This window comes from Candidatus Neomarinimicrobiota bacterium (assembly GCA_021157965.1).
In the GTDB taxonomy this organism is placed as follows: domain Bacteria; phylum Fidelibacterota; class Fidelibacteria; order Fidelibacterales; family Fidelibacteraceae; genus Fidelibacter.
Window position 1 is genome coordinate 1 of the sequence record JAGGVO010000042.1, and the last position, 57,671, is coordinate 57,671.

Below are 57,671 nucleotides of genomic sequence, written 5' to 3' on the forward strand. Positions count from 1 at the left end.
AACGCGGGTTTTTCGGCATAGAACCCATTGGCTCCGACTTTCAGGTTCAATTCCCCCTGAGGTACCCAGAGGTCAAAATATCCGTTCTCGTCGGTCCAGATATGGTGGTCACCGTATTCATCATAATGCCATACAATGGCGCCACCGACAGGGTTCACGCCATCGGTAACCTGTCCCTGTACCCAGACATAACCGGTATCCGAATGAGATGAAAGATAAATCTCATAATTATCAACAGGACCATCAATCCAAACATTGCCATACCAGGTATTGAATCCTTCTGCATTGACTGTAATATTATATCCTTCATAAGGTTTCAAGCCATCAAAATAGAAGTATCCGGCACCGTCTGTCGTGGTTCTGGCAAAGTACTCATAGCTTTCGATATCCACTACAGCACCACCTACGGGGAATCTATCATTATCATAGACATTCCCCTGAAAGTATACAAATTCCTCTGGAGATTTCAGAGCCATCGGATATTCCACCATGCCACCCTGAGGAATAAAAAGGGTATCCACAAGAGCCGGCATATACCATTCATCGGGATAGTACGCTTCGATGATATACATCATACCACCAATGAGATCAAAATAGTAATTCCCATATTCATCCGTATAAGTCCAGTAATCATAAGTGTAATCTGTAGTGTATACATTGATTTCCGCATCGTAGAGTGGATAGCCAGTCTGATAATCTGTAACGACACCGAAGAGGGCGGCGTCGGGTTCAATGATCTGAAAATCAATCCCGGATGAACCGGACATAACTTCAGGATAATAGTCAGGAACCGTCATAGGATCTTCATAATCATTACGGGATACCCAAACCCCATATCCATAAGACATGCCGTTCCAGTCATCAACATACACACAATCCAGCTCAGATGTTACAGGCACGGCATAATCCCCGAATTCATCCACAGACGCAATGGAATATCCAAAGGGCCATTTATCTGCAATCACAGACAGATCTGTTAACGCATACTTGTCCGGAACATTGAAAGAAACCGTTCCGCTTATAGCATCCTGAGGATACACATTGTAAAGCTGGATATCCAGGGTGACATCTGCATCCATGACATCGGCATAATACTGGCCCCAATAGGGGATGAGGTATTGTCCGGCCAGGTCTTCTTCGATGAATTCAATTTCCCACCAACCGGGCATCACCGGAATTTCATAATAACCCGTTGCATCTGTCGTGCCCATCACTTCATACATACCGTTATTGGCCAGCATCCGCACATTGGAGACTGGAAGCCCTTCTGTTGAAGTCACAAAACCGGATATGAAATAAGCCCCTTCAACCAGTGTAAAATCGGCAACAGGAGTCCCGGGGAGAAAAACCGTATAATACATGGGTTCGGCATACATGCCACCCGGAACCTGCCAGATATTCAGGGCAAAAACTGTCCATGGGCCGGGGAACATGTTCTCCGCTTCTTTTGGTATGGCCATGGAATAATTCCCGTTCTGATCAGTTTTTGTCAGGAAAACAACCTCCGGTTCATCTTCGGATTTCGCATACATAGAATCAATGACACCTGGGAAAGCAACCATCAGAATATTCTGCACAGGATTCATCCCATCCGACACATTGCCAGTAATAAAAGACGTTGCGCCTATGGGTTCCTCACAATAAGCCATTGCCAGGTCGTACATTTCAGTATTCATATCCATGACGACGATATAGATAGTGGCATTCTGAAGAGATATAAGAGGACCATCCTCTTCAAATTCCGTGGATATCGTCACTTCCCAAATACCGTCTCCGGGAGGTGTCATATCCATTTCATCCCCATCTTCAATCATGAAAACAAATTCCTCGCCTCCCATCTCCAAATGGGCAAAAGCATTCAGATCTGAGAATGAAAACACATTGTCCCCATCATCCACAAAGATCATAGTGCCTAATGGCCGGTCTGCCGTTACTGTCAGTGTAATACTGTCGCCAACAGCATAAATTGTTGTATCTGCGCCATTGATCTGTATAGAGAAATCAATTGTGGATTTCTGCATGGAAATTCCGGACAAGTGATGTAACATCACATTTTCCTTCCATACATTCCGATCTCTCATCTGTTTCGGACTATGGGGCTTGTTCGCCGTTTCAGGGTGGTATTGATCCACCTTCAGCATCTGTGAAGACGGTCTTAAATTCTGTACGGCTTTCTGTGCCCGTACCTGCATTTGTTCGTCCGTCATACCGGCAAAGGTCATTCCGGCCAGTACGAAGAGACACATCAAAACAACAGCACATTTTCTCATAATGTACCCCCTACTTTGTTCGTTATGGTTTATTATTATAATAGTTGTATTTTCATCTCAATGCAATACTGATTATAAAAATGTGATACGCATCATAAACTCTTTAGTAAAAGGTTTTTATTTAATCTGCGAGGTATTTTTTCGCCATGATTTCCCCTTCTGTGATATTCACCCGGGAAAGGAAATAAGCCCCGCCAATAAAGAGGAAGAGGATAGACAATATCCCCATTCTCTGGTTACCTGAAATATACCCGATGGTACCCATGAGGAAAGGGCCGACCACGGCGGCAAATTTTCCAAGCATATTGTAAAAGCCAAAGAATTCCGCTGATTTTTCCTTGGGGATGATCCGTGTATACAGGCTCCGGCTCAGGGCTTGAATACCTCCCTGAAAAAGTCCGATACAGATGGCCAGAGCCAGGAAATGCCAGGATTGGTTCATAAAGTAGCCCAGAATTGTAATCAGGCAGTAGGCACAAATAGCCACCATAATGGCGGGTTTCACACCGATTTTCCGGGCAAACCAGCTATAGGCAAGCGATCCGAAAAAGGCGACAAACTGGGTAATCAGCAAAGCTGAAATCAGAACACTGCTGTCAAATCCCAGAGAGTCCCCGTAACTCACGGCCATCCGGATAATCGTATCCACCCCGTCGATATACAACCAGTAGGCAAAGAGAAAGAGTCCGACGACTTTAAGGTGCCGGATATGTCTGAAAGTACCTATTAACTGGCGCCATCCCATTACAAAAGCCTTATGAAGCGGCACAGCATCTATAAGGCGGGGTTCTTTCACAAAGAGAAAGATAGGAATGGAAAAAACAGCCCACCACACCGCAACGCTGAGAAACGAGAGTTTTATGGCAGTTGCTCCGTCGGGAATTCCAAAGAAATCAGGCTTTAGAAACATAAAAACATTCACGGCAAAAAGGAGTCCCCCGCCGATATATCCTATGGCAAACCCCAGGCTACTGACAAAATCCACCTTTTTTTCCGTCGCCACTCCCGGGAGAAGGGAATCATAAAAAATATTGCCTCCGGAAAACCCTACGGTACCCAGCACGTAGAGCAATGCGGCAAATTTCCACATTCCCTGGGCCACAAACCAGAGTCCGCCAGTCATTAAAACCCCTAAAAAAGCAAAAAGGAACAGAAATTTCTTCTTGGCAGTCCCCCGGTCTGCCACGGCTCCCAGAAAAGGGGCCAGAAGGGCCACGACAATAGATGCAACCGAGTTTGCCCATCCCAGATACATGACACTCCGTGTAGGATTGGAAGGATCCGCCCAATACTGATTGAAAAAGAGAGGAAAAAATCCGGCCATCACCGTCGTTGCAAAAGCACTGTTGGCCCAGTCGTACAGAGCCCAGGATGCTATCGAGCGTTTTTCGTTCATCTCAGAATTCCCCTGTTTTAAATTTTTGAAATATACAACAGACAAAATCAAGTCACAAAATTAAAGTCCTCAACCAAGCCCGGTTTCCCGGAGAATAAATAGAAAGAATATATTGCATGTCGCTTCAAATCCTATTATAATTTATTTAAATTTTGAAAACGGGGCTCTTATCTCGCACGTTCCGATAATTGACCCTCACCCTAAACAAAGATCCGTTGATTCAATCCTGTTATATGCATGGGGGACATCTACAGACCCATCATTAAATATGCACCATAGCCGATATATCAACCAACAGGAGGAAAGAATGGAAAAAAACGAGGTACAGGAACGGGTAAAGAAAGTCGTTGCCAACGTATTGAAAATGGATCCGGAAGAAATCTTTGATGATGCTAACTTCATCTTTGATCTGGGAGCGGATTCCATGCAGAGTCTGGAACTTGTTGCTGCTTTTGAAGAAGAATTCGACGTCGAATTGGATGAAGACAAGGCATTGTCAGTTCAGACGGTTGCCGATGCCGTGGAATTTATCTCATCACATTTATCATAAGCGACATATTAATCAAACGGGGGAATCCTCATGAAAAAGGATTTCAAGGCAAATCTGGATAAAATATTTTATCCGGATTCTGTAGCAGTTGTAGGAACAAATAAAGTTGTGGGAACAGTTCCACATGATATACTCAGAAATATACTGGATGCGGATTTCAACGGTGTTGTTTATCCTGTCAGTCCGCGTGAGCGTTTTATAGCCGGAATCAAAGCTTACAAATATGTGACGGATATTTCGGATTCAGTAGATCTGGCGATCATCGTCTTTCCTGCATCTGTCATCCATCTGGCCCTTGAGCAGTGTGGTCAGAAGGGAATCAAAGCCGCTATTATCATATCAGCCGGTTTTAAAGAAGTCGGTGGAGAAGGCATTAAAAGGGAAAAGCAGGTCAAGGCCATTGCCGATAAATACGGGATGTCCATCATTGGTCCCAATTGCCTGGGTGTTATTAATACGGATGCCCGGTCCAAAATCAACGCCTCTTTTGCCCGCCGCATGCCGGAGGAGGGAACTATCGGGTTTTTGTCCCAAAGCGGAGCCTTATGTACCGCTGTCCTGGATTACGCCTATGCAAAACGCATCGGATTTTCTAAATTTATTAGTTTTGGTAACAAGGCTGATGTAACAGAAATTGACCTTCTTTATTATCTAAAGGATGATCCAAAAACAAAGATTATCCTGATGTACCTTGAAGAGGTCAAAGACGGTCCGGGACTGATGAAAGCAGCCCGTGAAGTAATTAAGGCCGGAAAACCGGTTTTGATTCTGAAATCGGGGCGAACATCCGAAGGGGCCATTGCTGCTGCATCCCATACAGGTTCCATGGCCGGAAGCGATGAAGTGTGCGATGCCGCCTTTCGCCAGACAGGCATTATCCGATGCCAGGATGTCGATGAAATGTTCAATATTGCCATAGCTTTTGCCTATCAGCCCATCCCAAAATCCAGGCGGGTAGCTATTATCACCAACGCAGGGGGACCCGGTGTTCTCACAACAGATGCTGCGATACGTGACGGTCTGGAACTGGCAAAATTTTCTGATGAAACCACGGCCATCCTTAAAAAAAGCCTGCCGGCGACTGCAAATATTAAAAATCCGGTGGATGTTATTGGGGATGCAAGGGCGGACCGTTATAGTGTGGCCCTGTCAGCCGCATTTAAAGATCCGGCTGTGGACGGTGTTTTTGTCATTCTAACCCCTCAATCCATGACGGAAATCGACCTTATCGCCCGGGAAATTGCCAAGGTCGCTCACCATTACAACAAACCGGTCTACGCCTCTTTTATGGGGGAGGCAGATGTAGCTCAGGGCATCGATGTACTTCAGCGAAATAAAATCCCCCATTATACCCGGCCTGAATCCATGTGCCGGGCATTTGCAACCGTATATCATTTCAACCAGGATCGGAAAGAAGTCCCAAAGCCGGCACCGGTATTTAAAGATGTGGATGATGCACGGGTAAATGAAATTATTCAGGAAGTGAAAAACGCAGGAAAACACTACCTGACAGAAGATCTCTCGGATGAACTGCTGAAAGCTTACGCTTTTCCGGTTGTCGAATCGGTTCTTGCCCGTTCTGAAGATGAAGCCGTTCAGAAGGCTGAATCCATGGGATATCCCGTGGTCATGAAAGTCGTATCCGATGAAATTATCCATAAATCGGAAGCCGGCGGCGTGATTCTGAATATCCGGTCTGATCAAGAGGTGAAAGAAGCCTATAAAACAATCCTGGAAAAGGCAAAACAATATGATTCCAACGCCAAAGTGAAGGGAGTCCTTATCGAACAAATGATTTCAGATGGAGAAGAAGTGATTCTGGGACTCAACCGGGACAACAGTTTCGGTCCGGTCATTATGTTCGGTCTGGGCGGAATCTATGTGGAAGTCTTCAAGGATGTGAGTTTCCGGGTTGCTCCTCTGCAAACAAGTGATGTGGAGCATATGATTGAAGAAACCCGATCCTCCAGCATTCTTCACGGTGTACGTGGACACGGACCACGGGATCTGGATAAAGTTATAGAATGCATTCTCAGGCTTTCGCAACTGGCCGTGAATCATCCCGACATTCAGGAACTGGATATTAACCCCCTCATCGTGCTGGACAAAAGTAAAGGCGTCTTTGTGGCTGATGCAAGAATAATGATAAAACAAGAATAAAAGAAAGGATGGGATGCTATGCGTATCTTGATCTACAATGATTATGATCATCTGAGTCAGTGGGTGGCCCACTATGTAGCCAGCAAAATCAACCAGGCTGAAAAGAAGGGAGACAAACCTTTTGTATTAGGACTTCCAACCGGTTCCTCTCCCATCGGGACCTATCAGGAATTGGTGAAACTCCATAAAGCAGGTAAAGTCTCCTTCAAAAATGTCATCACTTTCAATATGGATGAATATGTGGGTATTCCGGAAGATCATCCCCAGAGTTATCACTTTTTCATGTGGGATAACCTTTTCAAATATATCGATATCCCTAAAGAAAATGTGAATATCCTGAATGGAAATGCGGCGGATCTGGAAAAAGAGTGCTGTGATTATGAGCAAAAGATTAAGGATGCAGGCGGAATTGATCTTTTCCTGGGAGGAATCGGTCCGGATGGGCACATCGCTTTTAATGAACCGGGATCTTCGCTATCTTCCAAAACGCGGATTAAAACCCTTACCTATGATACCATTATGGCCAACTCGCGCTTTTTTGATAACGACGTGAACAAAGTCCCCAAAATGGCTCTGACGGTAGGTGTGGAAACGGTGATGGCGGCCCATGAAGTGCTGATTATTGTAAACGGTTATAAAAAAGCCCGGGCGCTCCAAAATGTGGTGGAAGAAGGAATAAATCACATGTGGACTGTGTCCATGCTTCAGATGCACCCCCACGGCATTATTTGCTGCGACGAGGAAGCCACCATGGAACTGAAGGTGGGAACGGTGAAATATTTCAAGAATATTGAACACGATGCCCTTCATAATTTACCAAAAGTATAGAATCAGGTAACACGATGTTATATCGTAAACTCAAATCACAGGAAATCGGTCGTCTGAAAAAGCAGGGATGCTCCGCCGAATCCTGGGAAACCATTCTGGTTCATGAGCGCTTTACCCCGGAACGGATCCACAATGTCCGTTTTCAGGGAAAGGTGAGTCTCGGGATTTTTACTGAGGATCTTACCCTTCCGGACCGGGGAAGGCATCCTGCAGGTCTTTGGAATAGTACTTTGAAAGACTGCACTATCGGGGATAATGCCCTGATTTGCAATGTTCAGAATCTGTGCCGGTATGAGATTTCTCATCACGCTGTTGTGGATTCGGTACAATCTTTGGCGGTGACAGGTGAAACCAGGTTTGGAAACGGGACGGAAATCGAGGTTCTCAATGAAGGCGGAGGTCGGGAGTTACTTATATACGACAAGCTCTCTGCACAAATTGCCTACATGCTGGCCCATTTTCGTCATCATGATGCTTTAATGGAAAAGCTGCAAACCCTGATCCGAAATTACTGCAACGAAAAAACCTGCACCACGGGTTATGTGGGACCTTATGCCCAAATCCGGAACTGCCAGGTATTACGAAACATGGAAATCGGTGAAGGAGCTGAAGTCCTGGGAGCTCTCCTCCTGGAAGAGGGATCCCTGGCAGGATGCCGGGAAGATCCTGTGAAAATCGGTTCCGGCGTTATAGCCAAACACTTTATCGTGCAATCAGGATCCCATATCCGGGATGGGGTGCTGCTGGATAAGTGTTTTGTGGGACAGGGTGTCCGCCTGGGTAAGCAGTATTCTGCAGAAGGATCGGCTTTCTTTGCCAATTGTGAGGGATTCCACGGAGAAGCCGTCAGTGTCTTCGGCGGACCTTACACCGTCACCCATCACAAATCAACACTCATGATTGCCGGTATGTTTTCCTTTTACAATGCAGGAAGCGGAACCAATCAAAGCAATCACATGTACAAACTGGGCCCATTGCATCAGGGAATCCTGGAACGCGGTGTCAAAACCGGTTCACTCTCCTATATGCTCTGGCCCTGCAGGGTCGGTGCCTTCAGTGTGGTGACGGGAAAACACACGGGGAATTTTGATGCCGCAGATTTTCCCTTCTCCTATATCACAGCCGAAGCGGGAAAAAGCCAGCTTACTCCCGCCATGAATCTCTTTACCGTGGGAACCCGGCGGGATAGTGAAAAATGGCCGGCGCGTGACCGCCGTAAAGATCCCCGGAAGTTCGATCAGATCCATTTTGATCTCTTCAATCCCCGAACCATCGGCAAAGTTTTAAATGCCATTTCAATCCTCCAGGAGCTGAATGAAAAAAGCAGAAAAGAACAGGAATTTGTCTCTTACAAGGGGTTGGTCATTAAACGGCTGTTGTTGAGAACAGGCGTCAAATACTACAAAATAGCGGTGGCCATTTACCTGGGAGAAATCCTGTTGAAGCTTTTGAATCATGAAAAGACAGGGAAAACACTCAGGGAAGTTTTTACGGAAATATCAGAGAATTCTGGTGACTCACCCGAAAAATGGTTTGATCTGGCTGGAATGCTGGTATCAGAAAAAGGTCTGAACAGATGTATTGATACGATATGCCGTGACGATACAGATTCAGTTGAAGCACTGCTTGCCATCCTGCAGAATACAGCCGCAAATTATAAAAAAGACAATCTGAGATGGTGGGCACAGGTCGTTAGGCAAACATTCGGAAAGTATCCGGAAAATCTGAATCGGGACCAGCTGAAGCTGATTCTGGAAGATTGGAAGAAGAATATTCTGAAACTGAACAACATGATTCTGAAGGATGCAGAAAAGGAATTTGATCCCACAAGCCGCATCGGCTACGGTCCGGATGGTGATGAAACGATTCAGCAGAAGGATTTCGAATCGGTTCGCGGAAGTTATGACGAAAACAAATTCGTAAAAGCGCTCCGAAATGAAAATGAAAAAGTGGAAACCCGTTTTCAGCAGGCACTAAAAAAACTATGATTAAACGGAAAAATCAATAAGCAAAAAAAGGCAGAAAAAACTCTGCCTTTTTTTATTGTTCGTATCAGAAAATAATAATCAGAAATATTTATTCCGGTAGTCATGAACTTCAGCCTTTTCCCTGAGTTTTGCGAGAAAGGCTTCAATCACTGTCGTTTCTTTTTCTCTCCGGAGCCGCTGTCTGATGGATTCCTGCTGAATCCGAAATCCTTTTTCATCAAAGGCACTTTTTTTCATCACCTGAATGAGGGTATATCCACGGGATGTTTTGACAGGTCCCACAATTTCATTCAGCGCGGCCATGCGGACAAGTTCATCAAACACCGGATTATTCCTGAACTGTACCGGCGGGTTTTTTAACGTGATTGCTTCTTCACTGCCGAAAACCGTCAGGGGATTCTCATCTTTCAAATCGTAGAGATTTCCCTCTAATTCAGTAAGTTCCATAGCTATTTGACGGCTGAGTTCATCTTTCTTTTTCTGCCGGAGTTGCCGTTCAAGGGTAGGTTTGAGTTCACTGAAGGATTGATATGATTCCGGTTTTTCCTCGATAATTTGCGCGACAATAATTTTATCCTGTGTCTCAAAAGGTTGTTCTGTAATTGCACCGACTTTATTCCGGAAAGCCCACCGGGTCAAATCGGGGACAAATCCAAGTCCCGGATAATAATAGTTATCCTCTGTAACTCCCATGTGTGTCGTATCTGCTTGAAGCTTATAATAGTTCAAAGCTTTCTCAAAACCCTGGTCTTCCGCGTCAAAGGTAAAAATCCGGGCTTCGGAAGCAAGATTATCCAGTGTATTGGGCCCCACATCCACTTTCAGTAGAATATGGGAAACCTTCACCTGGGGTTCGCCATTTTCCACCTTCCGGTCATCAACCCGAATTAAATGATATCCGAAACGGGTTTCAACGGGTCCGACCACCTTATGAAGGGGTGCCGAAAAAGCGGCATCTTCAAAGGGCTTAACCATTTCACCTTTTTGAATATATCCCAGGCTTCCGCCTTCCGATGCAGACGGATCCTGAGAAAAAATCCTGGCAAGGTCTTCAAATGTTTCGCCTTCTTCAAGACGAAGCAATATCTCTTCAATCTCTTTACGGACAAGCAGGGTGTCTTCCGAAGATGGCACTTTAGACCAGCTGACACATTGAAGAATTTTTGTCTCAGGGATTTTATATTTTTCTTTATTCTGATTATAATAGTCCCGGATTTCCTCGTCAGTTATTTTTATGGTATCGTTAGGAATTTTATTAGAGGCAACCGTCAGATATTCAATATCATAAAGGACAGTCTCATCAGCATAGACCCGGCGGACATCTTCATCAGTTACAATGATCGTAGCAGCCAGATATTCATTCAGCTTTTCATAGGGGAGAATCCTCCGGATTTCTTCCTCGATAGGCACCCAGTTAATACCATAAGGATTTGAAGGATCTCTGAGAATGTTCAGGTATTTCTGATGATCAAAAAGGCTGTCTGTTTGAAATATTTCAGCCTGCCGGATATATTCCGGGGGATTGTTTTCCAGGTAGAAATAGACCTCTTCGTCTGTAGCTTCCAATCCCAGTTTTTCAATTTCCTGCTGTATCAGAATTTCCTGAACCATCCTTTCAAAGACCTGGTCCTGAAGTCGAACCCGGGTCATTGCATCCAACTCCTGTCCGGTTTGCTCTCTATAGTAGGACATCTGTTGGTTTAAGGCGGACATGTATTGTTCCAGAGTAATTTCCGTCCCATTCACTTCCGCGATAATATTTTTTTGGCTGCGGGAACCATTGATGCCCATACCCCAGCTAAAAAAAATCGTCGCCAGAAATGCGACAATTACGATCCCGAGGATGATTGACATTTTATCCCGCATTTGATTCATGACACCCATATAATCGGTCTCCTGATAATTTATTTTACAAAGCTGGTAAATTTAAAGAAAGGTATAGCGTTTAGCAATTAATTATGGAAGATGGGTTGATACGTTTAGAAATTAAGACGTTGAGAGGTTCATAAATTCTTGGATTCATGAGCTGGGTTGGGGCGGGTGCTTGGGCCAGAATATGGGTAACAGTGATTTATAAATTTTAATGTCCCTATATAGGAAGAACTTTATGATTTGTGATCCCCGGGGACAAAATAATCACACCGGCAATGAGATGCAAGCTTATATTGTTTTTTATATATAATACGAGTCGGGGCTTAGCATTTGGCAGATTTTCATAATCGATTGATTTTGATATAAAATTTCTGTTTATATTTCTCATGAATGCTTATTATTGCTTTTCAGATAAATATTAACCCGTTACCAAAAGGAGATTCACATGGCGTCAATAAAGGGGACCCGGACAGAGCAGAACTTATTGAAAGCATTTGCAGGAGAATCTCAGGCACGGATGCGCTATGATTATTTTGCAAAACAGGCAAAAAAAGAGGGATTGGAACAGATTGCAGCTCTTTTTGAAGAAACAGCTCTCAATGAGAAAGAACATGCAAAGCGTTTCTTCAAATTTCTGGAAGGGGGACCGGTTGAAATTACGGCTATATACCCTGCCGGAAAAATCGGCACAACCCTGGAAAATTTGGAAGCCGCTGCAGAGGGTGAAAAAGAAGAGTGGAAAGAGCTTTATCCTGAATTTGCTAAAGTAGCCGAAGAAGAGGGATTCCAGGATGTGGCTTCGGCTTTTAAACTGATTGCCCGGGTGGAAAAAGCCCATGAAACCCGTTACAGAAAACTCTATGAAAACCTGGAACAGGGAAAAGTCTTTGCCAAAAATGGGAAAGTTGTCTGGAAATGCCGGAATTGCGGCTATCTCCACGAAGGCAGCTCTGCTCCAAAGAACTGTCCCGCCTGCCTTCATCCCCAATCCTATTTTGAAGTGATGATGGAGAATTATTAGAGGTCACGGGATCAACAGTTTTACGATTTTTTGAACATCGCTAAGCGGTGTCGGAATCTTCCAATAAAATCAATCAGCCGATCTACCAATTACCGGGGACTGGTTTGAAACCGTTCACTGCTCGTACTTAACCTAAATCTTTAATCTTTATCTTAATCTCTACTCGTGGGCGATACTGGATTCGAACCAGTGACCTCTGGTATGTGAGACCAGCGCTCTAACCAACTGAGCCAATCGCCCTCACCGGGGGAAAATTTACGTATCCCCTCAGCCGGTGACAATCACATTTTTTAAAATTGTCCGATCATTTTTTCCGCCGCATCCCGGTGAAGCGTGATGCTCAACATCTTCAGCCTGATGTAATCCTCCCTGTAAAACATATATCCGAAATGGTTACCAGCCCGGCCTGTACTGCCGGAATCCTTGACCAGATACCAATCCCTGCCACCATACCGCGTGAATCCCACAATGTGTACACCATGATCGTCAGTGGTACATCCATTGTAGATCCTGTATTCCCTGGATGCCTGATCAATATTTCTTTCCGGAATATCCACCGGTGCCGTGACGGCAATATCTTTCTCTTTAATAAAAGACGGCTCGCTAACATCCCCGCCGATAGCAACCGTGTAACCTTGCTTTACAGCCGTTTCGATCACCTCCATCCATTGTTCCAGCGGGATATTGTAGTAAGAGCTGTCCAGCCACCAATTGTCGGGGACATCAAAGGCCGTATAGGTATAAAATGGATCTTTCATTGTTGAAATCAGATTCACATAATCCCCGCCGTTGAAATGAAGAAACTCCCGGGCAAACCGTTTGGGAGTCCAGATCTCCCCCGCAAAGAAAAATTCTGCAGGAGGTTCTCCCATCGTGTGATTCAGGATGACTTTCACCCCTTCCAAAACCCGTTCGGTATCCCAAATTTTATGAGTTTTAATAAAATCCAGATAATCTGAGATTTCTTCGTACATTTTCTCATGGTCATGAAATTCATCCATTGTTCCGGGATACACAGATTCCGGCACAATACCATACCAGTCCATAATCCGAAGTCCGCTGCCAATCTGGCTCCCCTGACCCACATAGGAATTTCCCCGTTTTTCCACAAAGCGTCGGATTTTTTCCAGATATTCATAATACACGGTATGCATTTCAGAGAGTTTGATTTTCTTTCCCTTGATCCGGGTGATTTCCGATTCCACAAACGATGTGGCTGCATAGGCCCAGCACGTTCCCGTAGCATCCTGATGATTCGGTGAAAAATGAAACCAGCTGGTAAAATCCTTCGGAGAACCAGGGGCTTTAATATCTTCCGTATTCCAACGGAGAACCTTTTTGGCATTCCGCTTTTGTTCCCGGAGCATGTCTTCCTGTTCCAGAATCACTCGGGTCAGGGAGTCTTCCTCCGCTTTCGCATCCTCACGAATATCTTTTACCTGCTGAAGAATTTGATCCCATTTTGCCGGAATGTACTCAAGCCGGGGTTCCTGTGCGCGTATATCAACAAATCCGGCAAGACATAAGATAATAACCCATCGAACCATGGCAAACTCCTTATGATTGTCATTGATATAACATTGCTTTATCACAAATTTTTCAGTGAAACCAGACGTCTTTCCCGGATTGGGGGTGATTCTGCAGGCCATCCCAGGGGTGTCACAGTACTGACATAGTGATGTTCCGGTACATTGAGGATTTTTTTCACCTCCGGACGGTCCATGTCGGCAATCCAGCAGGTACCCAAACCGTAATCCCAGGCAGCAAGGAGCAGATGATATGCGGCAATGTCCCCATCCTGCACCGCCCGTCGGCTGATCTCCGGATCGGCAACAATGGCCAGAGCCATGGGTGCCCTGGCAATGGGAGCAGCAGCAGCCCGGACATTTGCCAACGCCCGAAGCATTTCCTGTGTCCGGACAGCTACAAAATAGACAGGCTGGGAATTACGGGCTGAGGGTGCATACCGGGTGGAATCGAGAACACGGTGTAACAAATCATCGGGAATGGGTTCAGAAGTAAAAGACCGGATACTCCGGCGGGACATGAGCAAATCGGTTCCGCTTCGATAGGGGTTCAACCCGTGATTAAACCATTGAATTTCTACTGTCCTGCCCTCCGGATCCCGGGCAAAAAACCGGTAAATACGATAGGTGTCGTTAAAAACAGGCTTTTTTTCACTCCGGTCTAAAAGCCTGCCGTATAATTGATCCACTTCATCCCGGGTTTCTGTAAAAATAGTGATAATTCCCCGGGCATCTATAGTATCCCTCTGACAAAACCCAAGAAGCAGATTTCCCTTTTGAAGAATCACACAATCCGCCTGCTCCAGCCAGATTGCCATACCCAGTGTCCGTGTATAAAAAGCTATCACTTCCGCCAGTTTCATGGTTCTAAAAAAAATGATCCCATTCATGATAGCCTCCCTTCATCTGCTTCGATGAATGCATAATAATTTATTAATTCTTTAAAAATATTTATTCATGATAATTTAATAATAATCAGGGATTAGATATCCGTCTTTTCCGGCATCTTGTAAACCCCTTCCAGCATGTGATCCAGCTTTTCGGAATACAGGGGATGGTTCTTTCTGAAGGAATTTCGCTTAACCTCCCCGGAAGAGTGTATAAACTGTGACGGTCCGGTCATAATGGCCACATGGACAATCCGTCCCTGTTCATTCCGGAAAAATGCCAGATCCCCGGGTTCGGCTTCTTCAGGATCAATCGGATTATGGTTAACCCCTTTTATCTGTTGTGATGCATCCCGGGGCATGTAAATCCCTTCAATGCCAAAACAACACTGAACCAGCCCGCTGCAATCGGTTCCGTATTCCGTTTTCCCGCCCCACAGGTAGGCTGTCCCGATCATCTCTGCTGCCAGAGCCACAACCCGAGCCCGGACGGTGTGGACTGTTTCGAGCTTCTGTCCCCGCACACATCCCTGAATCCCGGACGGCAGGATCACACAATCCGGTGCATCTTCCGGTACCGGATAGCGCCCACCCATCACTGTTTCGCCAATAAACTCCCCGTTTTCGTTCATCAAACGGCCAAAGGGGAAATCCATGACTCGCTGGTGCAGCTTTTGATATCTTTGGTACGTTTTTTCTGACATTTCCAGAATGGAAAAATTTTGCATCCACCCTTCATAAGAATCCGACAGGCGGACCTTCAGCCAATCCTCTTTTCGGTCCAACAGCTCAACTTTTTCCCAGGCCACACCTTGTGTTACCATCTGAGAGGAAAAGGACGGGCCGTCATAGACATTTGCAAATGTGGTACGGACAATGCGTATCATACATATCCTCAATGATTACTCGTTATCGGATTTCTTGTCGCCTTTAAACACGAGTTCCAAAATTGCCTGGTGAATACCAAATTTTTCATTCAGGTAGGCGCGGATGGCATCTCCCCTGTCAGGATCATAGGATGTGTTCAGCGTCACTTTCCCAGTAAATTGCAAACCCTCGTCTTCCCGGGAGAGCCGGGCCTGGGAAACAGTGCTTACATCCACCTGCTTTTCCAGTTCCTGCACTATTTTATTAAGCTTTATCCCTGTAGGAACCCCCCGCTGCAAAAGTTCGGCTACCGATTTGAAAACATTCCAGATCGCCGCGACGAAGAGGAGAGTCATGATTATGGCGATAATGGGGTCCCAGCTTTTCCACGGGCTTTTCAACAGGAGGAATCCACCGACAGTCATGGTTATCACAGAAAAAAGGCGAAGATAAAAGCCGCCCCGGTTTAGAATTTTATTCATCAGCCAGGCACTTAAAATATTGATCAAAAGAAAGGCTGCCGTCAGAATAAACACGGTATCGGGATTCACAGTCACGGGATTTCTGAATCGCCCGGGTATATCCAGGGCAACCCGGACACCATATCCTACAAGAATCAGACTGCTGATAAAGGTCACAAGCAATTCCCGGCGGATAAAACGGGCTGTCCGGTTTGTCATGGGCAGATCCTGCCAGGCAAAGCGGTATCCCATAAAAGCTGCAGAAGCCGCGGCAAGATCAGCCAGAATCAATCCGGCGGCAACCCGGACAATCAGGCTTTGCATCCGCCAACTGGCGAAGAGAAAGGATGCGGCAAAAATCAAGAGTAATCCCGTAAGCCAGATGAGTTGCTGATGAAGTACCTGCACCAGCACATGGGGCGAAGATTTTAAATCTCTCATGATAAAACCTCCTTTAACACTTCCAGAGGATATTTCACATTGCCAAAAGGCATGGAAATCTGGGCACCCTGAAGGTGGGGCTTTAGAATCCTCAGAGTTTCCCGGGCTATGGCCAGGCCTGTCTCCCGGGCCTCTTCCTTGCTGCGGGTCCGTTTCAGCCGTTCCATAACCCAATCGGGGACATTAGCGCCGGGGACTTCATTATTCATAAACTCGGCATTCCTCACACTGACCAGAGGCCATATACCGGCGATAACAGGGAGTTTGATATGTTTAATTTTATCCATAAATGTGAGAAAAATTTCCGGATCAAAAACAGGTTGGGTCATAATATATTCTGCACCGGCATCCCGTTTTTCCTCAAGGCGGCGGATTTCTTCCTCCGGATTGATCGCCCCCGGATTGGCCCCCACACCAATAAAAAAGCCTGTTGCTTTCTTCAGGACATTCCCGCCTAAATCCCGGCCATGATTCAGAATGGAAGCCACCCGGGTGAGTCCGATGGAATCCACATCGAAGACAGCGGAAGCATCAGGGAACGTCCCCATTTTCGGCGGATCGCCCGTAATGATGAGAATATTCCTGATTCCGGCGGCATAAGCCCCGAGGAAATCCCCAACCATCCCTAATAAATTCCGGTCCCGGCAGGTAAAATGCTGGATTGCCTCGCCGCCTGTTTCCTGTTGAATAATCAGGGAAAGATAGCTGGAAGCCATGCGGGATAAAGCCCGGGGACCGTCAGGAATGTTGATGGCATCAACACCGGCTTCAAAGAGAATCCGGGATTGTTCGACGGCCTTTTGAGGATTTGGTCCCTGAGGAGGGACAATTTCCACTGTCGTGACAAATTCACCCCGGCTCATTTTTTCAGCCAGACGGGATTTTTTTGCCGTAGGTATCAGATCCACATTTTCATCATGTTGAGGCGGGAGCGATGTTATTTCGATGCGCTTCCGGGGCTGAATGGACTTTAGGGCATTTCGCATGCTCCGAATAAAATCCGGAGTGGTTCCGCAACATCCCCCCACAATCCGTACTCCAACCTGGACAAATCGACGGGTATATTCGCTAAAATACTCGGGAGACGAAAAATAGATATTTCGGCCGTCCACACGCTGGGGAACCCCGGCATTGGGCATGGCGCTTACAGGGATCGGTGAAATCCGGAAGATCCGTTCAGCCACATCCAGCATCTTGCTGGGGCCCAGGCTGCAATTTGTTCCCACCACATCGGCACCGGCCCGGACAATTTCCGAGGCGAAAATTTCCGGTGTGCTCCCCAGGGATGTCCGTCCCTCCTTATCCACGGTCATCTGACCGATCAGTGGCACCTGGGGGAAAGACCTTTTAATTTCCCGGATAATTTCAAGAATCATTCCCAGGTCAGAAAAAGTTTCCAGAATCAGAATATCCGCGCCGCCCTGCAAAAGGGCTTCCGCCTGCTCATGATAAGCTTCACGGATTTCACGGGATGTCAGTTTGCCCAGGGGCTCCATCCGGTCAGGCGGCGGTCCCATGGAACCCGCGACAAAAAGTTGTCCGCCAGCGACCTGCCGGGCCAGTTCAGCACCTTTGCGGTTGATTTCAGCCGTTCGTTCTTCATAGCCGTATTTTTTCAGAAGAAAACGGTTCGCTCCAAAGGTATTGGTCGTTAATACATCTGCTCCGGCATCGGCATAATCCCGGTGAATCCCCAGGATCAAATCCGGCTTCTGTATGTTTAAAGCATCATAACATTGATTAACATACACACCCCGTTCATAGATCATCGTGCCCATAGCCCCATCAAATAAAACTACGTGATCCCTGATACAGGCTAAAAAATCCCGGGAGTTCAGACCTGTTGTGTATCCTTTTTTCATGGATTTAATTTACACTTTTCATCTCCCGGAAAACAGGCGGGATTTTAACGGCAATGTTTAAACTTTCCATTATGCTCTGACTTGCGTAGACTTTCCGTATGTCCGTTCACCAGGAAATAAAGCCGGAACAAATACTATATGAGGATAACCACCTTCTTGTTGTGAATAAGGCACCGGGGGTCCTTTCCCAGGGGGATATCAGCGGGGATCCCAACCTGCTGGATATGGCCAAAGTTTACATTAAAAAGAAATATAATAAGCCTGGAAATGTTTTTTTGGGATTAGTCCACAGGTTGGATCGCCCCACATCGGGTGTGATAGTTTTCGCCAGGACATCCAAGGCCGCCTCAAGGCTCAGCCGTTATTTCCGGAAACACCGAATTGATAAAACATATCTGGCATTGATAGAGGGTATTCCACCGGAAAAAGGGACATATACAGACTATATCCGTCGGGATAAAATCGCCGGATTTGTCACGGACAACCCGATGGATCAGTCTGCCGAACTCCGTTTTCACCGCCTGAAAACCCTTGGGGATATTTCACTGATTGAAATAGACCTGCTTACCGGAAGGCACCATCAAATCCGTATTCAGTTTTCACACCGGGGACATCCCGTCCTGGGGGATCGCCGATATGGAAGTCGCCGTGACTGGCCGGGAGAAGGCATTGCACTCCATGCATGGAAATTGACCATCCTTCATCCCGTGACGCGGGAAAAAATGCTCTTTACGGCATCACCACCTGAAATGTGGACTCCCTTTATTTAACTTCTTTTACCGCCCATTCAAAAGCAGATTGAAGCATGGACCGTGGAGGTGTTTTAATATAACCTTCATCCAGCATCAATTTTACCAGTTCCCTGGATTCCCGGATTCCCTTTTCCACCCGGGCATAGGCCTCCTTATGGGAAATATCCTCCCGCGCAAGTCCCTCTTTCACCGCCTGACAGGCGACATCGGCCGCTTCAAAAGGAAAAACACCTGCTTCATCCATGGTAGGAATGATATTGTCAGGATGGATGCCACGTCTTTCGGCAAAATCTGCCAGGGACCGAGCCGCCACAATGGCCATTTCATCACTGATTTTCCTGGCCCGGGCCATTAATGCTCCCTTGAGGATACCAGGAAATCCCAGGGAATTATTCACCTGATTGGGGAAATCACCTCGTCCGGTAGCCACGATATAGGCCCCGGCTTCTTTGGCTTTATACGGATAGATTTCCGGCACCGGATTTGCACAGGCAAAGACAATGGGTTTGTGCGCCATGCTCTGAATCCACCGGGGCTTAATGGTGTTCGGATCGGATTTGGACAGGGCAATCAGGACATCCGCTCCTTTCATGGCTTCATCCATTGTCTGAATTTTTTGAGGATTGGTGGATTCACAAAGCTCCCACTTCCGGTAGTACCGGATATCCGCCTTGATGTCTTCCCGGTCACGGTTCAGAGATCCGGTGGAATCAAAAACAATCATCTTTTCAGGATCGCCGCCGGCTTTTTGAATAATGCGGGCAATGGTGGTATTGGATGCCCCGGCGCCAAAGAGCACAATACGGACATCCCCGATGGGTTTATCCACCAGTTTCAGGGCATTGAAAAGCCCTGCCAGTGTCACAGAAGCCGTTCCCTGGGCATCATCATGCCACACCGGAATATCACATTCCTCCCGAAGTGTATCCAAAACCTTATAACAATTGGGCTGGGAAATATCTTCCAGGTTGACGGCACCGAAACCGGGTTGTAGCATCTTCACAAAATCGATGATTTTATCAGGATCGTGTTCGCCCTTTTCATTCCGGCTGTCAATACACAGGGCATTGGCATCTACACCACCCAGATATTTCATGAGAAATGCCTTCCCCTCCATCACACCCAATCCTCCGGGAGGCGTACAGTTGCCATCTCCTAACACCCGGGTGGAATCACTGACCACGGCCACCAGATTCCCCCGGTTGGATAAATCATAGGATGTCAGATTGTTATCCCGGATAGTGGTCGACACTTTGGAAACACCGGGGGTATACCACACATTGAACCAGTTGAATCCAAATACGGCTGCCTTGGGGACAGTCTGCATTTTTCCGTTATAGAAAGCATGAGCATCAATAGAGAGCCGTTTAAGAAACAACGTTTTCGCCCTGGCAATCTGTTCGCTGCTTAAACCCTCGGATTCCAGCATTTCATTCAAATTATCCAGCGTATAGTGAATCTCTTTCATCTTTTCTCTCCGCACTTTCAGTTAAATCCGCCCCGCCTGCACCAGACGGGAAAAATGTTCAAAACTCCGCTCCCGGTTTTCCCGGCATCATCCTGGAAACAACACCCGGGTAACTCACGCATTTTTAAATAACAGGCTATGCATTCACAGCTCATTCCCTTGTGAGGATACGGTGAATAGATGCAATTGCTCTGCCTTAGATTATTCTCCTGCCTGCACTCCATGCTGCTCTCTCGTGACTTATGGTTAACAGAAGAATCTATCAATCCGCAGGGGAATCTGCAAACATTATTAGAACTCTTGAATATTATAATTTTAATATTATCTTGATTTATGTTTTATAATTCCTCATATTAGACTTGCCCCCGGAAAGCAGAAGAGGAGTTAATCATGAGACATGTTAATGGTCGCTTATTTTCAGTTTTTCTTATTGTCACCCTTCAGGCACTGGCAGTTGTGAAAGGCCTTTGGGGTGAAATAGTCATCGCCTGGGACTTTGCCGGGTATACAGGTGAAGAAGCAACAGGAGAAGCGATAGTAACCCATCCCTTTTTGGCAAAGACCGATTCATCCTATCTTATCCGCCGGGGAACCGGTATTCAGCATGCACCAAACAATGACCGGTTTAATGCCAACAACTGGACTGAACCGAATCTGACATCAGCGATGGATCAGGGGGATTTTTTTGAATGGGAGATTTTTCCAATCCCGGGAAGTGTCCTGCAACTCACGTCACTCACTCTGCAGATTGAGCGGTCCTCCACCGGTCCCTCCTGTTTTACGCTGCGCAGTAGTCTGGACGGATTCACAGAGGATCTCGGAAACTGGGAAATCACAACATCTTCCCAAAATATCACGGTGGACCTAAGCTCTATGCCGGAAACGGACTCCCGGCTTGTTTTTCGACTGTACGGATACGGGAACTCCTATACTGCCGGTTCCGCCGGATTTGAAGGACCGGGAAAAGATGTGATTGTGGAAGGATTGCTGAGCAGCAAAGTCCCCCTTCCGGAACATTTATCCATTCCTTCAGCCACGGATTCAACCATGACCATAAGCTGGAATCCTCCGGCAGGCGAGTTGGGAACGGACTGGAGTGGCTTTTACCTCTTTGTCCGGCCGGACAGTTCTAATACACTGAATCCAATGCAACTGGAAAGGCAATCCATCCTTCCGAATCCTGTCCTTTCTCTCGCCAGTGTTCATGAGGGCAGTTACTGTGCAGGCCACATCCAGGATACCACGACCCGTTCCCTCATTCTTTCAGGCATTACTGAGGACCGTTTCTATTATGTAACGTCTTATGCATACCTTTTGGAAGACTCCGACACATCATGGTCCGTACAGGCACCGGAACGATCTCTCCGTTATTACGCTATTGTGATCAATGAAATCTTCGCCGATCCGGCAACGGACATCAGCGGGGATGCCAATGGGGATGGAATACGCAGTGCTTCGGAGGATGAATTTATTGAACTGGTTAACACCTCGGCATCAGATGCGGACCTGAGCAGCTGGATGCTGTGTGACGGGGATGATGTAAGGCATATATTCCCTCATGGAACTATCATACCGTCCGGAGGTGTTTTCGTTGTCTTCGGCGGAGGATCTCCGGATATTCCCGATTCAGAGATACAAATTTATCTGGCCACATCCGGAGGACTTTCCCTTAACAATACTGGCGAATCGGTCTTCTTGAGAACGCATGATTCTACCTTAATCGATCATCATAGCTGGGGTTCTGAAGGCAACCAGGACCAATCGCTGGTGCGGAATCCGGCACTCACCGGCCCCTTTATCCTGCACACATCTCTCTCCGGCACCGAAGCGTATTCACCCGGCATCATCACTAACTATGAAAACTCGCTTCCGGTTTCTTTGAGTACTTTTTCAGGAACCGCAACAGGTTATACCGTCCATCTCACCTGGACCACCGAATCGGAGACAGAAAACGCAGGTTTTTCGGTGACCCGTCGGTATGAAGAGGAAGAACCTGTAATTTTGGCAAATTTCACCAGTAATCCTGAACTGAAAGGACACGGATCAACAACAGAACGACATGTTTATCATTTTACTGATTATCCCGTGCGTGCCGGCATCTATACCTATTGGCTTACGGATCACAGTTACTCTGGTGAAGAAACAACCTACTTGCATAAACGGATCCGCATTCCTTACGGACTCACACCACAGCCTTATCCCAACCCTTTTAATACTGTTTTTCATGTCCCGCTTTACCTGCCGAACCGCCAATCCGTATCCCTGACCGTTTACGCACTCACAGGCCAAACAATCCTTGAAAAAAAACAACTGCTGAATGCCGGGAATCATGATATTACCATCAATATGGAAACCTTTCATTCAGGCATCTACTTTTTACGTATTAAAACCAAAGGCCATTGTTCAGTTCATAAAATGATATATTTGCAGTAACTGTATCAGTGGCCGGGGTAAAGGCTGGAATAGAGAAAAACAAATAAAGTTATCAGGCTAACCAAGAGCAGAAAACGAATCAGGCTCTGTGCAAGAGTGACTTTGTTTATGAATGTTTTCATACTTACCTCCCTGCCTGTTTTAATGTATGAAGAACTCACAACTTTCTCTGTGCGTCGTATCACTTTATACAGCATCATGTAGTCTTTGTTTTTTAACATACTATATATTGACTGTTTTAAACAAGATAAAAAATGAAGAATTTCACCCACCCGATTTCTTATTCCGAAACTGAGGAATCTGCCAAAGAAATAGTGTGGGATAAAAAATATCCACATCAACAACATTTTATCCTTGATAATTTTAAATTATCAAATTATTTTATTGTTTAAATAAAGCTGTGATTATAGATGCCTTATAAAAGTAAAAAATACATCTGTTTTATTTAGTTGGGAGATTTCTATGCCTGATGAAACACACGACATACAAGAAAATGAGTACAACAGTTTCCGCCCATTAATCAAATCTCTGGTCAGGGCTTTGCTTTTTTCTGTGGGAATGGTTTTTATTATTTATCTGTTTTTAACCTTAAAATAAACTTAAACAGATCCGGTTTTCTCATCAGACGATATGTTTATATAGTCCACCCGGTACTAAGCCGTTGAATTTTTATTGATTTATTACAACTACTCCTTTCTTAAATAAAAAAAAATCAGCAAATTATCTCCCTCTTGGAATAAGAAAATGAAAGGATCATCATGAAAAGAAAATATGAAATTTTAATGCTCTTGCTCATTGCTGTTTTGCTGATATTCTCTTGCGGACAAAAAGGCGAAGAGTCTTCGGGTGCTGTTCCGGAGCGGAGTGATATTGCTGAAGAATACACATGGAACCTGGAAGATTTGTACCCCGGGCTGGAAGCCTGGGAAGCCGAATTTCAGTCCGTGGAAAAATCCATCCCCGAATTAAAAGTCTATCAGGGTAAGCTGGGCAATTCCGGTCGTACCGTCCTGGAATGTCTGAAAAAACGGGATAAACTGGCAAGCCGTATTGACAAACTCTATGTCTATGCCAACCTTTCCATGGATTCGGACACACGGAACCCTGAATTTCAAAGCCGTGTAAACCGGATAGCCTCTCTCGAAGTCCGTTTTCACGAGGTTGTTTCATACATTGTCCCCGAACTCCAGACAATTCCCGGAGAAACGCTGGACCGTTTCATAGAAAATACGCCCGGACTTGATATGTACGCCCACTATTTCGATGACCTGAACCGAAGCCGTCCCCATGTGCTGAGCCCCGACCAGGAACGGCTTCTAGCCATGACCGGCAATATGGCCCGTACTCCGGGACGGATCCACGAGATGCTGACAGTGACGGATATCCGTTTCCCAAAAGTTAAAAATGAAGATGGTAAATGGGTTGAGCTTTCCCCGGGCCGTTACTATCAATTGTTGTACTCAAAAGATCCGGATGTGCGAAGAGGAGCTTTCGAAGGAATGTACGGGACGTATGAAAAATTTCAGAATGTCAACGCCGCTGCATTCGACGGTATGCTCAAGGCGAATATCTTTTATGCCCGGGCCCGGAATTTTGAGAGCACGCTCCATGCTTCCCTTTTCAGCGATAATATTCCAACTGATGTCTATGACAATCTGATTCAAAGTGTCCACAACAACCTGGAGCCCCTTCGGAAATATATGGAACTCCGGAAGAGGATTTTAGGTGTGGATGATCTGCATCTTTATGACACAAGCGTTCCCATTGTACCCGAAGCCGGAGAGAAAGTCCCCTATGATGAAGCCCGCAAAAAGGTCCTGGAAGCCCTTCATCCTCTTGGAGAAGATTATCTGAAACTGGCCAAAGAAGGACTCTACGGCCGGTGGATTGATGTCTGTGAAACCCGGGGAAAAACCAATGGGGCCTACTCCTGGGGAACATACGACGCACCCCATCCTTATATTCTGATGAATTACAATGACACCCGCGATAATATGTTCACTCTGGCTCATGAACTGGGACATACCATACACAGCATGTTGACAAATAAAAACCAACCTTATATCTATTCAGATTACAGCCTGTTTGTAGCGGAAGTGGCTTCAACCATGAACGAAACCCTGCTTATGAACCATTTGTTAAAAACCACGGAAGATCCCAATATCCGCCTTGCTCTCATGGACCAATGGGCGGATAATATTGTTGGGACTCTCTATACCCAGGTCCTTTTTGCTGAATTTGAAAAAACCATTCATGAAAAAGCAGAAGCCGGAATTCCCATCACAGCTGAAACCCTCAATGAGACATACATGACAATCCTGAAATCCTATTATGGAGATACCCTGGTTCTGGATGACCTGTATAAGCTGACCTGGGGCCGCATCGGCCATTTTTACCGGAGTTTTTACGTCTATGTCTATGCAACCAGCATCAGTGCCTCCACCTATCTCAGTGGTAAAATTCTCGATGGCAACCCGGAAGCGGTTTCCGATTACCTGAATATGCTTAAAGCAGGAGGCTCAGACTATCCCATAAATCTGCTGAAAAATGCCGGTGTTGATATGTCCAAACCGGACGCAGTGAATTATACGCTTCAAAAATTTGGCGAGATTGTGGATGAGATGAGCCGGACTTTGTAAGTTTTGACTAACCTTTGCTTTGCATAGTCATTCACCGTTAAATTCTGCAGGAAATTTGTAAGCAATCTATCATAGGAGAGGTTGACATGAATCTGAATGGTTTGGATATTGCGGTAATCGTTGCTTTTTTTGCCGTGATTTTCGGCATTGCAATTTATTATTCCCGTAAAGCAGGAGAAAATACAGGAGAATTTTTTCTATCCGGCCGGAATTTGCCCTGGTATTTAGCAGGGACAGCCATGGTGGCCACGACCTTTGCAGCAGATACACCTCTGGCCGTGACAGAGCTGGTGGCCCGGAACGGCATCGCCGGAAACTGGCTTTGGTGGAATATGGCAATCGGCGGGATGCTGACAGTTTTTTTCTATGCCCGTCTCTGGCGCCGGGCCGGCATTATGACGGATGTGGAATTTGTAGAAATGCGCTACAGCGGAAAAGCAGCGGCTTTTCTCCGGGGATTCAGAGCACTGTACCTGGGACTCTTCATGAATATCATTGTCCTGGGATGGGTGCACCTGGCTATGGAAAAAATCTTCCTGGTAACTCTGCCCGGTGTGAATGCCTTTTTACTGGTCACTATTGCAGCCATGATCATTGCCGTATATGCATCGGCCTCCGGTCTTTTAGGAACTGCCCGGACTGACAGTTTTCAGTTCGTGTTTGCCATGGTAGGGTGTATTGTTCTGGCGGTGCTTGTTGTACGCCTGCCACTTGTAGGCGGTGTTGCAGGACTGAAAGAGAAACTGGCTCCACAGGTTATGAGCTTTGTACCAATAATTGGAACATCCACTGTACTTGAAGGGGTTACGGGTGGCGTGCTGGCTTTGAGTGTAGGGGCTTTTATCGCTCACATTGGTCTCCAATGGTGGTCCAGCTGGTATCCGGGGGCAGATCCCGGCGGGGGTGGATATGTGGCACAGCGGATGATGAGTGCCAAGGACGAAAAACACAGCCTCTTTGCCACTCTCTGGTTTACCATCGCCCACTATACCATCCGTCCCTGGCCCTGGATTATTGTCGCCCTCAGTGCCCTTGTGATTCTTCCCCGGGCCGAGAGTCCCGAAATACTGATGAAGGAAAATCCGGCCTACTATACGGTGGCTCAGGAAACCTTCAAAAATAATGGACAGATTCCGGATAAAAACCTGGCAGATGATGCCGAATTTCTTACTTACTACGAAAAATATGAAAACACGGTGGATCCGGGACGCATGTATCCCAAACTAATGATGAGATATCTGCCCAGCGGTCTTTTGGGACTTCTCATTGCTGTTTTCCTGGCAGCCTATATGTCCACAATCGCCTCCCAGCTCAACTGGGGAACCTCTTACCTGATCAATGACTTTTACCGCCGTTTTATCAAGCCCGACGCCGGAGAAAAGCACTACGTTCTGATCTCCCGGATCGGGCTGATTCTCATGACGGTCCTGTCCCTGATTATCACAAAATATTTTTTAACGACCATATCCGGTGCCTGGGAGTTTATCATCAATGCATCGGCCGGTATCGGACTGGTATTATTGCTCCGGTGGTTCTGGTGGCGTATCAATGCCTGGAGTGAGATTTCCGCACTCATCGCACCTTTGATTATTTATCCCATTGCCCGCTACGGTTTCGGCATGCAATCCCCCATTACACTCTATCCTACCGTCTTCGGGACAACTCTCATCTGGCTCATCGTAACCTGGCTGACCCGTCCCGTAAAAGAGGAAAAGCTTCTGGATTTTTACCGGAAAGTCCATCCCGGCGGAATCGGATGGAAAGCCATTGCGGAAAAACTCCCCGATGTACAGGGTGATAAAGGCTTCGGAAGAATGTTTCTGGACTGGATATGCGGGGTAATCATGGTGTACTCCGCCCTGTTCGGACTGGGAAAACTTATTTTTGGTGAATGGCTGATGGCTCTTATTTATTTTGTCATCGTCGCCGTCATGGTCGCTATAATCTATGCAGATCTTAAAGCACGGGGCTTTGAGCAAATTGCTGAATAATACCTGACTAAAAACATAACACATAAAAAAAGAGACGCTTTTTAACGTCTCTTTTTTTTGCTATTTGATTTTTCCGAATCAGTAAACTAACGAGAGTGTCAACATTTTCGCCTGATGAAGCCGGCCATAGTCACACCAGGCATAATCTGCTTTGATTTTCAGTGCCGGTGTTACGGGATAATATAGGCCGCCACCAAAAGATAATCCGCCTTCAGCATCCTCAAGAAAAAGCTGACGGTAACCGGCCCTCAGAAAGACGGTTCCAAACATGGCCAGCTCTGTCCCGACATTGATATACTCCAGATTATCACTGGGGTGCAAGGCATCCACATTCATGCAGAGAACCAGTTTATCTGTGGTAAACACGTCACCCGACAAACCAATCCGGAAAATGATGGGCAGGGGCCAGCGATCCAGTTCATAGATGGCAGGAATCTGATCATTATTCCCGTACATCTTCTCATCGGGATCAGAATAAAAGCGGATATCCCTGCCGTCCAGGAGGAGTTTCCCGCCGAAATTGGTAATACTCATACCCAGGCGGATATTTTTAAACGGAAGAATGAAAAGTGCTCCCATATCCAGTGCCATAGTGCTGGCACTCATATGCCAGATTTCCTGGCGAATAAATTTAACCTGACCGCCCATGCTGAACCGGTCTGTCAGTCGGTTGGCATAGGTCAGACCGATGGTCAGGTCCTGGGCGGAAAAATATTCTCCCGTTCCATCCTGCATGGTCTCGGTCCGAACACTCATCTCTCCGTAATCCAGATGGGCAACATTCACACCTACGGCACCATAACGCCCCAAATTCATGGAACCGGCAGTATAAAGGTAACGGGTGGATGCCAGCCAGTCGCTCTGGGTAAACATGGCCTCCTGAATTTGATTATGTGCCAGTCCGGCCGCATTGTAATGTAGGGCTTCCAGTCCGCGGACATCGGCAACAGCCGCTTCACCCATACTGAGCGCCCGGGCCGATGTTCCGATTTTCAGAAATTGCGCCACGGATGTTCCCACTTTATTGACAGCAAAACCAGGATTCACCATGAACAACAAGATGAGAAATATGCTAATAATTTTACTTTTCATTTGATCACCGCAAATTTTCCGATTTTGGTTCCAAGTCCCGATGCAGATGCATCCACATGCCACAGATACATACCATAAGCGAGTTCCATATTATCTTTATTCAGCAGATTAAAATTTTCACTGCCATCCCACATGGAGCTGTTATGATACAATGTGTTTACCAGTTCACCGGTAATGGTATAGATGCGGATCGTACATACAGGCGGCAGATTGATAAATTTGATAATCCGGTCTCCTCGCCCGCTGGCAAAGGCACTTTTCGGTTCCCAAACGGCCTGGGCGCGGTATGGATTGGGAACAACCGCGATTTTATCCAGCGGATCTTCAACTGTCTCCGGAGCATATTCTGCCGCTTTCGTGGTAAACCACAGGGTGTCCATGTTTGAAAAGGGCTGACTGACACTTACACGAAACACATCACCGTTTGCAGGCGGAATTTTATCCTGTCCGGCCGGCGGTGTGAACTTGATCTCCCAGGTTTTATTCTCAATTTTCAGCTCCGGTTCACTCAGAATTCCGATTTTATGCTGATCAATATTGAAGGTCTGTCCACCCACAATATAAAAAGGTGCATTGGTAATGCTATCCTTATACGCATAAGTCACATCCTGAATGATAAACGGAGCTTTCTGGTTGAACCGGGTCGGCGTATCCAGGTATTTTTCATCCCAGTGGAGTTCATAGATCCGCGGATGGGCAAATCCCTGGGTGGATTGCCCCAAATCCCAGATTTGCACCTTATGCAGATAGTTGGTCTTTCCCGTCAGCCAACCGGTTTCTTCCTTCTTTAGGACCACAGCCTCATCCTGGGTGAATATGCGCATCCCGTCGAATACAGTCACAGCATCTTCCCGGTTGAAATACCTGTTTTCAAAAACGGGCTGATGGTAATAGGTGACATCCAGCGCCTGATTCCAGTATTCAGGAGCCATATTGTAAACACGGCCTAAAGCCCGGTTAATGTGATATTTATTTTTAGGAATGGGAATTCCATTTACCTTGATGGTCACATCGCCAATCTGGGACCGGTTCAACTGATAATAGACACTGTCTTCAATGGTGATGGTTTCGGTAATAGGTGTCATTTCTGTAACAAACATGACCGTATCCTGCACATTGTTTGTGGGCGCACCAAATGTAATCCGGTAGGTGATTTGATCCCGAACCTGTTCCGGATGGAGAATTTCAATCTCAATATCACCGGTTCCGGGACCGACATGAGTCATGCCCTCTTCCGTGAGGCCGGGTTCCACAATACCCGGGGAAGACGCCGAGGGTGTGGCAGAACCGGTATTGACATCGAAGGTGATCAATCCGGTATAAGGATCCTTATCGATGATTTTTGTGCACTCACTGGGCGGAATGTCAATCGTCCCTGTTGTATCCCCGATATCATACGAACACACTGCATAATAATAAGTAACACCATTGGTTACAGTCGTATCCACAAATTGGTGACGGAGCCCTGTGTCCGTGCCCAGGTTATAGTGGATACCGTTTATTCCCACATGGGACTCTCCATGAATTCCATCCTTCAGATCAAAGCGGGCTATGGGTTCCCATAAAGTTGCAATCCCGTTATTGTCCGTAATAGTGTGGACCTCATTAAAACCGGGGTCGGTACTCCGGTAAACGGCATAACCCTGGAAATCGAATCCGTAAACCGGATCCCAGGATTTTTCTGCCAGGTCATCCCAGTAGAGAGTCACCTTCCCGTCCCCGGGTACAATGCTCACATTGGGTTTTTCCGGGGCCTTGGCAAACTGGTAGCCACTGTCATAAATTCTTTGAACAACCTTTGCCGTCTGGAAGAGATCATATTCATTTTCACCCAGAATCAGGGCAATTGAAAAGCGCTGTGTGTCTCCGGATTTCAGAGGAAAATAACCTGACCCGTAGAGAAAAATATTATCCGTTCTTTGCTGGATATCCGTAAAAGCATTATCCACACCCACCAGGGTATAGGGACGCATACGGCGCCAAATACCGGCATCGTTCCGAATCATATCGGCTCCATATTGGTAGGCATTGAAGCTGGTCAATCCTATCTGGTCCGCTTCATCCAGATCCGTCCCGTCAAAATTCGGTTCACCGGGATAAATCGGGTTGTAAGGGTCCCCTGCTGTGGGAACACCATCTCCCTCACCTCTGTCGGGTCCCGGATAATTTGGATCATCAGGGCCAATCCCGTCAATTCCAACATCGTGGACATCAGGATCCCAGTCTCCGTCATCATCAATACCATTGAACATGGATTCATCAACCAGCCCATCCCCGTCATTATCGATACCGTCATAGGGATTGCCGGGAGACTCAAGAAACGTATATCCAAGCCATCCGGTTTTGCCGCCCCATTCACCTTTTTCATCCCCGTCATATCCGTAAATCATATTTAAATCCGTATCAAAATAGGCCATATCATCGGAGAAATCATTGCTTCCACCGATGTGGGGATCACCGAACATCCCGAAGACGACCTTTTCATAGTCATTGGGACTTTTATTTGTGATTTCATACACGAAGAAAATCGCATCGTTCGCAACGGGGTTGGACCACTGATAAGCCCGGACTTCCACTTCCAGGCCCATACCTCCGATACTGTGATTATCGGGAAATGGTTTAAAGGGGAACTCCAGGTTATACCGGTCATCCATCAGATAATACATGGCCTGATCGGCGGTGGCTGCGTTGGCTTTATACGTCCCCGGCCACTGGTTATTCCACAGGGAAGGCCAGGTTTCCGGTTTGTGTGAGAGGGGAATACTTTCCGATGCCGGATTGGCATAATTATCCAGAGGCTGCCAACCCCAGGGTTCATTGTCCGGAGACAACTCTTCCGCTGCCCCGGGTGCCCCCCCATCCAGCAACCCGTCATTGATAATGTAATAAGTTGTGTCGTACAGGGGATTGGTCTCGTCTATGACATAATTCCCGTTGCCATCATCGATATACGGCAAAAAATAGCCATTGGTATCCACCGGGACTTCCACCCCGACTAGCGGGCCGAATTCATAGCCGTAGCCATGATAGGAGTAAACAGGCCATTCCAGGGAAGGCTCCCGTCCCGGCGCTCCGATGGAACCAAAATCAAAAACCAGTGTCCGAATCTGATTCCCCGATAAAACGGCAGACCGGGGGGTCGGCCGATCCATTACCGCACCCTGTTTTTTTAAAGCATCATAAAACCTGTCAACCCGGGATTGGGGCCACGTTTTCGGGGATCCTTCCTGGAAGGGATTCGCCGCAAAAATCGTGACCGCCGTGAACAGAATAAATATGAATATGCGCGTCATCAATTGTTTCATGGATTAGTTTCCTTTATACTGCCAGCTCAGACTTAACAAAATTTGTCTTGGATTTGAATAATATGTAGGCGGTGTAATATATTCCTCCAGAGGATGAACCGCCGGATGATCTTCATGTTCCTGCACCGCATGACCGGCATAGGTGGGAATCAGGGAATATCCCGCCCGGCCTGTGTCATCATGCACGTAATTTTCATTCAGACGGTCAAAAAGATTGTAAATCTTTACTGACAATCGGAAACGGCTTTTCATCACATAAAAATCATAATACGCCTGCATGTCCGTTGTCAGGTGGAAAGGTTTGTTGTCCGAGTTCTCCTCGGCATTCCGCTGTCCCTGAACCGCCGGTGTATAAGGTTTGCCGGTTGAAAACCGATTCAGGAAAGATATTCCGGCATTTTGTACTGGACGAATCGTAATATTTGCATTCACTGAATGGCGGACATCCCAGGCCAGAGGCACCACATACTTTTCGGATTCAATGGGCGGTATCTGCAGATTATCGTAATAGGCCGCATCCGGTGATGAAGAATTTCCCTCCGCCAGCTGATAGGTATAATCCAGATTCAGTGTCAGGGCGTGTCCGCTTCGTTGGGTAAATGAAAAAGTAATCCCGCGGACATTTCCGTAATCCTCGGTAACATACTTTGTATACCGGAATGTATTGTCGATAAAATTATATTCTGAAGAAAGCCAGTTGATAATATCCCTGTAAAAAAGGGTCACATCAATGGCTGTCGTCATGGAAAGCTGTTGCTGGAAGCCCAGTTCATACATGACGGTCTTCTGTGCACTCAGATCCGGGTTTCCAAACTGGGTTACCCCGGATGTCCGTTTAAGATCCGGATTCCGATAAAGGTAATAAAAAGAAGGCATCTGGAAAAAATGGCCATACGAAAAGTGGATGAATCCCTGATCCGTGATGGGAAAACTGAGTCCAAGCCTGGGACTGAACTGTGATTTGGGAGAAGCTTTGACAGTATCGGATTGGGCCGGATGGGTGGCATCGGAAAAGGTATAATCTTTGGCATCAAAATAGTCATAACGTAATCCAATATTCATGATAAAGTCCTGCAACTCAATTTTATCCTGAATATAGGCACTAAAATCAAAGGGATGGCGTGTGTAATCGTCATGAGCCGATGAACTGACATCAGGAATATAGGGCTCCCAGAGCGTCCGGCTGCTCATTTCTATGGCCATATTGTTCCGGTGATAAGTATGAAAATTGGCTTCCGCACCGGTCCGGACCAGGTGATTCCGGGTGACCTGGCTGGTCAGGTCAAATTTAATGGTGGATGTTAACTCATCACTCAGATAATAACCCGTGTTTTGACCACCGTAAATAAAATGATATGAGGGTACATCGCTCCGTTGGGTGTTGACCACATAATGGGGAACACCAATGGAGTCGCCAATTGTATACCATACAGGATTTGGAATAAAACTTCCGTGTTCTTTTATAAAATCCCAATCCACAGAGACAACCGTCAATTGACCGTCGCCGTTTAAATCTTCCGTGAAAGGAGAACCGTCGCTCTTACGACCCAGTTCATCAATTTTACCGTTTCCATTGATATCTTCATCCCATACAAAGGGAATATCCAGCTTATGGACATAATCTTCAGCATGTTTATCGGAATGACTGAATTTCAGGGTATAGTAGGTTCTATTGGACAACGTATGTGTAAAATGAAGGGCATGAAAAACATATTGATTTTCATGCCGGTAACGGCCATTTGGATTGTATTTCCAGGCATGATCATAATTCTGCCAGTCACTTTTCTCTGCCGCTACCTGGTACATCAGTTTTGTGTTTTCCGTGGGAGTGATAAACAATTTCATCATGGTGTTCACAGAAAAATTATCATTCAGTGCCACACGCTGTGAATCACCTGTCATCATAATATCCCACTGATCTCCCACGAGGGAATAGCTGTCGTAGGTATTGTGTTCCCGCACGCCATACAGCCACCCTTTAGAATTCTTTATCGTTCCTGTAATAAAGAAACCACTGTTGCTCAGGAAAGGAATGGGGCCGCTCACATCAAAATCGGTCCGTAAAAATGTGGTGGGGTCATATTCGTCCACATCGGTAAAGATATGTGTATTTTGGGAAAACATATCTCCGGCCTGCAATTTCACATTTCCGGATAAAGCCCGGCTGGCGTCTTTTGTAGTAATATTAACAATACCACTCATGGCCTTACCGTATTCTGCATTGAAAGTTCCTGAAATCAGAGTCAGCTCCGAAATAATGTTCGTGGAAATAGACTTTCCGAGATTCGCATTGACTGGAATGCCGTCGATCATATAAACCACTTCCGAGGAGCGACCACCCCGAATATGAAGGGCACCATCCGAACCTTGTGTTACCCCGGCCTGTGTAGAGAGTATGGCTGAAGAGCTTTCAACCGGCATCACTTCAAGATCTTCCTCTGTCACAGTGGATTTTGAAGATGTCAGGTCTGAGCGAACCAGGGGCTGTTTGGCAATCACGATGACCTCTTCACCCTGAAGAACCGTCGGTTCGAGCCGGATGTCCAACGTCCGGGTCATGTCTGAATTGACCTGAATATTTTGAATCCTTACGGTTTTATACCCAATGGATGTAGCCATAATTTCATAGGTCCCCGGAGGAACATTTAATATCGTGTAATAGCCCTCATCATCCGATGCAGCCCCCAGGGATTCATTGACAACCATAATATTGACACCCATGAGGGGTTCACCACTTCCGCTGTGGGTCACACGGCCGGCAATTTTTCCGCCTGTGGCGCCCTGCAGCAATCCGGTTATATAAAAGAGTAATACGCAGAATGTACTAATCCGCCTTTTCCATTCAGCTAACATAGCTTTCCCTATTATCAAATATAAACAGGCGACCGCACCGGAAATGCTCCCATACGGTCGCCCATGTTCAGTTACGATTATTTAAGATATGTGACTTTGCGGGTCTTGGTGAAATTTCCATACTTCAAAGAATAGAAATAAACGCCACTGGAAACTTCTTTACCCAGGGCATTGGTACCATCCCAGGTAACGGAATAACTTCCTTTCTGATAGGTTTTTCCGTCAATCAGGCGGGTCACTTCCTGTCCCAACTCGTTGTAAACAATCAGAGAAATCTCTTTGTTTACGGGGAGAGTAAATTCAATCATCGTTGTGGGATTGAAAGGATTGGGATAGGCTGCCGCCAGTTTATAATCGTTTGGAGTGATGACCGGAAGATCTTTCACGGAAACCACATCACCAATTTTCACGACCCGGATAATCCAGTAGTGAGGATTGGCAATCGTTGTCGTATCCGTTTCGGTTTCAATCACGATAGAATCCGGCACACCCTGAAGGGCTGTAATCAGCTCTTCTTTTCCGTCATTATCTATATCTGCCGGCCACATTTTAGATATGAACATTTCCGGGAAGCTGGCATCGATGGTATCCGTTTTGAAAACGGTAAATTCAGAACCATCCCAGCGGATCAGGTCGCCCGTGTTGTAAGAAGATCCCACATAGATCTCTTTTGTGCCGTCACCGTTGGCATCAGCAGCTGTAACACCAAAGATGGCATTGACCGGATCGGCACCGGCTGTTGTATCATTCAGAAGGGTAAATTCATCCATGGTTAAGGTCGTGGCTTCACCATCCAGATCTTCAACTTTCCAGAGCTGTCCGCTGTAGTAATTGGAAAGATACACTTCTTCTTTTCCGTCGCCATTCAGATCTGCTGCATCGGGATGCATCAGACATACGTGGTCATCGGGATAAGTAGCCATCACATTGGTCGTATCACCGATCGTGTAGCTGTCGGGGCCGGTGGCTTCCACGACGAAGTTGTTGAAATAATTCCAGACGTGGCAGAACATTTCTTTATTGCCGTCGCCATCCAGGTCGCAGACGGTGAGCGTATTGGGGGAACCGCCACCGAGACGATTGTCGCGTCCGAACATCGGATGATCGGGACCCACCGTTCCCATATCAATATCACGGGCAGAAATGACATATTCGCTTACCAACGTACCAAAACCTCCCTGGAGATCCCCGGTTGCAGACATAATGGCAAAGAAATCTCCGGAGTGTTCATAAGCAACTGTATCCGTTTCCGTGGTATCACCATAATCAAAAACCATGCTGGGACCATTGAAGGGAACCAACAATTCTTCAGTATCGTCCCCGTCAATATCATCCACCAGGAAATATTCCACACGGGTAGCTCCCATGGCTCCCACACCGTTGAAATTAAAGATCTGTCCCAGAGCGTTCAGGGTATAGTGGACCGGATCTTTAAAGCCGTTATCCGTCCCGTCGGCTTCATAAATATACAGGCCACCGTTCATATCATCGGTATAACGGCCGCGGAAAAAGATCACTTCACCCAGGCCATCATTATCCAAATCGGCAACCTGGACCATACGGGTTCCGGTCGAATAGGTCGTGGACGTGGTATCGGAGTACCAAATCACTTCCATGGCACCTTCACCGGTATATTCCAGTCCCACAACTCCGCCGCCATTGCCATAGTGAACGGCATAGACTTCCATTTTTCCGTCATTATCCAGGTCGTAACCTCCGGTTACACCCCGGCTTCCGCTGGTGCCGTACCAGGCAACCGTGCTGTCCGTGGGATCATATTCCATATATGCCACGGTTTGAGCCGATTCTGCCCAAAGGGCTGATACCATAAGCAATAGTACCAGAACAGTTAACATTCGTTTCATTACGAACTCCTTTCTATGTTTGCACTGTTTATGCGATTGGTCATGAGTATGTATAGTTTCTTTTAACTGGGAAAGTAAATTTTTCTCTTTTAATAGTCAAATAATAAAATATTTTTTGATAGATTGATTCTTACGGCAGGCCCAATCATTTTAAGTGCAGTCCGTCTCTTGTCATTGACATTCCCCCCGGATGGAAATAAATTTAAAGTTATCTGCAATGACTCCGGGACGAACATCAGGCCGGATTTCAAAAGCCCGTGAAAAGGGGATGGGAAAAATCATAGCAGAGATGATCTGAAATAGTGCTATCAATCGGGAGAAATTCATGTACAAACCGGTATCAAGCAAAGTTGACTTCATTCAGTTGGAACACGAGAAGCTGAAATTCTGGGAAGAAAAAGGCATTTTCAATACACTGCGTGAACAAAACAAAGGACATAAAAAATGGTCCTTTCTGGACGGACCGATTACAGCCAACAACCCTATGGGAGTCCATCATGCGTGGGGAAGAACCCTGAAGGATGTCTTTAATCGCTACCATTCCATGCTGGGGGAAGAGCTCCGTTATCAGAATGGTTTTGACTGTCAGGGACTCTGGGTCGAAGTGGAAGTTGAAAAAGAGCTGGGTTTCAAATCCAAGACGGATATTGAAGCATACGGCATTGAAAAATTTATCAAGGCCTGCAAAGACAGAGTAAACAAATACTCTAAAATTCAAACGCAGCAATCTATCCGGCTGGGGTACTGGATGGACTGGGACAATTCTTATTACACCATGTCCGACGAAAACAATTATACCATCTGGCATTTTTTGAAAAAGTGCTACGACCGGGGAATGATTTACAAAGGATACGATGTGATGCCCTGGTGTCCCAAGTGCGGATCGGCCATGAGTGAGCATGAAATTGCCACAGAGGGATACAAGGAGCTGACCCATCCAACGATATATGCCAAATTCCGGTTGAAAGAAAAAGAAAACGAATTCCTGCTGGTCTGGACCACCACACCCTGGACACTCGCCGCCAATACAGCAGCGGCGGTCCACCCCGATCTGGATTACGTCAAAGTAAAACAGGGCCATGAAATTTATTACCTGGCACAGAACCTCACGGAAATTCTCAAGGGAGATTATACTCTTCTGGAAACACTGAGAGGTACAGATTTGCTGGGACTGGAATATGAGGGACCTTTTGATGAACTCACGGCCCAGAAGGGTGTCCGTCATTTTGTGATAGCCTGGGATGAAGTCAGTGATTCCGACGGAACAGGCATTGTTCACATTGCTCCCGGATGTGGTAAAGAGGACTTTGCCCTGTCCAAAGAAAATGACATAGCCGTCATTGCACCTATCGATGAATTCGGAAATTATCTTGAAGGATTTGACTGGCTCACCGGTAAAAACGTCCAGTCCATTGCACCTGATATTTTTTCATCACTCAAAGAAAAAGGCATTCTCTACAAACGGGATCAAATTACCCACAGATACCCCACCTGCTGGCGACACGGGACGGAACTGGTTTTCCGCCTGGTGGATGAATGGTTCATTTCCATGGATGATCTCCGCCACGAAATTGCAGACGTCGTGGATGACATCCAATGGATTCCCGCCTGGGGCAGGGAACGGGAACTTGACTGGCTCAAAAACATGCATGACTGGATGATCTCCAAAAAGCGGTACTGGGGACTCAGTCTGCCCATCTGGGTTTGTGATTCCTGTGGCCATTTTGAAGTAATCGGAGGAAAAGAAGAACTCAAAGAACGGGCAGTGAAAGGCTGGGAGGAATTTGAAGGACACAGTCCACATAAACCATATATAGATAAAGTTGAAATTGCCTGTTCCAAATGCGGAGGTGTGTCCAGACGGATCCCGGATGTGGGGAATCCCTGGCTGGATGCCGGAATTGTCCCCTACAGCACCCTGGGGTATCTTTCAAACAGAGAATACTGGAAACAGTGGTTCCCTGCAGATTTTGTCACTGAAAGCCTGCCGGGACAGTTCCGGAACTGGTTTTATTCCCTGCTGGCCATGAGCACGGTTCTGGAAAAGAAAGCACCCTTTAAAACCCTGCTGGGGCATGCCCTGGTCAAGGATGAACACGGCAACGACATGCACAAAAGCGCCGGCAATGCCATCTGGTTTGAAGATGCAGCAGATAAAATGGGTGTGGATGTGATGCGCTGGATTTTTACGGCTCACAACCCGGAAAATAACCTCAATTTCGGATATGGACCGGCCGATGAAATCCGCAAAAAGCTCCTCACACTTTGGAATATGTATTCGTTTTACATTACCTACGCAAATCTGGATGAATACAATCCCGTCACCCGGGAAGTGGACCGGAAATCTTTGACCGAACTGGACCGCTGGACCCTGTCTAAAGTCCATACCTTTGTTAAAGAAGCTCGTGAGGATTACGACAGCTATCATGTTGAACGACTCATGCGGAAATTTGAAATTCTCCTGGACAACCTATCAAACTGGTATGTTCGCCGAAGCCGCCGCCGTTTTTGGAAAAGTGAAAACGACAGTGACAAACTGGCTGCTTATTTTACCCTTTACACTGCATTGAAAACCATCATTCTTACAATGGCTCCCATTATACCTTTCGTGACAGAAGAAATATATCAGAACATGGTCCTTTCCGTGGATAAAAACGCCCCGGAGAGTATCCATCTGAATCCCTTTCCTGAAGCGGATGAATCCTGCATTGATGAAACACTTTCCGAACGGATTGACACTATCATCAAGATTGTGGAACTGGGTCGTTCCGCCCGGAACAAGGCCAATATCCGCACACGGCAACCGCTGTCCAATGTCATCGTCAAACCGGCCCGTAAAAGCGAACGCGAACATATTTTGGCCTTAAAAGACCAGATTCTTGAAGAACTGAACATCAAGGAGGTAACCCTTACTGAAAATCCCCAGGATTATATTCGCTTTGTCATCAAGCCCAACTACAAACTGCTGGGACAGAAACTGGGAAAAGACATGCCCGTCGTCGCCAGGGCTTTGGCTGAACTGAATGCCGATGAAACGGCGGAAAAGGTCCGCAGGGGCGAGAACATCCGGGTGGAGGGATATACCCTGGAACCTTCGGAAATCCTGGTAAACATGGAAGAACAGCCAAATCTTGCGGCTGTAGAAGATAAAGGGTATTTTCTGGCCCTGAATACAGAATTGACACCGGAATTGAAAGATGAGGGGCTCATCAGGGATCTGGTCCGGCATATTCAGACCCTTCGAAAAGACGCCAATTTTCGTGTAAACGACCGGATTCATCTGGGAATTCAGGGTCCTGAGATGGTAAAAAGAGCCGTTGAAGCGCATCGGGATTATCTTATGACAGAAACCCTTGCAGATGAATTGTCAGAAACCGTAGATTATCCTGAGGCCACAAAAGCACTGAAACTTGATGGTGCGGAAATAAGCATGATGATCAAACGATTAAGCAAAGAAGGAACCGGTAATGGCTGACAAAAAGAATAAAGGTCTCACGGCCAAAGAACGGCAACATTTCAGAGAAGTCATCCTGAAAAAAAGAGAAGAAACCATGGAGCAACTGGATGAAAAACGCCAGGCTTTCATGGATAACTCTCCAACGGGCGGATCGGCACAAATTGATTCCAATTACGCCTATCACATGGCAGATGTGGGAACCGATGCCCAGGAACGTGAAAAGGCCTTCATGCATTATACCCGTGAATTCAAATATTTGAATTACCTGAATGATGCCCTCAACCGGGTGGATAATGATCCCGAATATGGTTTTTGTGTGGAATGTGGTAACCGGATACCCAATGAGCGACTTGAGGAAGTCCCCCATACCCGTCATTGCGTAAACTGTAAATCTAAAATTAAATAATCTCAGGGCCGGCATAGGTTGACCCGGAAATTGGTATATGACCAACAAAACACTTAAACTTTCTACCCGCCGGGTTCGGTTTGCTTTAATCGTTATCTTTGTAATGCTTTTGGATCAGTGGACCAAATTTCTGACCCGCGCCCATTTCAGAATACCCGTACGGAATCCGATTCGCCTTATCGGAGATAATCTGATGATCACCCGGGTTGAAAACCACGGCGTGGCTTTCGGTATACACTTCCCCGGGATTCATATTATATCTTACATTGGCTTTATTGTGATTATCCTTTATCTTTTTTATCAATATCGGCGTGAAACCTATAGTCTGTTGAGCGATATTGCCTTTAGCCTGATCATCGGTGGTGCCCTGGGCAATTTCTACGACCGGCTTTTCCGGGGGACCGTGACAGATATGATTCAAATGGGGATTTCCGGATATTACTGGCCTGTGTATAATATTGCGGATTCCGCCATAACCATTGGAGTGCTGCTTTTTATTCTGGGGACTTTTCTCCAGAATCGACAGACAAAACATGCTGACGGATGAACTCTATGAAGAGACAATGGATACCCAGACGTATCAAATCATTGTCTCTCCACATCAAAAATCCCTGCGTCTCGACCGTTTTATTGCCGAGTCAATTCCCCGTATTTCCCGGACCCGGGTTCAAATGCTCATCGAAAACGGCCATATCCTCCGAAACGGCCTGGTAATTGATAAAGCATCCTTAAAAGTCACATCCGGTGATATTCTGACCATAAACATACCGCAACGTCGCCCTCTGACAGTTGAACCGGAGATGATCCCCCTTCAGATTGTCTATGAGGATGACGATCTTATTGTAATCAACAAACCCCCGGATATGGTTGTCCACCCGGCGGCGGGAAACCGGACAGGTACACTGGTTAACGCTCTGGCTCATTATTGCACAACGCTTTCCACTGTCGGCGGATATTACCGACCCGGCATCATCCACCGGCTGGATAAAGACACATCCGGAACCATCATCGCGGCAAAAAATGATGTGGCACACAATGAAATGGCCAGGAAATTTGAATACCGGAAGATAGAAAAATATTATTTGGCATTGGTCTGGGGGCAATTCGCCCACCCTTCCGGTGTAATTCTGGCCCCCATCGGACGGGATCCATCCAACCGGAAGAAATTTTCCGTAGTTCCTGACGGGAAACATGCCGAAACCCGCTATGAGGTCCTGGCTGATCTTGATTTCCTCAGCCTGGTCCGCCTGCGGATTATTACGGGCCGGACTCATCAGATCCGTGTCCACATGGCTTACAGCGGTCATCCGGTTTTGGGGGACAGCACCTACGGCGGGCGGACTAAAAAACTAAAAAGCCTGAAGCCCCGTCAACGGGAAAAAGCCGTGCAGGTTTTGGATTGCATTCACAGACAGGCACTCCACAGCTATGAAATGTTTTTTGATCATCCCCGGACCGGAAATCCGCTGCATGTCAGGTCTTCCCTGCCCCGGGATATGTGTGACGTTCTCCAGATTTTTGGTTATGACGGTGAAACCTTATGTTAAGCTATGATATATGCCTGAACCGTTTTCTTTCCTATCTTCACGAGATCCGGGGGTATTCCGCCAACACCCTGAAAGCATATGGCAGGGATTTACTCCAGTTCAGAGATTATTGCCGGGACTATTACGGAGAGCCGGAAACCGATATACAACGGATTGACAAACTCACGATCCGACACTTTCTGGGCAAGCTTTCTGAAGAGGGACAGTCGGCTAAAACCATCGCACGGAAACTGGCTGCTTTAAAATCCCTCTTTAAATATGTCATGCGGAATGAATGGATCGAAAAAAATCCCACCTATGCCATACGTTCCCCTAAACTCCCTTCAAAATTGCCTGTGTTTATCTCACAGGAACAGATGAGGGCTCTCTTCCGTTCAATTCCTGCAGACACATTCATACACAGCCGGGATAAAGCCCTGGTGGATTTGATTTACAGCACGGGAATGCGTCTGAACGAACTGGTTCAACTGAATATTATGGATTTGAATACACACGGAAATACTGTTTCGGTTGTAGGCAAGGGGGACAAGCAACGGATTCTGCCGGTTGGCTCGGAAACCATGAAGAGCATTAAAGCCTATTTGGCTTTCAGGCGGGAGAAATTCGGAACTTATGAAACGTCTTCCCCCCTTTTCATCTCTAAACAAAACAAACGAATTAGTCCGAGGGATGTCCAATACCGTATCGAAAAAATCATCCGGGCTTTTTCTGAAGGTGCCCGGAAAAACAGTCCGCATGTACTCCGCCACTCCTTTGCCACCCACCTCCTGGAAAACGGGGCGGACCTGCAAGCGGTCCGTTCTCTTTTGGGACACTCAAGCCTGTCCACTACCCAGATTTATACCCATGTGAATACAGGGCGGCTTAAGGATGTCTATCGACAGGCACATCCCCGGGCCGGCAGACAAAATAAACCCCATAATATGAACGGAGGCCACGATGAGAGTTGAAATCACGGCAAGACACCTCAATGTTTCAGACAAGATGAAACAGTACGTACAGGATGAATTAAACCGCCTGACCAAAGTTTTTGAACGCATTATCGATATCCACGTGATCATCGAGGATGCAGAAGCCGGTCAGGTAAAAACCGAACTCATAGTGAATGTCCCCGGTAAAACACTGACGGTCGAGAAAAAAAGCCGTGAACTCACGAAAGCCATTGACCAGGCCGTGATAAAAATGGTAAGGCAATTGAAAAAATATAAAGATAAATTTTAAGTATGTCTTTTGAACTGACAATACAGCGGTTGCTGAATGAAATCGGAGCAAAGCTCCGCTTTGTTCAGCTGAACGGCCGGGTGGGACGGAAGAATATCATCCGTTCTTCAAAGGTGAATATTCCCGGACTTGAATTGGCGGGGTACTGGGATTTCTTTTCCCCAAAATCCCTGCAGATCCTCACAAATAAGGAAGTCAAATTCATATCCACCATATCGGCTACCGCCATGAAATCCATCTTTCAGCGGATGTTTGCCTATGAGATCCCGGCGGTTATTCTGCTGAAAGACCTGGAACTGCCCCCTCTTGTCGTGGACCTTGCCACGGAAATGAAAATCCCCCTCTTGCAGACAAAAGTGGAAAACACCGATTTCCTGAAAGAAATCAACTCCTTCCTCTACAAGGAATTTGCACCGCGCATCAATGTACACGGGACACTCCTGGATATTTACGGCGTAGGAGTTTTACTGACGGGACGGAGTGGCATCGGGAAAAGCGAAATTGCTCTGGATTTGATTGAGCGGGGACACCGGCTGGTTGCCGATGATGTGGTGAATATTGAAAAAACCAGTGAAACCATCCTCATGGGATATGGTGAAAAAATCCTGCAAAACACCTTGGAAATCAGAGGATTGGGAGTTGTCAACGTTCGGAAGGCCTTCGGAATCCGTGCCGTTCGCCCCCGAAAGCGCCTCGAGGTCCAGATTGAACTGGTGGAATGGAATTCTGATGTCCAGTATGAACGCTTTGGACTGGACGAACAAAAAAACACCATCCTGGATGTGGATATCCCGTTCATCACCCTTCCTATCTATCCAGGGAAAAATATTACCGTCATCGCGGAAGTCATCGCCCTCAATTACATGCTGAAACTCCACGGAGAAAATCCGGCAAAAGAGTTACAGGAAGAGCTGATGAACAAACTTAAACTCCAGACATCGATCATGAACGACAAGCGGTTTAAAGGAGACTTTGAATAACCTTGAAACAGCCACGGAGGCTTTTCTATGAAAGCAATCATACCCGCAGCCGGGATCGGAACCCGTCTGCACCCCCATACATTGACACGTCCCAAGGTGATGCTTCATGTGGCCGGAAAACCGATCATCGGCCACATTGCCGATACCCTGAAGGATGCCGGCATCAACCAGTTGTCCATCATTGTCGGATATAAAAAAGAACGGGTGATTGATTATTTTTCCGGAATAGAGGGGCTTCAATGTGATTTTCCGGAACAGAAAGAGATGCTGGGACTGGGTCATGCTGTTTTATACGGACTGGAAGAGACGGACGAACCGGTTTTGATCATACTTGGTGATACCATTATCAATACGGATTACAAGGCATTCATATCCCGGGAAACTCATACACTGGGTGTTGTTCAGGTGAAAGATCCCAAACGGTTTGGGATTGTGGAAACCAATGGAAAGGGGCAAGTGGTTTCCATGGTTGAAAAACCGGAAAAACCGCCGGGGAATCTGGCAATAGCAGGACTCTATCTGATCCGGAATCAGGGATTACTGAAAACAGCCATAGAAAAACTGATCCGGGAGAATAAAAAGACCCGGGGAGAATACCAGTTAACGGATGCCCTCAAAATTATGATGGATCAGGGAGAGATTTTCACAGCTGCCGAAATGGACAGCTGGCTGGATTGCGGAAAGCAGGAGACACTGCTGGAAACAAATCGCATGATTCTGGAAAAGGAAGGATCCAGGGCGGGAAGGGCAGAGAACTGTGCAATCATCCCTCCCGTGTATATTGCTGACGATGCCTCCGTAAAAAATTCCGTTATCGGACCCTATGTATCCATCGGCTCTGGTGCCGATATCTGTGGCTCTGTCATCCGGGATTCCATTATTTATGAGGAAGCCTACATAGAACATGCCCTGCTTTCAGGTGCCATTATCGGTCAGAAAACCATCTGTAAGGGCCGGCTGAAACCGGTGAACCTGGGAGATTATTCAGAAGCTTTTGAATAAGGGACGAAATGATTAAATTATCACGCTTTAAATAAAGGAGATAATTTTTGCGTATTACATACTTCACCTCCGAATCCGTCACGGAAGGTCATCCTGACAAAATCTGTGATCAGATTTCCGATTCCATTCTGGATTCCATACTGGAGAAAGATAAAGAGGCCAGGGTAGCCTGTGAAACCCTGGTCACCACTGGCCTTGTAATGGTTGTAGGGGAAATCACGACTGAATGTTATGTAGACATCCCGGAGGTAGTCCGGAAAACCCTCAAGCGCATCGGTTACGATAGTTACGACAGTGGATTCAGTTATGAAAACTGTGCCGTCATTGAATCCATACATCCCCAGTCACCCGATATTAAAAAAGGGGTTGACGAAACGGAAGGTCACGAGCAGGGCGCCGGTGATCAGGGACTTATGTTCGGCTTTGCCTGCAGGGAAACGCCGGAATTGATGCCACTCCCCATTTCGCTGGCTCATAAATTGACACACCGCATGTCCATACTTCGCAAAGAAGGGGAATTGCTGTGGGCGCTTCCCGATGGCAAAAGCCAGGTAACAGTGGAATATCACGACGGAGTACCTGTCCGGGTCAGCTCGGTTGTGATTGCCATCCATCACCGCAAAGATGCCGACTCCGATAAAATCCGCCGGGATGTGACCGAAATGATCATTAAACCGGTCCTGGGAGATTTAATGGACGACAAAACCATGCTGCATATCAATGCCACCGGCCGTTTTGAAATGGGTGGTCCTCAGGCGGATGCCGGCGTAACGGGACGAAAAATTATAGTGGATACTTACGGTGGTTATGCTCGTCACGGCGGTGGCGCTTTCTCCGGAAAAGATCCGTCAAAAGTGGACCGGTCCGCAACATATATGGCCCGTTACATTGCAAAAAATCTCGTGGCCGCCGGACTTGCCGACAGCTGCGAAATCCAACTGGCCTATTCCATCGGCGTTGCCGAACCCCTGTCCGTTTTTGTTGAAACCTTCGGAACCGGAAAACTTCCCGATCCCCAACTGGCTGATATCATCCGGAAAGAATTCCCCCTGAAACCCCACCAGATCATTGATTATCTGAACCTGAAGCGCCCGATTTACCGGAAAACCGCGGTCTATGGTCACTTCGGCCGGGAAGATTGTGGCTTTAGCTGGGAAAAAACAGATAAGGCAGAGGAACTTAAAAAATATCTTTCCTGAGCCTTTCCGGTTTTTGGAAAATGAAACATCCTAACAATACATGGCAACGAATAAAAGCTTGTTTAGCAGTTTTATTTTCGTGTACTATCCTTTTTTCATCCTGTGATATCAATGTTCCCAGCAAACTGGAACCACCAGTATGGAAAGCATCTCTCACACTTCCCCTGATTTATGAACAATATCCCGTCATCGACCTGGAAAACGATTCCACTTTCTTTGCCGAAGGGGATACCATGTTTCTCCGATTTGGAGGAAGTCTGGGAAAAGTGACTCTTTCGAAAAGCAATTTTCATGTCCCGGTCAATACCGAAATTTCTGTACAGGAAGAAGGACAAACCCTCAGGGTTGACCCGGTCAGCAGAGAAATAAGCGATAAACTGACCATCGAGGATATTGTGGGAGCAAGCCTGTCCACCATACCGCCGGATGTCTGGAATGATGCTGCTGCAGATCCTATAGCCGAAATGGATGAAATGGTCGATATGGGTGAAGAAACCCGGGATGAACTTAATCATTACTTCTCCGCTTACGCACTGGAAACCGGTGAAGGCAGTTTTTTCGTGACCGAATTTAGAAATGATCTGCCGGGACCTATTTTTATTGATACGGTAAAAATCGAAGTTATCCGGGATGATATGTCCCGCTATGACCTTGTGGTTCATGAAGGAGGCAGAATTGCAGCCTATGACAGACTCCGGGACTCTACAGATCTGACCGGAAAACTGGTTGAAGGCACCCGCCTTAATGCTTCCATGGCGATTTTTCTTGTCCCGGTAAGCGATACCCTTTATTCAAACCCCGACATAGAAGACGGACTCTTCTACCGGCAAAACACGCAAATGTCCTTTACATCCATCCATGGACGTACCAAAGAAATTGTCCTTATGGACACAACCATGGGATTCTCCCTTCCCCAAAGCAATACACAGATTGAAGAAGGAGCATTAAGTATTACAGGGCCGGATACCAATGAAATCAACATGGTCGTTCTTGACAATACTTTTGATGCGCCGATCCGTTTCGGACTTACCTTTCCCCAGATTCAGACACCCCCTCCGGGAAATACTCCTGCAGCATTTCCCGATACCCTCCTCGCTCCGGGCCTGAATATGACCCTGGACCTGGGCGGATACCATGTAAAAAGCAGTGAAGACGGTGAGTTGTTAAACAATCTGGAATATACTTACCGGGTAAAAATCGACAGTGCAGCACCCGATGTGGCAGGATATAACGCCATCTTTCCATTAAATGAAAGTATGGGAACACTGCAGGTAGATTTTCAGGTGACGGATATGCGCTTTGATTCATTGAAGGGACAATTCAATATGCTGCTGCCTGGAGATGAACAGAAGATAGAACTTCCTGAAGGGATTACCGGCATCGGCATTGCCGAACCCGAAATGACACTCCGCGTGCAGAACCACATCCTCCCTGTCAAACTGATAATGGATATAACGGCCGTCAAAAAAACCGAATCCCGCACTATGCATGTAGAGCCGTCTCTCAATCATCCGGACGCAGCAGCCACCGATTCAGCTCTATCCATCATTAAATTTAACCGTCAAGGTATGTTTGTCTACTGGGATGACGAGTCCAATTTGGTACATGTCAATGAAACATATCCCACAATTGCCGATCTGATTGATCTGAATCCCAAAAACTTTCGCATTAATACCAGCGCCCTTGTCAGGGGAGAAGGAACGATTGGTATCGGGGATAGCCTGTGGGCCGATTATACACTGGAAGCTCCTTTTAAATTTCTGGCAAGCCGGCAAAGTTTTATACCAAAAGAGTATACGAAAATTGCCGCATGGGATAGTTCCACAGCAGCTTTTATTAAGAAGAATGCTACCGGAGCCATTATTTATGCCAATCTGACCAATCATATCCCGATGCACGGAACTTTCACCCTGCTGATGTCTGACAGCACGATTTTCCCTCAGGACACCCTTCAGACAACCCTTGATTCACTGAACATTTCAGGTATGGAAAACAGTCGTATCTATTTTAACAATGGGGATACCATTCGACTGGATACACTCTTTTCTGTCCCATTGCCCCGGGTACAGGTGGATCCGGAGACAGGCATCGTTACAGCACCGATTGATTCCATGGTCACCGATACTATCTCTGCCGACCTGGTTATCGAACTGACCCGCCAGGTAAATCATTACGTCATGCCCCGTATCGATCTTCAAACAAGCTCGGATTCCCTGATCTTTATCCGGCCTCAGGATTATATCGGAGTTCATGCTTATATTGGCTTCCGGGTCAATACCGGCGATTTTATCTATGATTCCGAAAATGATGAGGAGGATGGCGGAGAATGATACGGCGCTTTCTTGTCCTGTTTCTAGGTTTAGCCGTTTTCCTGCATGCCCAGTTTGACCGGGATCCCCGGGCTGTGGGACTGGCTGGAGCCTATGGTACGATTTCCCGTGGCTTTTCCGCTGTCGGGTGGAATCCGGCTAACCTTGCCTTTTCCGACTCTGCCGGCCACATGCGAATCTCCCTGGGCTATGTGGATTTCCGAATCCAAAACACGGTCCTTTCCCTTAAGGATTTAAACTATTATAACGGCCGCGATCTGGAAAGACCCGATCCCTATACCGGTGAAATTCCCAAGGAGGGTTTTCTTGAACTTTTCCGGGAGGATGGATTCCGGGGAGAAGCAGGCCTTTCGGTCGTCATTCCCTTTTTGAGCCTGTCAGGCAAGAACTGGGCCGTCACCACCCGGATGATCTCTGCAGCCGATTTAATGATGCCTTACGATTATGCAGACCTTTTCGTAAACGGCAACAGAATTCTCAAGGATTATGACCTGACAATTGATCTTAACTCCATGGTAATGGTCGCAGCCGATTACTCCATGGGATTTCCCTTTGAATTCGGAGCTGTGGGATTTACGCTCCGCTATTTTCAGGGATTAACCTATTACGGTTTTGATAGTGACGAATCCACCGCACATTTCCTCACCGACACGACATCCCTTAAAGCCAGAGCTGAATATATTACACGGCTTATGTACGGCGGGACCGGTGCCGGACTGGATTTGGGCTATACATCCAACCCTTGGAACGGCTGGCAATTCAGTGTGGCGCTGAACAACCTTTTTGCCCAGACATACTGGAATAAACCCACTTATGCCCGGATGCTGTTGGGTGTCAATGAAGATGACATTTATCAAAGCAAAAAATATGTTTACCGTCTGAAAGAACTGACACCTATGGATTTCTTCGGCGATACAACAGGAGTAACACCTAACTTCGAAGAAATTTATATCACTGAGGAATCCTCGCTCGATCCGCCTGGCGGAACCGTCAAAATCCGTTATCCGGCATGGGTCCGTTTTGGCCTTCGCCGGCAGTTGAATCCGGAAGTTGTATGGGTCAGCGATTTTTCAGCATCCTTTCAGAATATCTTTTTTGCACGGGATTCATGGCTGTGGAGCAACGGAATCGAAATTGTCCGGTCACCCGTTTTCCCGGTTCGGGCAGGATTGGCCTGGGGCGGAAAAAACAATAAGCATATTTCCTTCGGCTTTTCGGTGAAAACCTGGATTCTGAACCTGGATTTTGCCATGGCTCTGCATAACGGATTCAGCCTGCAGACAGCGAAAGGACTCGAACTGGCTTTGGGTGGATATCTTGAATTTTAACGGCTTTTTCTGTGATCAAAGGCTAAGAAAGGGTTTTATTCCATGAAAGATCAGGAGAAAAACAACACAGCGGAACCTTTTGGAAAAACATGTACTCTCTGCGGCGAAGAAAACAGGGAAAAATTAACAGAAGATCCCTTCAACAAAGGTGTATACATCTGTCATGAGTGTCTTGAAAGAACCAGTCGTCACGACACCATGGTCCGGCTGGGACTCGAAGTACAGCCAGAACACGAATAAAAGGGAACAAAACGGTGAAGAAGAGGTCCAAAGAGATTCGCTATGGACACATGGATAAAAATATGGAGGATTCCATGATTTACCTGACAAAGCGGGTGACTTTTTCAGCCTCCCACGTGCTTCGGAATCCGGATTTTGATGAAAAAAAGAATCTGGATATTTATGGTAAATGCAGCTGGCCTCACGGACACGGCCATAATTATATCCTGGAAGTCACGGTTCAGGGACACATCCCAAAAGAAACCGGGATACTCATTGATCTAAAAAAACTCAAACACATCATTCACGAAACAGTCGTGGATAAACTGGACCACAAATTCCTGAATACAGATGTGGAGTTCCTGAAGGGAGTTATCCCCACATCGGAAAATCTGATTGTCTTGATATGGAAAGAACTGGAAAACGTTTTGGAACCCGGGATGCTGTATGAACTGAAACTGTGGGAAACAGAAAACAACTGGGTTGTCTATCGTGGCGAATAAAAATCCTATCCTCGAATTGTATACCCGAATCTCATTTTCCGCCGCCCACAGCTACCGGGATCAAAACAAATCCCCGGAGGAAAACCGCCGGCAATACGGAAAAAACAGCCATGTTCACGGGCATAATTATGAAGTAACCCTTGGCCTGCGGGGCTCCGTTGATATGCAGAGCGGGATGATAATAAATTTCTTCGAGGTGAAACAGATCCTCAAAGAAAAAATTCTATCTGTCCTGGATGTAACCCACCTGGAGGAGGATATCCCCTGGTTCAGGGAAAACCTTCCCACAACCGAAAATATAACCCTGTTTATATATAACAAACTTAAGCGTGCCTTCCCTTCTTCAGTGACTCTGATATCGGTGGAAGTACGCGAAACCCCTGATTTAGGAGCAAAAATATACAATGAGTAATGTTCGTATTAAAAAACTTGAAGCCATTACACTGGATCTGTTAAAGGAAATTGGTGAAGATCCTCAGCGGGACGGACTATTAAAAACACCATACCGCGTGGCAAAATCCTGGGAATTCCTTTCGAAAGGCTATGATATGAAACTGAAGGACATCATCAATGATGCCATTTATGATGAAGAATCTCAGGGTATGGTTGTTGTCCGGGACATTGATTTCTTTTCCCTGTGTGAACATCACATGTTACCTTTTTTTGGAGTTGTCCATGTGGGATATATTCCCAATGGAAAGGTTTTGGGGCTCAGTAAAATCCCCAGGATTGTAGAGATGTATTCCCGGCGTTTGCAAATTCAGGAACGCATGACACGTCAGATTGCGGAAACGCTCTGGAATACGGTGAATCCCATTGGTGTCGGGGTTGTCATTGAAGGTCAGCACATGTGCATGCAAATGCGGGGTGTTGAGAAGAAGAATTCCTATACAACGACCTCTACGGTTCTGGGGGAATTCCACGATGATCCCGAGACCCGGGCGGAATTCCTCACAATGATTTCAAAAAAGACCTTCGGATAATATCCATTATATGAATATTCCACTCCTGCTTACCCTGGTAACGGAGCTGTTCCGGCAAGCTACGGAACGTTCCCACCTCCCTGCAGATGAGGTTGTTCAACATTATTTTCAGCATAAACGTTTTTTAGGAAAAAGGGACCGAAAAGAAATATCCGGGATATTCTGGCATGCCATCCGCCATAAATCCCGTTTCGAGTGGGATTCTTCCGGGATCCTGTCACCTTCCATAAAAGCCGGAATCCCGGTTGAAGAACTGGTAGTCCGGGCATATCGGGATCTATACCCGATATCCTCAGCGCCGGATTTCCGAAAAGAGGATGGAATAAGCCGGGCATGGAACATAACGGACAAAAAGCCTGTCAGGGAAGGAATTCCGGACCATGCTTTTTACAGCCTTCCGGAATGGATGTGGATACGTCTGGAGCAATTCTTCGACCGTGAAACACTTCGGGATACTGCAGCATCGCTTTTGAAACCGGCAGAACTCCATCTCCGGGTAAACACACTCAAAGCAAGTGTGGAAGACGTTATCCGGACCTGTACCGAATTTAAAATCCACAAAGGAAAGATATTACCGGAAGCCCTTCGTTTCCAGAGAAAGACAGATATCAAACATCATATTACATACCGGCGGGGAGGGGTAGAAATTCAGGATGAAGGGAGCCAGCTTATCACCCGGATAATCCAGCCTCAGGCGGGGGATTGCATTATCGATGCCTGTGCCGGAGCCGGAGGAAAATCCCTCCATCTTGCAGCCCTCACCCATAATCGGGCCCGTATTATTGCAACAGATAAATATCCTGAACGGCTGATGGAGCTCATGATCCGGGCTTCCCGTGCTGATGCTCAAATTCAAATCATGGATCAGAAAGAAGTTTTTAAGAGACTTCAAGGCATGGCGGACATTTTGTTTCTGGATGTCCCCTGCAGCGGGAGTGGAACCTTTCGGCGCCGGCCGGACCTGAAATGGAATCTGACACCTGAATCAATCCAACGTTACGTTGACCTGCAACGAAAAATTCTTAAAGAAAATATTCCTCTGCTAAAACCGGGGGGGCGGCTCGTATACGCAACCTGTTCCATCCTGCCTGAAGAAAATGAAGAACAGATGGAATTTATCATGAAAACCTGGCCCCAATTGAAACCGGTATCGATTCCGGACACGGTTCGGAATTTGAACATTCCGATAAAACCCGTGGATACTCCCTGGCTCAGAATCAAACCGCAGGATTTTGATACGGATGGCTATTTTGTGGGTATTTTTGAATTCTGAATTTTGAATGATAGCTTGAATTGAATAATTATGAATCGGGTTTTATGGAAAATCAATGAATAAAATGATGAGCTATATTTTTTCACCGTATTTTTAAACATCTGGAAGAGCGGGATACTTGAGCGTCGAAGATGCTTGAACACAGTCAAACACCGCCCAATCTATCCAACAATTCAATTTTCGTCCTCACCGGGATATTTCAATCCAATCTGTTCGCGGATTTGATCCATAAGTTTCATAATACCCAGTGTTTCCTCATGGGGTATGGCAGGACTTTCGGTCAATCCTTTCCGGATGCAGGACATAACATGTAATGCCATATATCCATATCCCCGGTTTTCAAAAGGGAAATGTTTTACAATCGGACGACCTGACACCGGATGGATGGTTAGGGTGTTCTGGTGCCACCACGGTTCATGAACAGTAATCATTCCTTTTTCACCCATTACCGTGAAATCATAGGGAGTCCGATTGACCACAGCCGTATAGAAGACAGACAACATCCCATCTGCAGTTTTCATCACAATACCCGTTCGTTCATCAATGCCGCTTTCCCCCAATGTTGCAAGAGACTTTGTTTCAACTGGCATTCCCAAAAGCCAGACACTGGTTGAAAGGGGATAAATGCCAACATCCAGCAAGGCACCGCCACCTAAATGTGGATTGAAAACACGGCTTTCGGGATTAAAATCCATGGCATAACCAAAAGCACCGGAAAAGAGGCCTGGTTTTCCCACAACTTCATCCTCAAGTGCCTGTTTCAGCCACTGCATCAAAGGAGTAAAACGGATCCACAGAGCATCCATAAGGAACAATCCCTTTGTCTGAGACACTGTTATCATGGATTCAGCTTCCCGGGCATTGATGGCAAAGGGTTTTTCACATAAAACATGCTTTCCCGCTGACAGGGCAAGGATGGTGTTATCTTTGTGAAAAGGATGGGGGGTTGCCACATAAATAATATCCGCTGATGATTGGTTAACCAGGTCAGAATAACTATTAAATCGTTCAGGAATATGAAATCTTTCTCCGAAAGCTTCTGCCTTTTTGTGATGACGGGAGCCGACAGCAACAACTATTGCCTCGGGTAAATGCATTAATTCGCTTGTAAAAATCTCCGCCATTCGCCCTGTCCCAAGAATCCCCCACTTTATCTGCTTCTTCATGTGTCCTCCCAAATGATTATATATAAATGTAGAAAAGAATGGTCAAGGTCAATATGTTTTATTGCCGGTTTATATAGAATTTCAAAGAGAGGTTCAGAAAAAAAAACATCTGAAACAACAGAGGAAAATAAGCATTAACCTATATATAATTTATAATATAAACTTGACTTGTTTGAGTATTTGGTTTATTTTACCCCCGGGGCGGGGGGCGAGCGCATCACGAGATTGTAATATATCATTTTCCTAAAAAAAAGCCGGTGAAATCACCGGCTTTACACATATTATATAAACATCATTATTCAATCGGAATACCTCTGAAAGGCAAAGTCCACTCTTTTGTTGTCAGTTCGAGGAGACTAATAGACCGGGATGAACGTGGAACATCACTGAAAGTAAGGGTCAGCAGTGTGGGGATACGGCTAATCATCTGGTGTACCAATATGTTATGATAGGTTGCCTTTTTATTTCCCATGGTTCTGACCGGCGATCCGAATTCACGTCCCTGATCATCATAAAAGCGGCTATTCCGGTGAATTGCAAGTTCTTTGTCATCAGGGGAAAGATTTGTAATCCGGATTTTAATAATCACCTTATCATCCGGCATACGTTTGCAGGAAAGTAAATCAAAAGAAAAGTCATAAGCTGTTACGGTGGATACAGACTTAGATTGAGCTGCCGGTACTGCTGCCGGCGACTGTATTTCCGGAACTGTTGTTTCCGGTGTCATGGTATAATTAAATACAGCAGGCCGGTTTTCAATCTGAAGGGTTTCATGAATAGGTTCATAGCCATCCAGTGTAATTTCAAGGTCATGATTGCCGGGAGTCAGTTTCCCATTGTTTTGTGTCCATAATTCACCGTCTACCCGAATTTTAGCATCCTGGGGATTCACCCGAATTGAAACATCCACATCATCACGGGTATCCACCCTCAAAAAGTAAACAACCCCGGGTTTAAAACCCCGCTCCGGCGGCTCAATAGTCAGGGATTCATAACTATGGGACTGCAGTGTCAAGAATTTTTCCCGTGAGGAAAAATAGAAATAAAACTTTCCCGGACCGATTTTTTCAGTCCTGTAGGTTTTTTCCTTCAGAGAGATCTCAACTGCCCGGGTACTCTCTACCCGCAGGACCGAACAATAATTCATGTCCATATCCAATTCAGGGGCGGTTTGGGCTTTAAAATCAGATTGAAGCTCCCTGAATTCCAGGATCGTAAAGGACCGTCCCCATAACAGGACAGCACTCATCATGAGTAATACAATACATTTAACAAACTTCATGGTTATCTCCTTATTTCCCAAAAAAAATGTCTATCATGAATGGATTTTATCTTATTACCATTTTGCGTCATCACTCAACCATTCTTTATTTGTACTTGCTTTATCTTACTCAAAGGAGGTAAACAAGTGCAAGGTTTTTTTTATGCATAAAAATCGGATTGACCGTCCGAAGAAATAAGCGTGATATATGTCACAGTACAAACGCTGAAAATCCGGGGATTAATCCTGATTTTTTCATGGAAATAATGAAATGAAAAGGATAAGTTGAGGTGTATTATACAGAGAGAAGAGAGAACATTAACCATGATGAGGTGACTAATGAGTAACGGAATATTTAAAGTTCCAACAGCTGTCAATGAGCCCATATTGTCGTATGCTCCCGGAAGTCCGGAACGTGCCCGCCTGGAGAAAAAGCTCAAAGAATTAAAAAAGACAACAGTAGAAATTCCCCTGATAATCGGGGGTAAAGAAGTCCGCACAGGGAACCTGGGAAAATGTCACATACCTCATGATCATCACCATGATCTGGGTGTTTTTCATCAGGCAGGTGAAAAGGAAATTGGGATGGCAGTGAAAGCCGCTGCAGAAGCCTGGAAAACCTGGTCCGAAATGCCGTGGGAAGACCGGGCCGCGATTTTCAAACGCATGGCCGTTCTCTTATCAGGTCCTTACAGGGATTTACTGAACGCTGCCACCATGCTTGGACAAAGTAAATCAGTCTTCCAGGCAGAAATTGATAGTGCCTGTGAATTAATTGATTTTTTCAATTTTAATGCTGATTACATGTGCCAGATTTATAAAGATCAGCCCCCGTACAACACGAAGGAAACCTGGAACCGGTTGGAATACAGGCCTCTTGAAGGATTCATCTTTGCTGTCACACCTTTTAATTTTACATCCATTGCCGGCAACCTTCCGACATCACCGGCCCTTATGGGCAATACGGTGCTTTGGAAACCGGCATCCTCTGCAGTTTATTCGGCATATTTCCTGATGAAACTCTTCAAAGAGGCCGGATTGCCGGACGGGGTAATCAACTTTATTCCCGGAAAAGGTTCTGTAGTAGGACGGATGGTAATGGAAAATGAAAACCTTGCCGGCATCCATTTCACAGGTTCCACGGCTGTTTTCCAAAATATGTGGAAAACAGTGGGAAATAATATCGCCAATTATAAAACCTACCCCCGCATCGTCGGAGAAACAGGCGGTAAAGATTTTATATTCGCTCATGCATCTGCAGACCCGGATGAATTGATTACAGCCATGGTCCGGGGGGCATTTGAGTACCAGGGACAGAAATGTTCCGCCGCATCCAGGGCATATATTCCAGAGACACTTTGGAATACCATTAAAGATAAATATGTAGAAACTGTAAAATCGATTCCCATGGGTGATCCTACGGATTTGAAAAATTTCATGGGTGCAGTTATTGATGAAGCCGCCTTTAAAAATATCACAAAATATATCGACCTTGTCAGGGAATCCCGTGAGGCGGAATTTATAACCGGCGGCAACTATGATGGTTCTAGGGGGTGGTTTATCGAACCTACAACCATTCTGACAACGAACCCTAAATTCATCACAATGGAAGAAGAAATATTCGGACCGGTTATTAGCCTATACATCTATAAAGACGAGGTATATGAGGAGACACTCAAACTCTGTGACGAAACAAGTCCTTATGCCCTGACCGGGGCGATCTTTGCTAAGGACAGATACGCCATCCGGAAGGCAGAGAAAATTTTACGTCATGCCGCCGGTAATTTCTATATTAATGATAAACCGACCGGAGCAGTTGTCGGACAACAGCCCTTCGGTGGATCAAGGGCATCCGGTACAAATGATAAAGCCGGATCACCCATGAATCTCATGCGCTGGGTTTCCATGAGAGCGATTAAAGAAAATTTCATTCCTCCGAAAGACTATCGATATCCGCATATGGAGTAACGATCTCTGATTTTCGAATCATAGAGGGGTGGATATATAACCACCCCTTTTTTATAATTCGAAAATTTGAAGTATTTTTCATGAGTTTTAATTACTTTTTAAATTTAATCGTTTATAAGCGGTATACAATATATGGTTTTTTCTATATCCAACTACCCCCGGGGATAAAATAACCCCGATTACACAAAAACGCAAGATTATATTATATTTAATACATTAATATTTACTAAACACACAATTAAAAAAATCAGTTATCTCGTCATCACGACAGATACATCAACTTTTAAATTCTGCCACCAGT

General features: G+C 46.2%; 42 protein-coding genes and 1 tRNA gene (1 of these 43 running past the window's edge). 26 read left to right on the top strand and 17 right to left on the bottom strand.

The features are described from left to right. Both J7K63_06665 and J7K63_06670 read right to left on the bottom strand, forming a co-directional pair. Positions 1–2,270 (bottom strand): carboxypeptidase regulatory-like domain-containing protein (locus tag J7K63_06665; protein ID MCD6234700.1); only part of this gene is annotated, 2,270 nt, incomplete at its 3' end. Positions 2,271–2,391: 121 nt separating this feature from the next. Then, positions 2,392–3,666 (bottom strand): MFS transporter, encoded by a 1,275-nt coding sequence (locus J7K63_06670; protein MCD6234701.1) that lies wholly within the window; start codon positions 3,664–3,666, stop codon positions 2,392–2,394. Between the two features lie 307 nt (positions 3,667–3,973). Here J7K63_06670 and acpP point away from each other — a divergent pair, with 307 nt between their 5' ends. The 4 genes from acpP to J7K63_06690 are packed head-to-tail and all read left to right on the top strand — an operon-like array spanning position 3,974 to position 9,192. After that, positions 3,974–4,216 carry an acyl carrier protein gene (gene acpP / locus J7K63_06675; GenBank protein ID MCD6234702.1) on the top strand — a complete coding sequence of 81 codons (243 nt, stop codon included), beginning with the start codon at positions 3,974–3,976 and terminating at the stop codon, positions 4,214–4,216. 30 nt (positions 4,217–4,246) lie between these two features. Next, a complete protein-coding gene (locus tag J7K63_06680) occupies positions 4,247–6,376 on the top strand; it encodes an acetate--CoA ligase family protein (GenBank protein ID MCD6234703.1) in 2,130 nt (709 codons plus the stop codon). 18 nt (positions 6,377–6,394) lie between these two features. After that, a complete protein-coding gene (locus J7K63_06685; GenBank protein ID MCD6234704.1) occupies positions 6,395–7,204 on the top strand; it encodes a glucosamine-6-phosphate deaminase in 810 nt (269 codons plus the stop codon). A 14-nt stretch (positions 7,205–7,218) separates the two neighbouring features. Then, positions 7,219–9,192: a DUF4954 family protein gene (locus J7K63_06690; GenBank protein MCD6234705.1), complete on the top strand. Its 1,974-nt coding sequence runs from the start codon at positions 7,219–7,221 to the stop codon at positions 9,190–9,192. A 78-nt stretch (positions 9,193–9,270) separates the two neighbouring features. On the opposite strand, the gene J7K63_06695 is transcribed toward J7K63_06690, so the two are convergent. Further along, a complete protein-coding gene (locus J7K63_06695) occupies positions 9,271–11,076 on the bottom strand; it encodes a peptidylprolyl isomerase (GenBank protein ID MCD6234706.1) in 1,806 nt (601 codons plus the stop codon). Positions 11,077–11,509: 433 nt separating this feature from the next. Here J7K63_06695 and J7K63_06700 point away from each other — a divergent pair, with 433 nt between their 5' ends. Then, positions 11,510–12,085 (top strand): rubrerythrin family protein, encoded by a 576-nt coding sequence (locus J7K63_06700; GenBank protein ID MCD6234707.1) that lies wholly within the window; start codon positions 11,510–11,512, stop codon positions 12,083–12,085. 166 nt (positions 12,086–12,251) lie between these two features. On the opposite strand, the gene J7K63_06705 is transcribed toward J7K63_06700, so the two are convergent. From J7K63_06705 to J7K63_06730, 6 genes are all read right to left on the bottom strand, one after another. Then, positions 12,252–12,325 (bottom strand) — tRNA-Val (locus tag J7K63_06705). Positions 12,326–12,375: 50 nt separating this feature from the next. After that, positions 12,376–13,632: a peptidase C1 gene (locus tag J7K63_06710; GenBank protein MCD6234708.1), complete on the bottom strand. Its 1,257-nt coding sequence runs from the start codon at positions 13,630–13,632 to the stop codon at positions 12,376–12,378. Positions 13,633–13,673: 41 nt separating this feature from the next. After that, positions 13,674–14,501 carry a nitroreductase family protein gene (locus J7K63_06715; protein ID MCD6234709.1) on the bottom strand — a complete coding sequence of 276 codons (828 nt, stop codon included), beginning with the start codon at positions 14,499–14,501 and terminating at the stop codon, positions 13,674–13,676. A 92-nt stretch (positions 14,502–14,593) separates the two neighbouring features. Then, positions 14,594–15,385, bottom strand: coding sequence for a C40 family peptidase (locus J7K63_06720; protein ID MCD6234710.1), 792 nt, complete (start codon positions 15,383–15,385; stop codon positions 14,594–14,596). A 15-nt stretch (positions 15,386–15,400) separates the two neighbouring features. After that, entirely contained in the window at positions 15,401–16,267 is an 867-nt protein-coding gene (locus tag J7K63_06725) for a cation transporter (GenBank protein MCD6234711.1), read from the bottom strand. Continuing rightward, positions 16,264–18,105 (bottom strand): bifunctional homocysteine S-methyltransferase/methylenetetrahydrofolate reductase, encoded by a 1,842-nt coding sequence (locus J7K63_06730; protein MCD6234712.1) that lies wholly within the window; start codon positions 18,103–18,105, stop codon positions 16,264–16,266. The genes J7K63_06725 and J7K63_06730 overlap by 4 nt, the downstream gene beginning before the upstream one ends. A gap of 122 nt (positions 18,106–18,227) precedes the next feature. Here J7K63_06730 and J7K63_06735 point away from each other — a divergent pair, with 122 nt between their 5' ends. Then, on the top strand, positions 18,228–18,899 hold the full coding sequence (locus tag J7K63_06735; protein ID MCD6234713.1) for an RluA family pseudouridine synthase: 672 nt from the start codon (positions 18,228–18,230) through the stop codon (positions 18,897–18,899). Here the strand turns inward: J7K63_06735 and J7K63_06740 are convergent. Beyond that, positions 18,892–20,349 (bottom strand): NADP-dependent malic enzyme, encoded by a 1,458-nt coding sequence (locus J7K63_06740; protein MCD6234714.1) that lies wholly within the window; start codon positions 20,347–20,349, stop codon positions 18,892–18,894. The genes J7K63_06735 and J7K63_06740 overlap by 8 nt on opposite strands. A gap of 390 nt (positions 20,350–20,739) precedes the next feature. Here J7K63_06740 and J7K63_06745 point away from each other — a divergent pair, with 390 nt between their 5' ends. From J7K63_06745 to J7K63_06755, 3 genes are all read left to right on the top strand, one after another. Further along, a complete protein-coding gene (locus J7K63_06745; GenBank protein ID MCD6234715.1) occupies positions 20,740–22,782 on the top strand; it encodes a lamin tail domain-containing protein in 2,043 nt (680 codons plus the stop codon). Between the two features lie 758 nt (positions 22,783–23,540). After that, positions 23,541–25,421, top strand: a complete 1,881-nt coding sequence (gene pepF / locus J7K63_06750; GenBank protein MCD6234716.1) for an oligoendopeptidase F — start codon at positions 23,541–23,543, stop codon at positions 25,419–25,421. 86 nt (positions 25,422–25,507) lie between these two features. Continuing rightward, the gene (locus J7K63_06755; protein MCD6234717.1) at positions 25,508–27,412 is read left to right on the top strand and encodes a Na+:solute symporter; all 1,905 of its coding nucleotides are present in this window, start codon (positions 25,508–25,510) and stop codon (positions 27,410–27,412) included. A 78-nt stretch (positions 27,413–27,490) separates the two neighbouring features. On the opposite strand, the gene J7K63_06760 is transcribed toward J7K63_06755, so the two are convergent. From J7K63_06760 to J7K63_06775, 4 genes are all read right to left on the bottom strand, one after another. Continuing rightward, on the bottom strand, positions 27,491–28,504 hold the full coding sequence (locus J7K63_06760) for a PorV/PorQ family protein (GenBank protein ID MCD6234718.1): 1,014 nt from the start codon (positions 28,502–28,504) through the stop codon (positions 27,491–27,493). After that, positions 28,501–31,809 carry a hypothetical protein gene (locus tag J7K63_06765; protein ID MCD6234719.1) on the bottom strand — a complete coding sequence of 1,103 codons (3,309 nt, stop codon included), beginning with the start codon at positions 31,807–31,809 and terminating at the stop codon, positions 28,501–28,503. Before J7K63_06765 ends, J7K63_06760 begins: the two co-directional genes overlap by 4 nt. Before the next feature lie 3 nt (positions 31,810–31,812). After that, positions 31,813–34,662 (bottom strand): TonB-dependent receptor, encoded by a 2,850-nt coding sequence (locus J7K63_06770; GenBank protein MCD6234720.1) that lies wholly within the window; start codon positions 34,660–34,662, stop codon positions 31,813–31,815. A gap of 77 nt (positions 34,663–34,739) precedes the next feature. Next, positions 34,740–36,527 (bottom strand): T9SS type A sorting domain-containing protein, encoded by a 1,788-nt coding sequence (locus J7K63_06775; GenBank protein MCD6234721.1) that lies wholly within the window; start codon positions 36,525–36,527, stop codon positions 34,740–34,742. A 325-nt stretch (positions 36,528–36,852) separates the two neighbouring features. Here J7K63_06775 and J7K63_06780 point away from each other — a divergent pair, with 325 nt between their 5' ends. The 16 genes from J7K63_06780 (at position 36,853) to J7K63_06855 (ending at position 52,975) form a co-directional block, all read left to right on the top strand. Then, positions 36,853–40,002 carry an isoleucine--tRNA ligase gene (locus tag J7K63_06780; GenBank protein ID MCD6234722.1) on the top strand — a complete coding sequence of 1,050 codons (3,150 nt, stop codon included), beginning with the start codon at positions 36,853–36,855 and terminating at the stop codon, positions 40,000–40,002. Then, a complete protein-coding gene (locus tag J7K63_06785) occupies positions 39,995–40,390 on the top strand; it encodes a TraR/DksA C4-type zinc finger protein (protein MCD6234723.1) in 396 nt (131 codons plus the stop codon). Before J7K63_06780 ends, J7K63_06785 begins: the two co-directional genes overlap by 8 nt. A 37-nt stretch (positions 40,391–40,427) precedes the next feature. Further along, on the top strand, positions 40,428–40,937 hold the full coding sequence (gene lspA, locus J7K63_06790) for a signal peptidase II (GenBank protein MCD6234724.1): 510 nt from the start codon (positions 40,428–40,430) through the stop codon (positions 40,935–40,937). A gap of 16 nt (positions 40,938–40,953) precedes the next feature. Beyond that, positions 40,954–41,937 (top strand): RluA family pseudouridine synthase, encoded by a 984-nt coding sequence (locus tag J7K63_06795; protein MCD6234725.1) that lies wholly within the window; start codon positions 40,954–40,956, stop codon positions 41,935–41,937. Beyond that, the gene (locus J7K63_06800) at positions 41,931–42,887 is read left to right on the top strand and encodes a tyrosine recombinase XerC (protein MCD6234726.1); all 957 of its coding nucleotides are present in this window, start codon (positions 41,931–41,933) and stop codon (positions 42,885–42,887) included. Before J7K63_06795 ends, J7K63_06800 begins: the two co-directional genes overlap by 7 nt. Next, positions 42,877–43,158: a ribosome-associated translation inhibitor RaiA gene (gene raiA, locus J7K63_06805; protein ID MCD6234727.1), complete on the top strand. Its 282-nt coding sequence runs from the start codon at positions 42,877–42,879 to the stop codon at positions 43,156–43,158. The genes J7K63_06800 and raiA overlap by 11 nt, the downstream gene beginning before the upstream one ends. Before the next feature lie 2 nt (positions 43,159–43,160). Beyond that, positions 43,161–44,138 carry an HPr(Ser) kinase/phosphatase gene (gene hprK / locus J7K63_06810; protein MCD6234728.1) on the top strand — a complete coding sequence of 326 codons (978 nt, stop codon included), beginning with the start codon at positions 43,161–43,163 and terminating at the stop codon, positions 44,136–44,138. 27 nt (positions 44,139–44,165) lie between these two features. Beyond that, complete coding sequence (locus J7K63_06815) at positions 44,166–45,140, top strand: NTP transferase domain-containing protein (GenBank protein MCD6234729.1); 975 nt, start codon at positions 44,166–44,168, stop codon at positions 45,138–45,140. Positions 45,141–45,187: 47 nt separating this feature from the next. Beyond that, complete coding sequence (gene metK, locus J7K63_06820) at positions 45,188–46,339, top strand: methionine adenosyltransferase (GenBank protein MCD6234730.1); 1,152 nt, start codon at positions 45,188–45,190, stop codon at positions 46,337–46,339. A 20-nt stretch (positions 46,340–46,359) separates the two neighbouring features. Beyond that, positions 46,360–48,669 (top strand): hypothetical protein, encoded by a 2,310-nt coding sequence (locus tag J7K63_06825; GenBank protein ID MCD6234731.1) that lies wholly within the window; start codon positions 46,360–46,362, stop codon positions 48,667–48,669. After that, complete coding sequence (locus J7K63_06830; protein ID MCD6234732.1) at positions 48,666–49,997, top strand: hypothetical protein; 1,332 nt, start codon at positions 48,666–48,668, stop codon at positions 49,995–49,997. Before J7K63_06825 ends, J7K63_06830 begins: the two co-directional genes overlap by 4 nt. Before the next feature lie 42 nt (positions 49,998–50,039). Further along, positions 50,040–50,237 carry a hypothetical protein gene (locus J7K63_06835; protein MCD6234733.1) on the top strand — a complete coding sequence of 66 codons (198 nt, stop codon included), beginning with the start codon at positions 50,040–50,042 and terminating at the stop codon, positions 50,235–50,237. A 74-nt stretch (positions 50,238–50,311) separates the two neighbouring features. After that, positions 50,312–50,719, top strand: coding sequence for a 6-carboxytetrahydropterin synthase (locus J7K63_06840; GenBank protein MCD6234734.1), 408 nt, complete (start codon positions 50,312–50,314; stop codon positions 50,717–50,719). Then, entirely contained in the window at positions 50,709–51,131 is a 423-nt protein-coding gene (locus tag J7K63_06845) for a 6-carboxytetrahydropterin synthase (protein MCD6234735.1), read from the top strand. Before J7K63_06840 ends, J7K63_06845 begins: the two co-directional genes overlap by 11 nt. Further along, a complete protein-coding gene (gene folE / locus J7K63_06850; protein MCD6234736.1) occupies positions 51,124–51,702 on the top strand; it encodes a GTP cyclohydrolase I FolE in 579 nt (192 codons plus the stop codon). Before J7K63_06845 ends, folE begins: the two co-directional genes overlap by 8 nt. Positions 51,703–51,712: 10 nt before the next feature. After that, positions 51,713–52,975, top strand: a complete 1,263-nt coding sequence (locus J7K63_06855) for an RsmB/NOP family class I SAM-dependent RNA methyltransferase (protein MCD6234737.1) — start codon at positions 51,713–51,715, stop codon at positions 52,973–52,975. 173 nt (positions 52,976–53,148) lie between these two features. Here J7K63_06855 and J7K63_06860 read toward each other — a convergent pair whose 3' ends face one another. Together J7K63_06860 and J7K63_06865 are read right to left on the bottom strand one after the other, a co-directional pair. Beyond that, positions 53,149–54,141 (bottom strand): Gfo/Idh/MocA family oxidoreductase, encoded by a 993-nt coding sequence (locus J7K63_06860; GenBank protein MCD6234738.1) that lies wholly within the window; start codon positions 54,139–54,141, stop codon positions 53,149–53,151. A 295-nt stretch (positions 54,142–54,436) separates the two neighbouring features. Next, the gene (locus J7K63_06865; protein MCD6234739.1) at positions 54,437–55,423 is read right to left on the bottom strand and encodes a hypothetical protein; all 987 of its coding nucleotides are present in this window, start codon (positions 55,421–55,423) and stop codon (positions 54,437–54,439) included. A gap of 318 nt (positions 55,424–55,741) precedes the next feature. On the opposite strand from J7K63_06865, the gene pruA reads away from it, so the two are divergent. Beyond that, on the top strand, positions 55,742–57,370 hold the full coding sequence (gene pruA / locus J7K63_06870) for an L-glutamate gamma-semialdehyde dehydrogenase (GenBank protein ID MCD6234740.1): 1,629 nt from the start codon (positions 55,742–55,744) through the stop codon (positions 57,368–57,370). A gap of 276 nt (positions 57,371–57,646) precedes the next feature. Here the strand turns inward: pruA and J7K63_06875 are convergent, their stop codons facing one another. Further along, positions 57,647–57,671, bottom strand: partial view of an NAD(P)(+) transhydrogenase (Re/Si-specific) subunit beta gene (locus J7K63_06875; protein ID MCD6234741.1) — the 3' end only. Its footprint extends 1,373 nt past the window's final position; 25 of the gene's 1,398 nt are visible here — the last part of the coding sequence; its start codon lies beyond the right edge, outside the window — the gene reads right to left on this strand; its stop codon occupies positions 57,647–57,649.

Bases quoted from the DNA above. Each gene is read 5' to 3' on its own strand.
- J7K63_06670 (MCD6234701.1), bottom strand. From the start codon at position 3,666: ATGAACGAAAAACGCTCGATAGCATCCTGGGCTCTGTACGACTGGGCC.
- acpP (MCD6234702.1), top strand. From the start codon at position 3,974: ATGGAAAAAAACGAGGTACAGGAACGGGTAAAGAAAGTCGTTGCCAAC.
- J7K63_06680 (MCD6234703.1), top strand. From the start codon at position 4,247: ATGAAAAAGGATTTCAAGGCAAATCTGGATAAAATATTTTATCCGGAT.
- J7K63_06685 (MCD6234704.1), top strand. From the start codon at position 6,395: ATGCGTATCTTGATCTACAATGATTATGATCATCTGAGTCAGTGGGTG.
- J7K63_06690 (MCD6234705.1), top strand. From the start codon at position 7,219: ATGTTATATCGTAAACTCAAATCACAGGAAATCGGTCGTCTGAAAAAG.
- J7K63_06695 (MCD6234706.1), bottom strand. From the start codon at position 11,076: ATGGGTGTCATGAATCAAATGCGGGATAAAATGTCAATCATCCTCGGG.
- J7K63_06700 (MCD6234707.1), top strand. From the start codon at position 11,510: ATGGCGTCAATAAAGGGGACCCGGACAGAGCAGAACTTATTGAAAGCA.
- J7K63_06710 (MCD6234708.1), bottom strand. From the start codon at position 13,632: ATGGTTCGATGGGTTATTATCTTATGTCTTGCCGGATTTGTTGATATA.
- J7K63_06715 (MCD6234709.1), bottom strand. From the start codon at position 14,501: ATGAATGGGATCATTTTTTTTAGAACCATGAAACTGGCGGAAGTGATA.
- J7K63_06720 (MCD6234710.1), bottom strand. From the start codon at position 15,385: ATGATACGCATTGTCCGTACCACATTTGCAAATGTCTATGACGGCCCG.
- J7K63_06725 (MCD6234711.1), bottom strand. From the start codon at position 16,267: ATGAGAGATTTAAAATCTTCGCCCCATGTGCTGGTGCAGGTACTTCAT.
- J7K63_06735 (MCD6234713.1), top strand. From the start codon at position 18,228: ATGTCCGTTCACCAGGAAATAAAGCCGGAACAAATACTATATGAGGAT.
- J7K63_06740 (MCD6234714.1), bottom strand. From the start codon at position 20,349: ATGAAAGAGATTCACTATACGCTGGATAATTTGAATGAAATGCTGGAA.
- J7K63_06745 (MCD6234715.1), top strand. From the start codon at position 20,740: ATGAGACATGTTAATGGTCGCTTATTTTCAGTTTTTCTTATTGTCACC.
- pepF (MCD6234716.1), top strand. From the start codon at position 23,541: ATGAAAAGAAAATATGAAATTTTAATGCTCTTGCTCATTGCTGTTTTG.
- J7K63_06755 (MCD6234717.1), top strand. From the start codon at position 25,508: ATGAATCTGAATGGTTTGGATATTGCGGTAATCGTTGCTTTTTTTGCC.
- J7K63_06760 (MCD6234718.1), bottom strand. From the start codon at position 28,504: ATGAAAAGTAAAATTATTAGCATATTTCTCATCTTGTTGTTCATGGTG.
- J7K63_06765 (MCD6234719.1), bottom strand. From the start codon at position 31,809: ATGAAACAATTGATGACGCGCATATTCATATTTATTCTGTTCACGGCG.
- J7K63_06770 (MCD6234720.1), bottom strand. From the start codon at position 34,662: ATGTTAGCTGAATGGAAAAGGCGGATTAGTACATTCTGCGTATTACTC.
- J7K63_06775 (MCD6234721.1), bottom strand. From the start codon at position 36,527: ATGAAACGAATGTTAACTGTTCTGGTACTATTGCTTATGGTATCAGCC.
- J7K63_06780 (MCD6234722.1), top strand. From the start codon at position 36,853: ATGTACAAACCGGTATCAAGCAAAGTTGACTTCATTCAGTTGGAACAC.
- J7K63_06785 (MCD6234723.1), top strand. From the start codon at position 39,995: ATGGCTGACAAAAAGAATAAAGGTCTCACGGCCAAAGAACGGCAACAT.
- lspA (MCD6234724.1), top strand. From the start codon at position 40,428: ATGACCAACAAAACACTTAAACTTTCTACCCGCCGGGTTCGGTTTGCT.
- J7K63_06795 (MCD6234725.1), top strand. From the start codon at position 40,954: ATGGATACCCAGACGTATCAAATCATTGTCTCTCCACATCAAAAATCC.
- J7K63_06800 (MCD6234726.1), top strand. From the start codon at position 41,931: ATGTTAAGCTATGATATATGCCTGAACCGTTTTCTTTCCTATCTTCAC.
- raiA (MCD6234727.1), top strand. From the start codon at position 42,877: ATGAGAGTTGAAATCACGGCAAGACACCTCAATGTTTCAGACAAGATG.
- hprK (MCD6234728.1), top strand. From the start codon at position 43,161: ATGTCTTTTGAACTGACAATACAGCGGTTGCTGAATGAAATCGGAGCA.
- J7K63_06815 (MCD6234729.1), top strand. From the start codon at position 44,166: ATGAAAGCAATCATACCCGCAGCCGGGATCGGAACCCGTCTGCACCCC.
- J7K63_06825 (MCD6234731.1), top strand. From the start codon at position 46,360: ATGAAACATCCTAACAATACATGGCAACGAATAAAAGCTTGTTTAGCA.
- J7K63_06830 (MCD6234732.1), top strand. From the start codon at position 48,666: ATGATACGGCGCTTTCTTGTCCTGTTTCTAGGTTTAGCCGTTTTCCTG.
- J7K63_06835 (MCD6234733.1), top strand. From the start codon at position 50,040: ATGAAAGATCAGGAGAAAAACAACACAGCGGAACCTTTTGGAAAAACA.
- J7K63_06840 (MCD6234734.1), top strand. From the start codon at position 50,312: ATGATTTACCTGACAAAGCGGGTGACTTTTTCAGCCTCCCACGTGCTT.
- folE (MCD6234736.1), top strand. From the start codon at position 51,124: ATGAGTAATGTTCGTATTAAAAAACTTGAAGCCATTACACTGGATCTG.
- J7K63_06855 (MCD6234737.1), top strand. From the start codon at position 51,713: ATGAATATTCCACTCCTGCTTACCCTGGTAACGGAGCTGTTCCGGCAA.
- J7K63_06860 (MCD6234738.1), bottom strand. From the start codon at position 54,141: ATGAAGAAGCAGATAAAGTGGGGGATTCTTGGGACAGGGCGAATGGCG.
- J7K63_06865 (MCD6234739.1), bottom strand. From the start codon at position 55,423: ATGAAGTTTGTTAAATGTATTGTATTACTCATGATGAGTGCTGTCCTG.
- pruA (MCD6234740.1), top strand. From the start codon at position 55,742: ATGAGTAACGGAATATTTAAAGTTCCAACAGCTGTCAATGAGCCCATA.